Origin of the sequence: Mesorhizobium sp. M1004 (genome assembly GCF_040318795.1) — a bacterium.
In the GTDB taxonomy this organism is placed as follows: domain Bacteria; phylum Pseudomonadota; class Alphaproteobacteria; order Rhizobiales; family Rhizobiaceae; genus Mesorhizobium.
Map to the genome: position 1 here is coordinate 53,551 of NZ_JAMYNB010000017.1, position 53,967 is coordinate 107,517.

The 53,967-nt window shown below is 63.4% G+C and carries 55 protein-coding genes (1 of these 55 only partly in view); 30 read left to right on the forward strand and 25 right to left on the reverse strand.

Annotation, left to right across the window (positions count from 1 at the left end):
• The 6 genes in view from NKH54_RS27705 to NKH54_RS27730 are tightly spaced (each overlapping or abutting the next) and all read right to left on the reverse strand, a layout consistent with a single transcriptional unit that may run on beyond the window.
• Positions 1-430, reverse strand: partial view of a Rieske 2Fe-2S domain-containing protein gene (locus NKH54_RS27705; protein ID WP_023672745.1) — the start only. Its footprint begins 575 nt before the window's first position; 430 of the gene's 1,005 nt are visible here — the first part of the coding sequence; the start codon lies at positions 428-430; its stop codon lies off the left edge, out of view.
• A complete protein-coding gene (locus tag NKH54_RS27710; RefSeq protein ID WP_353029405.1) occupies positions 427-1,560 on the reverse strand; it encodes a GNAT family N-acetyltransferase in 1,134 nt (377 codons plus the stop codon). Before NKH54_RS27710 ends, NKH54_RS27705 begins: the two co-directional genes overlap by 4 nt.
• Positions 1,557-2,813, reverse strand: coding sequence for a F390 synthetase-related protein (locus NKH54_RS27715; RefSeq protein ID WP_353029406.1), 1,257 nt, complete (start codon positions 2,811-2,813; stop codon positions 1,557-1,559). The genes NKH54_RS27710 and NKH54_RS27715 overlap by 4 nt, the downstream gene beginning before the upstream one ends.
• Positions 2,810-3,634, reverse strand: coding sequence for an MBL fold metallo-hydrolase (locus tag NKH54_RS27720; RefSeq protein ID WP_023702939.1), 825 nt, complete (start codon positions 3,632-3,634; stop codon positions 2,810-2,812). Before NKH54_RS27720 ends, NKH54_RS27715 begins: the two co-directional genes overlap by 4 nt.
• Entirely contained in the window at positions 3,631-4,635 is a 1,005-nt protein-coding gene (locus tag NKH54_RS27725) for an NAD-dependent epimerase/dehydratase family protein (RefSeq protein ID WP_353029407.1), read from the reverse strand. The genes NKH54_RS27720 and NKH54_RS27725 overlap by 4 nt, the downstream gene beginning before the upstream one ends.
• Positions 4,632-5,573, reverse strand: a complete 942-nt coding sequence (locus NKH54_RS27730; protein WP_352597510.1) for a 3-oxoacyl-[acyl-carrier-protein] synthase III C-terminal domain-containing protein — start codon at positions 5,571-5,573, stop codon at positions 4,632-4,634. Before NKH54_RS27730 ends, NKH54_RS27725 begins: the two co-directional genes overlap by 4 nt.
• Before the next feature lie 201 nt (positions 5,574-5,774).
• On the opposite strand from NKH54_RS27730, the gene NKH54_RS27735 reads away from it, so the two are divergent.
• The gene (locus NKH54_RS27735) at positions 5,775-6,371 is read left to right on the forward strand and encodes a T6SS immunity protein Tdi1 domain-containing protein (RefSeq protein ID WP_023693959.1); all 597 of its coding nucleotides are present in this window, start codon (positions 5,775-5,777) and stop codon (positions 6,369-6,371) included.
• Positions 6,372-6,377: 6 nt separating this feature from the next.
• On the opposite strand, the gene NKH54_RS27740 is transcribed toward NKH54_RS27735, so the two are convergent.
• From NKH54_RS27740 to NKH54_RS27750, 3 genes are read right to left on the reverse strand one after another with little or no spacing between them, the layout of a single operon-like run.
• Positions 6,378-6,827 carry a DNA polymerase III subunit chi gene (locus NKH54_RS27740; protein ID WP_352512273.1) on the reverse strand — a complete coding sequence of 150 codons (450 nt, stop codon included), beginning with the start codon at positions 6,825-6,827 and terminating at the stop codon, positions 6,378-6,380.
• Positions 6,828-6,835: 8 nt separating this feature from the next.
• Positions 6,836-8,326 (reverse strand): leucyl aminopeptidase, encoded by a 1,491-nt coding sequence (locus NKH54_RS27745; RefSeq protein ID WP_023819175.1) that lies wholly within the window; start codon positions 8,324-8,326, stop codon positions 6,836-6,838.
• Between the two features lie 49 nt (positions 8,327-8,375).
• Entirely contained in the window at positions 8,376-8,669 is a 294-nt protein-coding gene (locus NKH54_RS27750; protein ID WP_155924229.1) for a hypothetical protein, read from the reverse strand.
• Between the two features lie 32 nt (positions 8,670-8,701).
• Between NKH54_RS27750 and lptF the strand changes: the two genes are divergently transcribed.
• From lptF to NKH54_RS27795, 9 genes are all read left to right on the forward strand, one after another.
• Positions 8,702-9,901, forward strand: coding sequence for an LPS export ABC transporter permease LptF (lptF, locus tag NKH54_RS27755; protein ID WP_023672737.1), 1,200 nt, complete (start codon positions 8,702-8,704; stop codon positions 9,899-9,901).
• Positions 9,902-9,903: 2 nt separating this feature from the next.
• Positions 9,904-10,986, forward strand: coding sequence for an LPS export ABC transporter permease LptG (lptG, locus tag NKH54_RS27760; protein WP_023695591.1), 1,083 nt, complete (start codon positions 9,904-9,906; stop codon positions 10,984-10,986).
• Positions 10,986-13,418, forward strand: coding sequence for an LPS-assembly protein LptD (locus NKH54_RS27765; RefSeq protein WP_023727348.1), 2,433 nt, complete (start codon positions 10,986-10,988; stop codon positions 13,416-13,418). The genes lptG and NKH54_RS27765 overlap by 1 nt, the downstream gene beginning before the upstream one ends.
• A 90-nt stretch (positions 13,419-13,508) precedes the next feature.
• The gene (locus tag NKH54_RS27770) at positions 13,509-14,438 is read left to right on the forward strand and encodes a peptidylprolyl isomerase (RefSeq protein WP_023695593.1); all 930 of its coding nucleotides are present in this window, start codon (positions 13,509-13,511) and stop codon (positions 14,436-14,438) included.
• A gap of 12 nt (positions 14,439-14,450) precedes the next feature.
• The gene (gene pdxA / locus NKH54_RS27775; protein WP_031251538.1) at positions 14,451-15,479 is read left to right on the forward strand and encodes a 4-hydroxythreonine-4-phosphate dehydrogenase PdxA; all 1,029 of its coding nucleotides are present in this window, start codon (positions 14,451-14,453) and stop codon (positions 15,477-15,479) included.
• 38 nt (positions 15,480-15,517) lie between these two features.
• Positions 15,518-16,354, forward strand: coding sequence for a 16S rRNA (adenine(1518)-N(6)/adenine(1519)-N(6))-dimethyltransferase RsmA (gene rsmA / locus NKH54_RS27780; RefSeq protein ID WP_023727350.1), 837 nt, complete (start codon positions 15,518-15,520; stop codon positions 16,352-16,354).
• A gap of 115 nt (positions 16,355-16,469) precedes the next feature.
• On the forward strand, positions 16,470-16,673 hold the full coding sequence (locus tag NKH54_RS27785) for a hypothetical protein (RefSeq protein ID WP_353029408.1): 204 nt from the start codon (positions 16,470-16,472) through the stop codon (positions 16,671-16,673).
• A gap of 9 nt (positions 16,674-16,682) precedes the next feature.
• Positions 16,683-16,952 carry a hypothetical protein gene (locus NKH54_RS27790; RefSeq protein WP_353029409.1) on the forward strand — a complete coding sequence of 90 codons (270 nt, stop codon included), beginning with the start codon at positions 16,683-16,685 and terminating at the stop codon, positions 16,950-16,952.
• A complete protein-coding gene (locus tag NKH54_RS27795; RefSeq protein ID WP_353029410.1) occupies positions 16,885-17,262 on the forward strand; it encodes a Fic/DOC family protein in 378 nt (125 codons plus the stop codon). Before NKH54_RS27790 ends, NKH54_RS27795 begins: the two co-directional genes overlap by 68 nt.
• 84 nt (positions 17,263-17,346) lie before the next feature.
• On the opposite strand, the gene gmk is transcribed toward NKH54_RS27795, so the two are convergent.
• The 7 genes from gmk to fabD form a co-directional block, all read right to left on the reverse strand.
• Positions 17,347-18,021: a guanylate kinase gene (gmk, locus tag NKH54_RS27800; RefSeq protein ID WP_023672729.1), complete on the reverse strand. Its 675-nt coding sequence runs from the start codon at positions 18,019-18,021 to the stop codon at positions 17,347-17,349.
• A gap of 6 nt (positions 18,022-18,027) precedes the next feature.
• The gene (locus NKH54_RS27805; protein ID WP_353029411.1) at positions 18,028-18,918 is read right to left on the reverse strand and encodes a YicC/YloC family endoribonuclease; all 891 of its coding nucleotides are present in this window, start codon (positions 18,916-18,918) and stop codon (positions 18,028-18,030) included.
• 262 nt (positions 18,919-19,180) lie between these two features.
• A complete protein-coding gene (gene mltG, locus NKH54_RS27810) occupies positions 19,181-20,437 on the reverse strand; it encodes an endolytic transglycosylase MltG (RefSeq protein WP_023715070.1) in 1,257 nt (418 codons plus the stop codon).
• A 201-nt stretch (positions 20,438-20,638) separates the two neighbouring features.
• Positions 20,639-21,901: a beta-ketoacyl-ACP synthase II gene (fabF, locus tag NKH54_RS27815; protein ID WP_023685687.1), complete on the reverse strand. Its 1,263-nt coding sequence runs from the start codon at positions 21,899-21,901 to the stop codon at positions 20,639-20,641.
• 34 nt (positions 21,902-21,935) lie between these two features.
• Positions 21,936-22,172: an acyl carrier protein gene (locus tag NKH54_RS27820; RefSeq protein ID WP_006203723.1), complete on the reverse strand. Its 237-nt coding sequence runs from the start codon at positions 22,170-22,172 to the stop codon at positions 21,936-21,938.
• Between the two features lie 199 nt (positions 22,173-22,371).
• The gene (gene fabG, locus NKH54_RS27825) at positions 22,372-23,109 is read right to left on the reverse strand and encodes a 3-oxoacyl-[acyl-carrier-protein] reductase (RefSeq protein ID WP_352462898.1); all 738 of its coding nucleotides are present in this window, start codon (positions 23,107-23,109) and stop codon (positions 22,372-22,374) included.
• A gap of 60 nt (positions 23,110-23,169) precedes the next feature.
• On the reverse strand, positions 23,170-24,117 hold the full coding sequence (gene fabD / locus NKH54_RS27830; protein WP_023705360.1) for an ACP S-malonyltransferase: 948 nt from the start codon (positions 24,115-24,117) through the stop codon (positions 23,170-23,172).
• A 277-nt stretch (positions 24,118-24,394) separates the two neighbouring features.
• On the opposite strand from fabD, the gene NKH54_RS27835 reads away from it, so the two are divergent.
• The 13 genes from NKH54_RS27835 to NKH54_RS27895 all read left to right on the forward strand — a co-directional run bounded on the left by NKH54_RS27835 (position 24,395) and on the right by NKH54_RS27895 (position 38,410).
• Positions 24,395-26,323 (forward strand): LTA synthase family protein, encoded by a 1,929-nt coding sequence (locus NKH54_RS27835; RefSeq protein WP_023715068.1) that lies wholly within the window; start codon positions 24,395-24,397, stop codon positions 26,321-26,323.
• Between the two features lie 311 nt (positions 26,324-26,634).
• Positions 26,635-27,135 carry a 30S ribosomal protein S6 gene (gene rpsF, locus NKH54_RS27840; RefSeq protein ID WP_023672722.1) on the forward strand — a complete coding sequence of 167 codons (501 nt, stop codon included), beginning with the start codon at positions 26,635-26,637 and terminating at the stop codon, positions 27,133-27,135.
• Complete coding sequence (gene rpsR, locus NKH54_RS27845; RefSeq protein WP_006203718.1) at positions 27,135-27,383, forward strand: 30S ribosomal protein S18; 249 nt, start codon at positions 27,135-27,137, stop codon at positions 27,381-27,383. Before rpsF ends, rpsR begins: the two co-directional genes overlap by 1 nt.
• 265 nt (positions 27,384-27,648) lie before the next feature.
• The gene (rplI, locus tag NKH54_RS27850) at positions 27,649-28,236 is read left to right on the forward strand and encodes a 50S ribosomal protein L9 (RefSeq protein WP_023672721.1); all 588 of its coding nucleotides are present in this window, start codon (positions 27,649-27,651) and stop codon (positions 28,234-28,236) included.
• A 186-nt stretch (positions 28,237-28,422) separates the two neighbouring features.
• Positions 28,423-29,772: a cyclopropane fatty acid synthase gene (locus NKH54_RS27855; protein ID WP_023672720.1), complete on the forward strand. Its 1,350-nt coding sequence runs from the start codon at positions 28,423-28,425 to the stop codon at positions 29,770-29,772.
• 157 nt (positions 29,773-29,929) lie between these two features.
• On the forward strand, positions 29,930-30,907 hold the full coding sequence (locus tag NKH54_RS27860; RefSeq protein WP_023738601.1) for a small ribosomal subunit Rsm22 family protein: 978 nt from the start codon (positions 29,930-29,932) through the stop codon (positions 30,905-30,907).
• A gap of 221 nt (positions 30,908-31,128) precedes the next feature.
• Positions 31,129-32,622, forward strand: coding sequence for a replicative DNA helicase (locus NKH54_RS27865; protein WP_023672717.1), 1,494 nt, complete (start codon positions 31,129-31,131; stop codon positions 32,620-32,622).
• Between the two features lie 230 nt (positions 32,623-32,852).
• The gene (gene radA / locus NKH54_RS27870; RefSeq protein ID WP_023672716.1) at positions 32,853-34,256 is read left to right on the forward strand and encodes a DNA repair protein RadA; all 1,404 of its coding nucleotides are present in this window, start codon (positions 32,853-32,855) and stop codon (positions 34,254-34,256) included.
• A 48-nt stretch (positions 34,257-34,304) separates the two neighbouring features.
• On the forward strand, positions 34,305-34,970 hold the full coding sequence (locus tag NKH54_RS27875; protein WP_023672715.1) for a CvpA family protein: 666 nt from the start codon (positions 34,305-34,307) through the stop codon (positions 34,968-34,970).
• A 108-nt stretch (positions 34,971-35,078) separates the two neighbouring features.
• Positions 35,079-36,560, forward strand: coding sequence for an amidophosphoribosyltransferase (gene purF, locus NKH54_RS27880; protein ID WP_023672714.1), 1,482 nt, complete (start codon positions 35,079-35,081; stop codon positions 36,558-36,560).
• A gap of 30 nt (positions 36,561-36,590) precedes the next feature.
• Positions 36,591-37,346, forward strand: coding sequence for an SDR family NAD(P)-dependent oxidoreductase (locus tag NKH54_RS27885; RefSeq protein WP_023715066.1), 756 nt, complete (start codon positions 36,591-36,593; stop codon positions 37,344-37,346).
• A 77-nt stretch (positions 37,347-37,423) separates the two neighbouring features.
• Positions 37,424-38,053 (forward strand): hypothetical protein, encoded by a 630-nt coding sequence (locus tag NKH54_RS27890; protein ID WP_023672712.1) that lies wholly within the window; start codon positions 37,424-37,426, stop codon positions 38,051-38,053.
• Between the two features lie 135 nt (positions 38,054-38,188).
• Positions 38,189-38,410 (forward strand): hypothetical protein, encoded by a 222-nt coding sequence (locus NKH54_RS27895; RefSeq protein WP_023689120.1) that lies wholly within the window; start codon positions 38,189-38,191, stop codon positions 38,408-38,410.
• A 153-nt stretch (positions 38,411-38,563) separates the two neighbouring features.
• Here NKH54_RS27895 and NKH54_RS27900 read toward each other — a convergent pair whose 3' ends face one another.
• Entirely contained in the window at positions 38,564-39,070 is a 507-nt protein-coding gene (locus NKH54_RS27900; protein ID WP_353029412.1) for an OsmC family protein, read from the reverse strand.
• A gap of 289 nt (positions 39,071-39,359) precedes the next feature.
• On the opposite strand from NKH54_RS27900, the gene NKH54_RS27905 reads away from it, so the two are divergent.
• The 3 genes from NKH54_RS27905 (at position 39,360) to NKH54_RS27915 (ending at position 42,861) form a co-directional block, all read left to right on the forward strand.
• Entirely contained in the window at positions 39,360-40,865 is a 1,506-nt protein-coding gene (locus NKH54_RS27905; RefSeq protein ID WP_023752519.1) for a S10 family peptidase, read from the forward strand.
• A 148-nt stretch (positions 40,866-41,013) separates the two neighbouring features.
• The gene (locus NKH54_RS27910; RefSeq protein ID WP_023685677.1) at positions 41,014-41,901 is read left to right on the forward strand and encodes a DMT family transporter; all 888 of its coding nucleotides are present in this window, start codon (positions 41,014-41,016) and stop codon (positions 41,899-41,901) included.
• Positions 41,902-42,015: 114 nt separating this feature from the next.
• Positions 42,016-42,861, forward strand: coding sequence for a DMT family transporter (locus NKH54_RS27915; protein WP_353029417.1), 846 nt, complete (start codon positions 42,016-42,018; stop codon positions 42,859-42,861).
• A 134-nt stretch (positions 42,862-42,995) separates the two neighbouring features.
• On the opposite strand, the gene NKH54_RS27920 is transcribed toward NKH54_RS27915, so the two are convergent.
• Positions 42,996-43,859 (reverse strand): LysR substrate-binding domain-containing protein, encoded by an 864-nt coding sequence (locus NKH54_RS27920; protein WP_023693978.1) that lies wholly within the window; start codon positions 43,857-43,859, stop codon positions 42,996-42,998.
• A 112-nt stretch (positions 43,860-43,971) separates the two neighbouring features.
• On the opposite strand from NKH54_RS27920, the gene NKH54_RS27925 reads away from it, so the two are divergent.
• Positions 43,972-44,382 (forward strand): tautomerase family protein, encoded by a 411-nt coding sequence (locus tag NKH54_RS27925; protein WP_023672705.1) that lies wholly within the window; start codon positions 43,972-43,974, stop codon positions 44,380-44,382.
• Between the two features lie 3 nt (positions 44,383-44,385).
• Here NKH54_RS27925 and NKH54_RS27930 read toward each other — a convergent pair whose 3' ends face one another.
• Together NKH54_RS27930 and NKH54_RS27935 are read right to left on the reverse strand one after the other, a co-directional pair.
• Positions 44,386-44,892 (reverse strand): RES family NAD+ phosphorylase, encoded by a 507-nt coding sequence (locus tag NKH54_RS27930; protein ID WP_023689127.1) that lies wholly within the window; start codon positions 44,890-44,892, stop codon positions 44,386-44,388.
• Entirely contained in the window at positions 44,889-45,377 is a 489-nt protein-coding gene (locus tag NKH54_RS27935) for an Xre family toxin-antitoxin system antitoxin (RefSeq protein ID WP_023727360.1), read from the reverse strand. Before NKH54_RS27935 ends, NKH54_RS27930 begins: the two co-directional genes overlap by 4 nt.
• A gap of 200 nt (positions 45,378-45,577) precedes the next feature.
• Between NKH54_RS27935 and NKH54_RS27940 the strand changes: the two genes are divergently transcribed.
• Positions 45,578-47,800: an AMP-binding protein gene (locus NKH54_RS27940; RefSeq protein WP_352518929.1), complete on the forward strand. Its 2,223-nt coding sequence runs from the start codon at positions 45,578-45,580 to the stop codon at positions 47,798-47,800.
• 160 nt (positions 47,801-47,960) lie between these two features.
• Here the strand turns inward: NKH54_RS27940 and pssA are convergent, their stop codons facing one another.
• Both pssA and NKH54_RS27950 read right to left on the reverse strand, forming a co-directional pair.
• Positions 47,961-48,776, reverse strand: coding sequence for a CDP-diacylglycerol--serine O-phosphatidyltransferase (gene pssA, locus NKH54_RS27945; RefSeq protein WP_023672701.1), 816 nt, complete (start codon positions 48,774-48,776; stop codon positions 47,961-47,963).
• A 3-nt stretch (positions 48,777-48,779) separates the two neighbouring features.
• Positions 48,780-49,640 carry a phosphatidylserine decarboxylase gene (locus tag NKH54_RS27950; RefSeq protein ID WP_352904775.1) on the reverse strand — a complete coding sequence of 287 codons (861 nt, stop codon included), beginning with the start codon at positions 49,638-49,640 and terminating at the stop codon, positions 48,780-48,782.
• A gap of 92 nt (positions 49,641-49,732) precedes the next feature.
• Here NKH54_RS27950 and NKH54_RS27955 point away from each other — a divergent pair, with 92 nt between their 5' ends.
• Positions 49,733-50,425: a lysozyme inhibitor LprI family protein gene (locus NKH54_RS27955; RefSeq protein ID WP_353029413.1), complete on the forward strand. Its 693-nt coding sequence runs from the start codon at positions 49,733-49,735 to the stop codon at positions 50,423-50,425.
• 11 nt (positions 50,426-50,436) lie between these two features.
• Here NKH54_RS27955 and NKH54_RS27960 read toward each other — a convergent pair whose 3' ends face one another.
• Positions 50,437-51,768: a DMP19 family protein gene (locus tag NKH54_RS27960; RefSeq protein WP_353029414.1), complete on the reverse strand. Its 1,332-nt coding sequence runs from the start codon at positions 51,766-51,768 to the stop codon at positions 50,437-50,439.
• 150 nt (positions 51,769-51,918) lie between these two features.
• Between NKH54_RS27960 and NKH54_RS27965 the strand changes: the two genes are divergently transcribed.
• On the forward strand, positions 51,919-52,809 hold the full coding sequence (locus NKH54_RS27965; RefSeq protein WP_353029415.1) for an SMP-30/gluconolactonase/LRE family protein: 891 nt from the start codon (positions 51,919-51,921) through the stop codon (positions 52,807-52,809).
• Here the strand turns inward: NKH54_RS27965 and NKH54_RS27970 are convergent.
• Both NKH54_RS27970 and NKH54_RS27975 read right to left on the reverse strand, forming a co-directional pair.
• Positions 52,788-53,123, reverse strand: a complete 336-nt coding sequence (locus tag NKH54_RS27970; RefSeq protein WP_023685667.1) for an antibiotic biosynthesis monooxygenase — start codon at positions 53,121-53,123, stop codon at positions 52,788-52,790. The two genes, NKH54_RS27965 and NKH54_RS27970, sit on opposite strands and share 22 nt — an antisense overlap.
• A gap of 61 nt (positions 53,124-53,184) precedes the next feature.
• A partial coding sequence (locus NKH54_RS27975; RefSeq protein WP_502907575.1) for a transposase occupies positions 53,185-53,967 on the reverse strand: 783 nt, incomplete at its 5' end.

A 53,967-nucleotide genomic window follows, 5' to 3' on the forward strand; every position in this document is an offset into this window, starting at 1 on the left:
TCGATCGCGCCGAGCTTCGCACCCGCTTCACGACGACATCCTTGCCTTGCATGCAATGGAGATAGGGCTCGCCCTCAGGCGTGCCTGCCGAGACGAAGACGACGCCGTCGCGCTCGATCGCGCTGTAGCGGCGGATACGGTAATGCGGGACGTCGCCGACATGGCCGGGAATGGCGGTGCAGCGCCCTTCCCCATTGTAGCGCCAGCCATGATAGGGACATTCGATCTCGCCACCGACGACCTTGCCGGTCGAGAGTTCGACCAGGCGGTGAGCGCAGCGGTCGAAGAGGGCGGCAATGCCTTTCGCCGAGCGGAACAGCACCAGTGGCGCGCCGTCGAACAGGATGCGCTTCGGCTTGGCTTTGATGTCGGCAGACCGCATCACCGCCTGCCAATAGTCTTTGTCTTTCTGCTGCCGGGTGTCGCTCAAAGTTCAAATCTCCTGAGCAGGGGAATGCCGATCTTCGCGAGCACAAATTCCATGATCCGCACCGCCATGCGTTGGCGGCGCGGCAGATGGGCAGCATAGACGGCGTTGTATTCCACCGTCGCCACGGCGCCGCGCAAGCGTTTGAAGGCGGCGGCACCGGCGCTCATGTTGAAGAACAGGCCGTGCGCCGTCGCATGATCCTGAGCCAGCGCCATCATCATGCGGTAAAGGCCTTCGCTCACCGGGAGGCCGGTGTCGTAGCCGACGATGGGCTGCGTCAGTGTCCTGCCGTTCTGAGACAAAGCGGCGACGGCGACCAGTTCACCGCCGGGACGACGCAGGCCTGCCAGTTGCAGGATGCCGCGACGGTGCGTCTCGCCGATATAGCGGGCGGTGTAGTGCGGGTTGAGCGGCGTGTATTTGTCGAGATAGAGCATCCGGTAGAGCGCTTCGGCGCGCGCATAGTCGGCCTCGGTGAAGTCGCCATTGCCGACCCGCTCGAACGGCGTCGTGCGCAGCCGCTTGCGGTCGCGCTTCATGTCGTTGGTCATGGCCGAACCGCGGCCGGCGAAGATGTAGATTTGCCGCGCCGCCAGCATTCGAAAACCCTCCGCCTTCAGCGCTGCGATTGTCGAGGGATCGGCGATCTCGTTCAGGGAGCGGATGAGAACAGCGCGATCGGGAAAACGCGCCGTGAGATCGTCGCGGATCGCAGCGACCGCGTTGCGATCGAGCAGCGGCACCGGATTGGTCGAATAGAGCCAGTTGTTGACCTGAACCTGATGGTCGAGGCCGCTCATCCTGACCAGCGGCGCGCACAGGCCGATCAGCATCCGCATCGTTTTTTGCAGCAAGGGCGAGGAGACGAAATTGCGGGTCTCGTCGATGGCATAGTCGATATAGGCGCTGGACGGGCAGCAGATGTAGCAGTTCGGCGCTTCGCTTCTGTCGTTCAGCGTCAGCGGAAAGGAGCGGCCGGCGATCTCGAAGGTTTCGACAGCCACTGTCAGATTGCGCACGAGGTCGCGCACCGGCACCTCGTTGAAAAGCTGAACGAAGGCTTCGACCTCACGCGGGTTGTTTTCTACCCGGTTCGTCTGATCGAGTGGCAACATAGCGAGCCGGTTCATGATGCCGCTCCCAGGTGGCATTCGACCCGACGCAGTTTGCGGCCGGTCTCCAACGGCAGGTCCCTGCGAACAAGGCTGACCGAAGCTGTCGCCTGGCGCGCCGCCAGCAAATTGCGCACGGACTGATGGGCGGCGGTGGCGGCTTCGTCGGCAAGCCCGGGGGCCAGGCTGAGTTCGATTGCATCTTCAGCGGTCTGGACCAGGCGGAAATCGTCGATGCGCCGGTCGGCCTTGAGCACCGCATTGCGTAGTATGTCGGGCGTGACGAGGAGCTGCCCGTGCGGCGAGGCGAGCCGGAAAGCGTCGTCCATGCGGCCGACGATCTCGTCCAGCGTGCGCAGCGGCGAGCCGCAGCGGCATGGCTTTTCGGACAGCCGCAGCAAGTCGTTCATCCGGTAGCGCGCCATGATCTGGGTCCGGCGGCGAAAGGCGGTGATCAGCGGCATGACCAAGCCGTCGCCGGCCGGTTCGAACTCGAAGAACACCGAATCCTCGGCCAGATGCAGCCCGCCCTGGCGGCAGGTGACGGCGAACAGCCCTTCGGTCGCCATGTAGATCTGGTCGACCTGACCACCAAAGAATGCCTCGATGACCGGCCGGTCAACCGGGTCGAGCGTTTCGGCGGCGCTGAAGACACGCTGCGGCTTGAGCCGAAAGCCCTCGGCCGCGAAGTGCCGCAGTATCTTCGGTGGCGCGATGATCACCGTCGGCGCGAAATCTTCGAGAGCGCCGCGCCAGCTCTCCGGACCGCGCGTCAGATCGAAGAAGCGCAGGTCGATACGCCGCGATTTGCGCGCGCTATCGTAGAGCCCGGTGTTTTGCGGCAGGATCACCGCAACGCGCTGCCGGCGCCAGAGCAGATCGGGCACGGCTTTGGCCAGGATGGTGCCCAGCCAGCGGTATTTTTCCGCCTCGGAAATGACGAACAGGCCACGATTGCCCGACGTGCCGGTGCTGGAGCCGACAGTCAGCTCGCCAATGCGGCTATCGCCGGCCTGCGCCTTCCAGGCCTCGGCGGCCGAGACGCCATGAATGTTGAAGCGCTCGAAATTGCCCATCACCGTCGCCTTGTCGGTCACCGGCAGGTCGCCGAGAAGACGCGGCGCCTTGCCGTAGAACGGCGCGCGCGGCAGGTCGCGGTCGAGAAAGCGGCGCAAGGCTTGCGCCTGCCAGCGCTCGAAACTCTCGCGGCTTTTGCGCGAAACCCATTGCATCAGCGCAAACGAGCGGATCGCTTCGGCCGGCCCGTTCACGCGCTCTCTCCGGCCACATCGTAGGCCGTCACCGCCGGATCATGACAAAGAACAACCTCGCCGCCGGTCGCCAGAAACCGACGCAACATTACGCTGGTCGGCTCGATCGCGGCGGCATCCTCGGCCAGCAGGGTTGCAGGCAGACCGGGAGTTCGGTTTTCCACCAATGCTCTGATCAGCCATTGCGCATCGACGGCGTAGAGCAGCGGCCGCTCCAGATTGGGGAACAAAAGGCCGAACTGGCCATCGGCATGGCCGGGCAGATCGACTGCGACGACGCTGCCGTCGCCGAACAGATCGGCGCCGCCTGGCACGCCGCCGCGAGGTTCGATCCGCCGCTTCGACGACAGCCCGTCGAGTCGGGCCTCGAAGTCAGACGGGAACAGTTCCTTGAAGACGCCATGGCGCAGATTCTGCCGGGAAGTCTTGGCCTTCGCCCGCGCCCAGGCGGTGTCATTGGCGATAAGCCGAGCGTTGGGAAACAGCGACAGGCCCGACATGTGGTCGGCATGGAAATGCGTGACAATGACGGTGCGCACGTCCTGCGGCGAGAGGCCGAAGCGCGCCAGTACCGCGAGCGGCTGCTCGGCTTCGTTGAGCTGGGGCCGGAGGATCGCACTGTAAAGACGCAGCGCCGTGCTGCGCCCACTGCCTTGTGTCACATGCGGCGTGTAGCCGGTATCGATCAGGACGGGGCCGGCTCGCGGATGCATGATCAGGCCGTAGCGGACACGTAGCCTGACCTTCGCCCAGCTGCCGCCGCGCAGGATCAGGCGCTCGGCTGCGCTGACAGAGGCGCTGTTGGCGAAGACGATCTTCACGCTGCCCTCCTGCTTTCCATCGCCTTGCCGAATGTGCGATCGAGCCCTTCCTCGAACGACACTTTCGGCGCCCAGCCGAGGATGCGGCCTGCCTTGGAAAGATCGAGGCTCTGCGCATAGGCGAACAGGCCAAGACCGTAGCGCGTCACCGGCGGTTCCGGGCGGCCGGGCAATATATTCGCTACCGCCTCCGCTATCCCGGCCGTCAGCATGGCGGGCCAGAGCGGCATTCTGCGCCAGCGCGGCTGCACGCCGGCGCGGGCGCAGGCCGCCTCGGCAATGCGGCGGACCGGCACCACTTCGCCGCCGGAGATGTTGAATATCTGTCCCTCGGCAGCGCTCCCGGCGGAGAGCGCGGCAAGCACCGCATCGACGACATCCTCTATATAAGTGAGATCGATGCGCGCCTTGCCGTCGCGAAACAGCGGCAGCGGGCGCTGCCGTGCCACCTGCAGCAGACGCGGCAGCAGCGTGCGGTCGCCGGGACCGTAGAGGCCGCGCGGCCGCAGCACCACCGGGCTGATCTCAGGCGCCGCCAGCACGATCTCCTCGGCCTGCCGCTTGGTGCGGGCATAGTGATTGACCGGAGGGGGCAAGGCCGCATTCTCGGAAACTCCGAGCTGGTCGCGATAGGCGAAACAGACCGTCGGGCTGGAGATATGGACGAAGCGGCGCACGCCTTGCCCGCGCGCGAAATCGCTGAGGTTGCGGGTAGCTGTGACATTTCCCGTCTGGAAATCCGCCAACCTGCCGAAGGGCGCGGAAAGTGCCGCGCAGTGGATGATCGCATCGACGCCGTCGAGAGCGCGCGCGGCAGCTGCATCGAATGGTTGAGACAAATCGAGCCGAACGACCCGATGACCAGCGGCTTCGAGCGCCGCGCAGCGTTTGGCGTCCCTGCCAAGACCCAGCGCCGGTGTGCCCACTGCCGCCAGCCGCGCCATGATATGCGCGCCGAGGAAGCCGCTGGCGCCGGTGACGAGGACGCGTCCCACGGTCATGCTTCCAGCGCCATGCCGCCGAACGACACGCCGGCCGAGGTGCCGAGGAACAGCACTTTGGCGCCGGGCACAATGCGTTGTTCGCGGCGCGCGACGTCGAGCGCAAAGGGGATGGAAGCGGCGATCTGATTGCCGTAGCGCGCCGCGATGTCGACGAGCTTTTCCCTGGCGAAGCCGGTCTGGCGCGCCATGTGGGCGAGCGCGAAAGGGCTTGCCTGATGCGGCACGACGAGGTCGACATCGTCGTGACGCCAGCCGGCGCGATCGAGCAACTCCGCTACAAAGCCGTTGAAATGGCGTGACGTGACGCGAAACAGTTCCTTACCCTCCATGTGGAACAGGCTGTGGCGGGCGAATTCCTCGGGCTCACGATGAAAGTCGAACCGGGTGCCGCCGGAGCCGATGCTGCAGGCCGCATAGGCGGAAGGGTAGGTGCGCATCAGATTGGCCGCCACCCCACCTTCGCCAGGGGCTGCCTGTTGCAGCACGGCGGCCGCCGCGCCATCGCCGAAGAGGGCCGCAATTTCCGGCTGGTCCTGCCACGGCAGGGCGCGCGAGGCGATTTCAGACGAGAACACCAGCGCCGTCCGGCATTGCCCGGCCTCGATCAGGCGCGACGCGGTCTCGAAGGCTGTGAGGAAACCGAGGCAGGTGCTGTTGACGTCGAAGGCGGCCGCCGACCCATCGGCAAGGCCGAGGCGCTGCATGACCAGCGGAGCCGTCGACGGCAACGGCTGATAAGGCACGCCGCAACCGCCGATGACCAGATCGACACTGCCTGCCTCAAGTTCGGCATCGGCAAGCGCCAGACGGGCTGCGGCACAAGCAAGGTCGACCTGCGATTCGGCGTCGCAGACATAGCGTTCGATGACGCCGGTCGCGGCCTCGAAATGTCCATCGCCAAACCCCAGCCGCGCATCGAGGGCGCGCGACGTCACGCATCGAGCCGGCACGGCCCGCCCGGTTCCGATGATCCTGATCCGCATTCTCAGCCCGCCCAATGAGCCTGCATCCAGTCAATCCATAAAACGGATCCAATGTGATGGCCATCATCAAGACGAATGCGTGGGAACTATGGAGCCTTCAGTGGATTGCGGCTAGAATCTCTCGCAAGTATAAAGACCCGTACGGGGGCGATTATGGCCAGATCTTTTTTCCGCTTTATTTCTTCAATTTTTGGCGCGTCCGACGCCAGACAGGAAGGAAAAGCCGAGGCCAACAGAGCCAATACAGGGGGCTTGATCAGAGCCGAATGGCCCCATGACTATCAGTTCCTCTTTATCGAACCACCTGCGAACGAAGTCGCGGAAGCGTTGGACGGCTGGAAGTGGATCGGACTGGATGGCCTTGAACCAGCTGCGGTGTCAGCTTTCGGCGACATATTTTTCCGTGCCGGCGACGGGTCGGTTCGTCATCTCGATATGCTCGACGGGAAATTGACCAGAATTGCGGGTCATTGGGCGGAATTTCAGGCCGACTTGCAGAATGAAGCGCGCCGCGACGAGTTGCTGCTGGCGGGCCTTGTCGTTGCCGCCCGAAAGAACCGACTGATTCCGGCAGCCGGCCAATGCTATGATTTCAAGAAGCCGCCGGTGCTTGGCGGCGAAATGAGTCTGCGAGAGATGGAAACGACGTTTTTCGTTGTGAAGGTGCATATCGCCGGCCAAATCCATCGGCAGGTGAAAGATCTCCCGCAGGGCGCGAAGATAAACAAGGTTACGATCAGCGACCGATAACGCGACTTACGCCTTGCGCTCCCAGCGACGGTCGGGCGTCTGCTGCCAGTAGGTGACAGCGTGGCCCGCTTCTTTCAACACCTTCCAATGCGTCCGCGCCCCTTCGACCTGGGCCGCGTCATGGCCGTCGAACAGTAACACGGCGCGTTCGTAGCCGGCGAGATCGGCGGGTGCGGCGCCATCGACGAGGAAGCGTATCTGCGCCTGGTTGGGGTTGGCGTCGCTCGTGGTGAGCAGGATTGGCTGTTCGGCCGGATGGGCTTCACGGTCGGTCGCGTGCGCGAGGAACGAATCGTCCCTGAATGTCCACAGATGCAGGTCGAGCGCATCGCGCCGCTCCTCGGTCCCGGTCTGCACCACGGCGCGCCAGCCGCGATCGACGCTGCGCTCGAGCAGGCCGGGAAGCGCATCCTCCAGCGTCGATTCGGTCAGGTGGTAGAACAGGACATCGGCCATTCCCTGCCTTATCCCTCGTAATTGTCGCGCACCAGCCGGTCGAGCAGCCTGACGCCGAAACCCGAGCCCCAGGACTGGTTGATCTCGCTCGGCGGAGAGCCCATCGCGGTGCCGGCGATGTCGAGATGCGCCCACGGCGTTTCCTTGACGAAGCGCTGCAGGAACTGCGCGGCGATGATGGCGCCGCCATAGCGGCCGCCGATGTTCTTCATGTCGGCGTTCTTGGAATCGATCAGCTTGTCGTATTCGGGCCCAAGCGGCATGCGCCACAGCCGCTCCTGACTCGCCTGGCCGGCCGCCGTCAACCTCTCCGAAAGTTCGTCATTGTTGGAGAACAGGCCGGCATAATGCTGGCCGAGCGCGACCATGATGGCGCCGGTCAGCGTCGCCAGATTGACCATGAATTTCGGCTGGAAGCGGTCGTTGCAATACCACAGCGCGTCGGCCAGAACGAGGCGTCCTTCGGCATCGGTGTTGAGCACCTCGATGGTCTGACCCGACATCGAGGTGACGATGTCGCCGGGGCGCTGGGCATGGCCGTCGACGGCATTTTCCACCAGCCCGACGATGCCGACGACATTGGCCTTGGCCTTTCGCGCGGCCAGCGCCTGGATGAGCCCGATGACGGCCGCGGCACCGCCCATGTCGCCCTTCATGTCTTCCATGCCGGAGGCCGGCTTCATAGAATTGCCGCCGGTGTCGAAGGTGACGCCCTTGCCGACGAAGGCGACCGGTGCGTCCTTGGCCTTGCCGCCCTTCCATTGCATGACAGCCATCCGGGCGCCGCGCGGCGAACCCTGCGCGACACCGAGGAGCGAGCCCATGCCGAGCTTCTTCATTTCCTTCTCGGTGAGGATCTCGACCTCGACGCCGAGCGCTTCCAGTTCCTTGGCGCGGGCGGCGAATTCGATCGGGCCGAGCGTATTGGCCGGTTCGTTGACAAGGTCGCGCGCCAGAAGCACGCCGTCGATGACCGCAACCTCGTCGGCGAAGGCCTTTTTCGCCGCGGCGGGATCGGCGGTGTGGATGGTCACCTTGACCGGTTTCTTCGGCTCGGCATCGTCCTTGTCTTTCCTGGTCTTGTATTTGTCGAAGGAGTAGCTGCGAAGAATGATGCCGGCGGCAAGGTTCGCCGCTTGCCTGCCGCCAATCTTTGCGCCCGGCACATCGAGGATGACGGCCACCTCCGCTGCCTTGCGCAGGGACGCGGCGATGGTGCCGCCAAGCTTCAGCCAGGCAAAGTCATCGAGGCCGGCGACCTTGCCGGCGCCGACCGCCACCAGTCGGTCGAGCGATGTTCCCTGCGGCGCCAGCACTTCGACGACACCGGCGAATTTTCCGGAAAACTCCGCCACCGGAAACGCCCGCGCCAGCGTTCCTGAGGGGTCGCAGGCCTTTGCCGGTTCGCCAAGACCACCATCGTCGGCCGCCAGCACGAAGATGCTGCCCTTTTTGGGTGCGGCAAATTTGGCGAAGGCGATCAATGGTCTCAAAGTCATCAGGTCCTGCTTTCGGGAAACGGCTCAGATTTTCAGGAAAAATGCATTCTCAGGGAAGATGCGCGACATTTGGTCGTTTTCCTTGATTTGGCAAGACTTTGCCGGAATCAGGGCTCATATGCGCAGCGGAATCGATAACGATTCGTCGCGGCACGGCTCCGCTTTCCTGCCGCAACCTTTTGTTAACCATTGATGTTCTCCCTTTCTTATCCATTGCCGCCGACACTCCGGCCTGCGGAACGGGCGATGTGGGACGGAGAATCGGATCGAACCGCCTGAAAGAAATGGCCAAACGCACCCAGTTGTACAGCCGCAGCCGGACGACTACCTTGTCGGCGGGCATGATGCCGTTCGGCAAATCGAGAAAAGCCTTACATGAAGGTCGTTGAACGCTACATCATGCGTCGCGCACTGGCGGTGTTTCTCGCTGCGCTGATCTGGACGCTGGCCATTGTCTGGACGACGCAGGTGCTTGCCCGCATCGACCTGGTCACCGACAGTGGCCAATCGGCGCTCACTTTTTTCGAGGTCGCGGGCCTCATCATCCCCACCATCATCCCGATCGTGGTGCCATTCGCCCTGGTGGTGGCGGTGGCCCAGACGCTCAGCGTCATGAACTCCGATTCGGAATTGGCCGTCATCAACGCCGCCGGCGCCTCGCGCTGGACGATTGTGCGGCCGGTCCTGCTGATCGCGCTGGCGGCCAGCGTCTTTTCCTTCGCGGTCGACAATGGCGTCGAACCCTATGCCAGGCAGAAGAACCGCCAGCTGATAGCATCCTCGCGCGCCGATCTCTTGTCGCTGATCATCCAGGAAGGCACGTTCCGCAAGATCGACGACGGGCTGTTCCTGCAGATAGGCGAGCGGCTGCCGGACAACCGGCTCGGCGGCATCTTCGTGGCCGATTCGCGCGAGGAAGGCGCCAATCTGATCTATTATGCCAAGAGCGGCAGCGTCGTCGAAAAGGGTGACGAGAAGGTGCTGATGATGAATGACGGCGTCATTCATCGCAAGACGCTGACCGGCGACCTGTCGGTCATTCGCTTCACGTCCTACGCCTTCGACCTTTCCGCCTTCATGTCGGCGGCGAACGATATCATGCTCCTGCCCAAGGACCGAACGACGCAATACCTGCTCAACCCGGATCCGAACGACAAGATCTTCCAGCGCAGGCCCGGCGCCTACAAGGCCGAGCTCGACCAGCGCTTTTCCGAATGGTCCTATTCGCTGGTGTTCGCGCTGATCGCGCTGGCCGTGGCAGGCGATGCGCGCTCACACCGCGAGGCGCGCATCCACCCGCTGATCACAGCCATCGCCATTGCGCTGTTCGTGCGCTGGCTGGGCTTCTTTGCCGCCGGCAAGGCCGACAAGATCCCGCAATACGCCTATATGGTCTATGGCGTGCCGGTCATCGCCTCGGCGGTCGCCATCTGGTTCATCGTCACCTCGCGAAGCATGGAACTGCCCGGCAGCTGGGCCGACTGGATGACGAATTTCGCCGGCCGCGTCAGCGATGGCTGGACGGCGCTCAAGCTGCGCCTCAATCGGCGCTACACATCCGGCCAGGGAGCCTGACGATGGGCTGGACCCTGGGCCGCTACTTCTTCTTTCGCTACGTGTCGATCACGATCTGGTTCTTCATCGGCCTTCTGGCGCTGGTGTTCCTGATCGACTTCACCGAGCTGTCCGGCCGCATCACCGGCCTGCCGGGCTTCACCTACGGCACGGCGGTCGCCATCTCGGCGCTGAGGATGCCGATGATCATGCTGCAGACGGTGCCGTTCGTCGGCCTGTTCTCGGCGATGGCGACGCTGGTCTCGCTCAACCGAAAATACGAGCTGGTGATTGCGCGCTCGGCCGGAGTGTCGGCCTGGCAGTTTCTGTTGCCCTGCTGCATCGGTGCGCTGTTATTCGGCATATTGTCGGTCGGCGTGCTCAATCCGATCGCCGCGCATGGCTTCTCATGGTCGGAGCAGATGGAAAACCAGCTGCGATCCGGCAATTCGAACGCGGTGGCGGCCGATGCCACGCCGTGGATCCGCCAGAAAACCAACTCCGGCGATACCATCATCGGCGCCCGCGCCATCCTGAACCAGGGCCTGGAAATGGCCGACACCGTGTTCTTCGTCCTCGATCCGCAGGGCAATATCGTCGAGCGCAAGGACGCGGCGCGGGCCTTTCTGCGCGACGGCTACTGGGAATTGCAGGACGTCAAGGTGTTCAAGGACGGCAACATCCGTTCCGAAACGACCGACCAGTTGCCAACCAACCTCAAGCCGGAATTCGTGCAGGAACGGCTGGCGCGCCCCGAAACCATCCCGTTTTACGACCTTCCCGGCAAGATTGAGGTTGCCCGCTCCTTCGGCCTCAAGGCAAATGCCTTCGCCATGCAGTTCGATTCGCTGGTGGCGTTACCGTTCCTGCTTGTGGCCATGACGCTGATTGCGGCAACAGTTTCAATGCGATTTGCGAGGATGGGGCAGTCGGCAACGATGATTCTGGGTGGCGTCCTCGCCGGCTTTCTGCTTTATGTCGTTTCGGTATTGGTCAAGGCATTCGGCGTTGCGGGATTCGTGCCCACAGCCGTGGCTGCATGGGTTCCGGTTGTCGTGGCTATGTTCTTTGGGGTGACATTCCTGCTATACAAGGAAGACGGCTAGTGAGGGAGGCGGCTTTGCGCAGCCATAGGCAGGCCGGTTTGGCGCGCCTCTATTCGGCGAGCGCCTTGGCATGCCTGCTCGCCTGCGGCGTGCTGACGGCTCCTGCGCTGGCGCAGGACGTCACCGACGTGGCAACGAAGGTTCCTTCCGGCTCCCAGATGCTGCTGGCGGCAGACACGCTCGTCTATAACAACGACAACCAGACGGTCACCGCCATCGGCGGCGTCCAGATCGACTATGGCGGCAACAAGCTCGTCGCCCAGCGCGTCGTCTATGATCGAAACACCAAGCGGCTGGTTGCCAGCGGCAATGTCGAGATCGTCAACAGCGACGGCACCAAGATCAACTCGCAGCATATCGACATTACCGACGATTTCGCTGACGGTTTCGTTAATGCGCTGCGCGTCGAAACGCCCGAAAAAGCCTATTTCGCCGCCGAAAGCGCCGAGCGCATGGGCGGCGTGCTGACAACGTTCCACAACGGCGTCTATACGGCCTGCGAGCCTTGCGAAGACAAGCCGGACAAGGCGCCGACCTGGCGGATCAAAGCCAGGAAGATCATCTGGAACGGCGAAAAGAAAACGGTTCGCTTCGAGAATGCGAATTTCGAATTCTTCGGTTTCCCGCTGGCTTACCTGCCGGCGTTCGAGATCGCCGACCCTACGGTCAAGCGCAAAAGCGGCTTCCTGATCCCCAGCATCGGCTACAACAACCGTCTCGGCGTCGGCGTCAAAGTCCCCTACTATTTTGCCCTGTCGCCGACCTACGACCTCACCGTTACCGGCAGCGGCTACACCAAGCAGGGTTTCCTCGGCGAGGCCGAGTGGCGCCAGCGCTTCAACAATGGCCAGTACACGCTGAAGCTTGCCGGAATCAACCAGCAGGACCCTGGCGCTTTCCGTGATTTCGCGGCTTTCCCCGGCGGCTACAATGTCAATTCGGGGCCAGCAGGCGATCCGAACAAGTTCCGCGGCATGATGGGCACCAAGGGCCAGTTCGCCATCAATCCGCGCTGGGACTTCGGCTGGGATATCCTGCTTCAGACCGACAAGAATTTTTCGCGTACCTATACGATCGAAGGCTACAACGACGCCGTGCATCAATCGTCGGTCTACCTGACCGGCCTAAACGACCGCAATTATTTCGATGTGCGCGCCATGCGCTTCCAGGTTCAGGAGAACACACCGGACGGCAACGTCGCATCGCGCAGCGACAAGCAGCCCTGGGTGTTGCCGTCGCTCGACTATGCCTACATCCCCGACATGTCGGTGGCCGGCGGCCAGCTGTCGTTCAACGTCAATGCACGAGTCATTCGCCGCGACGATCTCGATCAGGCCTATTTTACCCCCTATGTGCCGGGCTCAGGCGTCCAGCGCGTGCGCGGCATCGAGGGCGAATCCGGTCGCCTCACCGCCGAAGCCGAATGGAAGCGTACCTTCACCACGGACGGCGGATTGCAGTTGACGCCCCTTCTGGCTCTGCAGGGCGACGTCGACTATCTCAACGCTTCTTCGGCTTCGCTGACTGCGGTAAACCAGATGGCAACGAATGTCGGTGCCGCCGACGACATGCGGTCTTCCTTCGCCCGGTACATGGCGACCGCCGGACTTGAAATGCGCTGGCCGGTGCTGTTCTCGATGACCGGCTCCAGCCATATCGTCGAGCCGATGGCGCAGGTCTTCATGCGCCCGAATGAGCAGTATGTCGGCGGGCTCGCCGTTCCCAACGAGGATGCACAGAGCTTCGTCTTCGACGCCACGACGCTGTTCGAGCGCGACAAGTTCTCCGGCTACGACCGCGTCGAAGGCGGCAGCCGCGCCAATGTCGGGTTCCGCTATTCCGGCGCCTACGACAATGGCTGGGGCACCAACGCGATCTTCGGCCAATCCTACCAGTTGGGCGGGCGCAACTCGTTCGATTCACCGGATCTGGTCAATGCGGGCGCCGATTCCGGCTTGGAGACTTCGACCTCCGACTATGTCGGCCTTGTCGGCTTCAGCAGCCCGAGCGGCTTCTCCGGTTCGCTCAGCGGCCGCTTCGACGAGCAGACCTTCGAAGTTCGCCGTGCCGAGGTGAAGGCCGCCTATTCCGGGCTGCCGGTTTCGCTGAGCGCCAAATACGCCTTCATCCAGGCGCAGCCGCTCTATGGTTTCACCACCGACCGCCACGAAGTCACGCTCGGCGCCTCGACACACCTGGCCGAAAACTGGCGCGTCTTCGGCACCGGCACCTACGACCTGCAACAAAGCGTGCTGGTCAAGGACGGCGTCGGCTTTGCCTACAATGATTCCTGCTTCACCTACCTGATGACGTACTCGGAATCACGCGACATCAACACCAAGGAAGTGTCGCAGAATGTCGGCTTCAACCTGTCGTTCCGCACGCTCGGCGATTTCGGCTCGTCCCAAAGCTCGATCGACTCCATCCAGTAGAGCCGGCTGACGACATCGTTTTGCCGCATAAAGCGGGCACGGATTTCGCCAATATCGGGCTGGAATCGGCCAAAACCGGGTAGAATTGGGATGCTTTCGATGAGGAAATACCTGTTTTCGGCAGGATTCGCGCTCCTGTTGGCGGCGACCTCGGTCTCTGTCACCATGATGGTACCGCCGGCGTTCGCCAGTGAAATCAAGTATGTCGTCAACAACATGCCGATCACCACCGGCGACATCGCGCACCGGGCTGCCTTCCTGAAACTGCAGCGCAAGAAGGGTGACGCGGGTCAGGAAATGATCGACCAGACGCTGCGCATGGCGGAGGCCAGGCGTCTCGGCATCCGCATCTCCGACGCCCAGGTAGAGGCTGCCTATCAGCGCTTTGCCTCGAGCAACAAGATGCAGCTCAAGCAGCTCGACGGTGTCATGGCGCAGTCCGGCGTGACCAAGGAGCATTTCAAGGAATTCATCCGCTCCCAGATGGCGTGGAACCAGGCGCTGAGCGCACGCTACAGCGGCGGCGGCGGGGAGGTGAGCGAACAGGATCTGGTCAAGCGCATGCTCGAAAAAGGCGGCGCCAAGCCAAGCGCCACCGAGTACATGCTGCAGCAGGTGATCTTCGTGGTGCCGAAGGCCGAGCGCAGTGCCACACTCGCCAAACGCAAGCGCGAGGCTGAAGCCATGCGCGCCCGCTTCAATGGCTGCAACACCACGCGTGAATTCGCCAAGGGCCTGATCGACGTCACCGTTCGCGACCTCCCCCGATTGCTGGCGCCGCAACTGCCGCCGGACTGGGCCGAGCAGATCAAGGCCACCAAGCTGGGCGGCGCCACGGCCGTGCGCGAGACCGATCGCGGCATTGAATTCATCGGCATCTGCTCGTCGCGAGAGGTTTCCGACGACAAGGCGGCCCAGATGGTGTTCCAGAGCGAAGGCAGCGGCGACAAGAACGCCGACGAGCTCTCGGCCAAATATGTCGAAGAGCTGAAGGCGAAAGCCAAGATCGTTACGCGCTGAACCGGCCCAGCCGTGCGTGAGACAGAGCTTCCGCTGGCGCTGAGCGTCGGCGATCCATCCGGCGTCGGTCCGGAAATCGCCATTGCCGCGTGGCAGAGCGCCCGCGGTTCCGGTGCCGCGCCCTTCTACCTTCTCGCCGATCCGGCGCTGATTGCCGCGCGGGCGCGCCGGCTCGGCGCGGCGGTGGCAATCGCCGAGACGGTGCCGGCCCAAGCAGCTGGTGTCTTTCAACACGCCTTGCCCGTGGTGCCGCTGGCGGCCCACTTCACCGACGATCCCGGCCGGCCCGACCCGGCCAATGCCGCCGGCATCATCGAGGCCATCGATCGCGCCGTCGCCGACTGCCTTGCCGGTCACGCGGCCGCGGTCGTCACCTGTCCGATCGCGAAGAAGCCGCTCTACGATGCCGGCTTCGGCTTTCCCGGCCACACCGAGTATCTGGCGCATCTGGCCTCGCTCCACACCGGCGGCACGGTGACGCCGGTGATGCTGATCGCCGGCCCCGAATTGCGCACCGTTCCTGTCACCATCCACATCGCGCTGGCCGAGGTGCCGAAGACGCTGACGACGGAGCTGATCGTTGCCATCGCGCGCATCACCGCCGGCGATCTTGCACGCCGTTTCGGCATCGCCAGGCCGAGGCTCGCGCTTGCCGGCCTCAATCCGCATGCCGGCGAAAGCGGCGCCATGGGGACAGAGGACGAGCACATCATTCGTCCTGCGGTCGACATGTTGCGGGCGCAAGGCATCGATGCCTTCGGACCGCTGCCGGCCGATACGATGTTTCATGCGCGCGCCCGCGCCGGCTACGACGTGGCGGTCTGCATGTATCATGACCAGGCGTTGATCCCGGCCAAGGCGCTGGCCTTCGACCAGGCCGTCAACGTCACGCTTGGCCTGCCGTTCATCCGCACCTCGCCCGATCACGGCACAGCCTTCGACATCGCCGGCAAGGGCATCGCACGTCCCGACAGCCTGATCGCGGCGCTAAAGCTGGCCCGCCGGCTGGCCGATACCGGCGCAAAGCCCGCAGTTGCATGAGCCAAAAATCATGAGCCCAAATCATGAGCCCAAAATTCATGAGCATTGACGGGCTGCCGCCGCTGCGCGAGGTGATCGAGCGCCATGGACTGCAGGCAAAGAAGGCGCTTGGCCAGAATTTCCTGCTCGACCTCAATTTGACCGGCAAGATCGCGCGCGTCGCCGGGGACCTTAGCGACAGTACGGTAATCGAGGTCGGCCCCGGCCCCGGCGGGCTGACCAGGGCGCTGCTCGCTGCCGGTGCCCGCCGCGTCGTCGCCATCGAGCGCGACGAACGCTGCCTTGCGGCCTTGGCCGAGGTCTCCAACCACTATCCGGGCCGGCTCGAGGTGATCAGCGGCGATGCGCTGAAGACGGATTTTGCCGCTCTTGCCAAGACCGCGTCACAAGGCAGCCCGGTGAGGATTGCCGCCAACCTGCCCTACAATATCGGCACCGAGCTGTTGATCCGTTGGCTGACTGTGGCGGACTGGCCACCCTTCTATCAATCGATGACGCTGATGTTCCAGCGCGAGGTGGCCGAGCGCATTGTCGCCGGTTTCGGCAGCGATGCTTATGGCCGGCTCGGCGTGCTGGCGGGCTGGCGGACCGAGGCGAGGATCGCCTTCGACGTGCCGCCGCAAGCGTTCACGCCGCCACCCAAGGTAACGTCCTCGGTGGTGCATCTGGTGCCGCGCGCCAGCCCTTTGTCAACCGACGTGAAAAAACTCGGTCGCGTCACCGAAGCCGCTTTCGGCCAGCGCCGGAAAATGCTGCGGCAGAGCGTGAAGAGCCTGGGTGGCGAGGCACTGCTGACGCGCGCCGGCATCGATCCGACCCGGCGTGCGGAGACGCTCAGCGTCGAGGAATTCGTGCGGCTGACAAACGCGGTTTGACCGGCGGCGCTGGCGCGGCCGTGGACCCAAATCGCATCCTGTGTGACAGCGACGACAAGCAGCATATAGCGGCATGCAGTTGCCGGTGAGTCGCCGAGCGTGATATTGTCGTCATATGAAAAAGAGTACCTCAAGCCACCGGCCGACCCAAAATGGCCAGTTTGTCCTGACCAGCGGCAGGGGCGAAAAAATCAGCGCGGTTGAAGGCTTGAAGCTATCGCAACGTATGGGCATCATTCTGAAGGAAAGCCGTGAGCGCGGCCTGAGCGGGGATGAGCGCAGGGCGCTTATCAAGGACCAAGTAACCCGCAAGAAGTAGGATCGGCAGGTGGTCTATGCCGCTGAACATGATCCGCTGTGCTACCCAGGCACGACCGTTCTCCGCAACAGGCTGAATATCAAAGACCAGGCCCAACTCGATGAATTCGAGTTGGCACTTTTCCTGACCAGGGCCGACGAACATATCCCCGCAGGCCGTCTGGATTTCGAGCACTACAAGGCTGTCCATCATCACCTGTTCCAGGACGTTTATGAATGGGCGGGAGAGGTTCGCGCCATCCGCATCGGCAAGGGGGGGCAACTGGTTCTGCTATCCTGAGTATATCAACCAGGAAATGCATAGAATTTTCGGCGAACTCGCCGACGGTGATTATCTCTGCGAACTCGACCTCGACGCCTTCGCCGTTCGGGCCGCGCATGTTTTGGCCGAAATCAATGCCGTCCACCCGTTTCGCGAAGGCAACGGCCGCACGCAGCTTACCTTTCTGGCAATGCTGATGGAGAATGCGGGATTCCCATTCAATGCCGATATGCTCGGTCGCGAAAACGTCCTGAATGCGATGATTGAGAGCTTTGCCGGCGAGGAAACCCCATTGGCAGAACTCACAAAAGATATCGCCAGCCAGTAACAGATGTCCACAGCGTCATATTGCCAGATCGTTTGCCAAAGACGCCTTCATGGGGACAGCCGGCCATCGGGGAACGACAGCTGCCTATTCCGTCTTCTCGTCCAGCAACCCCGAGACGAAATCGAACAGCCCGGGCCGGCGGTCGCGCCGCAGCCTTTCCGCCGTCACGATGCCACGCACTTCGGCGAAGGCGCGGTCGAGATCGTCGTTGACGATGACAAAGTCATATTCCTTCCAGTGCTCGATCTCGTTGCGGGCGTTCTTCAGCCTGGTCTCGATCACGTGCTCCTGGTCCTCGGCGCGGCGCTTGAGGCGCGACTTCAATTCCTTCATCGACGGCGGCAGGATGAAGATCGAGACGATGTCGGCGCGCATCTTCTCCTTGAGCTGCTGGGCGCCTTGCCAGTCGATGTCGAAGAGCATGTCACGGCCCTGCGCCAGCGCCAGTTCGGCCGGCTCGCGCGGCGTCGCGTAGCAATTGCCGTGCACCTCGGCCCATTCGAGCAACGCGTCGGAATCGCGCAGCCGCTCGAACTCGCGCGTGGTGCGGAAGTGATAGTGGACGCCCTCGATCTCCGAGCCGCGGCGTGGCCTTGTGGTGACCGAGACCGATAATTCCAGGCTGCCGTCGCTTTCCAGCAGGTTGCGCGCGATCGTCGACTTGCCGGCGCCCGACGGCGACGACAGAACCAGCATCAGCCCGCGGCGGCGAATGCGGGATCCGAGATCCCTGGCAACCATCGGCTCTTTGCCACCCATTCGGGTTTACTCCAGATTCTGGACCTGTTCGCGAAACTGGTCGACCACCGCCTTCAGTTCCAGCCCGATGGCGGTGACAGTGGCGGCGTTCGACTTGGAACACAGCGTATTCGATTCGCGGTTGAATTCCTGCGCCAGAAAATCGAGCTTGCGGCCGATGGCGCCGCCATTTGCCAGCAGCGCTCTGCCCGACGCCACATGCGTCTTCAGCCGGTCGATCTCTTCACGGATATCGGCCTTGGTGGCCAGGAACGCCGCTTCCATGTGCAGCCGGCCGGCATCGAGATTGGCCGACGCATCCATCAGCAGCCGCACCTGTTCGGCGATCCGCTCGCGGATTGCCGCCGGCTCGCGCGACGGGTCGGCCTCGGCTTGAAGCGTCAACGCTTCGATGGCGTCGATATGGCCGGAAAGCAGCGAACGCAGCGCTCCGCCCTCGCTCTGGCGTGCCTGCTCGAGGCCTGTAAGCGCCGTTTCCAGCGCCGACAGGATTGACGCGTCGAGTGCTGCCCGCACCTCCTCGGTTTCGCTGGTTTCAGGGATATCGAGCACGCCGCGCAGGGAAAGCAGACCGTCGGCAGTTGCCGGACCAACACCGAACTGGTCCTGCAGCCGCTTGGCCAAGCCCGCCAGATCCCTGAGGAAGGCTTCGTTGACCACTGGCTGCGCCTGCTGGCCGGCGGCGCGGCCGACGGTCAGCGTCGCCTGGAAATTGCCACGCGAAAAGCGCTTCTGCAGCGTCTGCCGCACAGTCGGTTCGAGCCGCTCGAAACCTTGCGGCAGCCGCAACCTGACCTCGACGCTCTTGCCGTTGACCGACTTGACCTCCCAGGCGATCGAGGCGCCGTCATGTTCGGCAACAGTGCGTGCAAATCCGGTCATGCTCTGCAAATTCATGATGCGGCTCGTGTCTCCCTGATGGTCCGATTCTAACAATTGCGCATGCGTTCGATATCACGGGCAGCGCGAATGTCAGAATCGCAATACCGGCAAGATGTTGATTTCCGCTGTCGTTTCGATCTCGCAGGGCTGAAATCGAGATTCAGAGGCACCCGAGCAAGACCGAAAACGCTTCGAACCCCGCTACTCGTTCAAAGCAGCAGCGCGTCCGCCTCTGTCCGCGTCGCTTAAGGTCGATCCGTCTGAAAGCGCCGGCCTGCTACTGGGCGGCACCCGTATCGCCGGCATCACCGCTGTCACCGGCGGCATCGCCACTTGCGTCACCGTTGTCGTCGCCATCCGCCGGCGCATCGGTCTGGCCCGGAGTCTTGGCGCCCTTGGCGGCGTCTTCAGCCTGCTTCTTCTGCAGTGCCCGGTAGCGGGCAACGTTCTCATTGTGCTCGGCAAGCGTGGTGGCAAAGACGTGGCCGCCGGTGCCGTCGGCGACGAAATAGAGATCATCGGTCTTCGACGGGTTGGCGACGGCTTCGAGCGCGGCGCGGCCGGGATTGGCGATCGGCGTCGGCGGCAGGCCATTGATCAGATAGGTGTTGTAAGGCGTCTGTTTCTGGATGTCAGATTGATAAATCGGCCGGTCGGCGGGTTTGCCCTTGCCGCCGAACAGGCCGTAAATGATGGTCGGATCGGATTGCAGCCGCATGCCCTTGGCCAGACGGTTGAGGAAGACGGCGGCAACGCGCGAGCGCTCGTCGCCCCGGCCGGTTTCCTTTTCGACGATCGAGGCCAAGGTGACGAAGTCGTCGACATTGGCCAGAGGCAGGTCGGGCGCGCGCCGCTGCCAGACCTCGTCGACCAGCTTCTTCTGGTCGGCGAGCAGCTTGTCGACCATCTGTTGGCGCGTGGCGCCGCGGGTAAAGCGCAGCGTGTCGGTGGCGAGGCTGCCCTCAGCCGGCTTGGCGGCCGGCATGTCGCCGGTCAGCGCATCCTGCTCGGCGATGCGCTGCAGCGCCTGCTCGACCGTCAGGCCCTCGGGAATGGTCAGCGAATACATCACCGACTTGCCGCTCTTCAGAAGCTCCATGATGTCGCGCATGGAGGCGCGCGGCTTTATCTCGTATTCGCCTGCCTTCAGCGCTGAATCATTGCCATAGACCCGCACGGCGATGCGGAAGATGCGGGCATCGCTGATCAGCCCACGCCGTTCGAGCTGGTCGGCAATATCCTGGACGCCGGTGCTCGGCTTGACCAGGAAGGTGTCGCCGGCCACCGACGGGCCCGGTTCGTTGAATGCCTGCTTGCCGAAATAGAGCGAAACGCCGGCGGCGAGGATCATCAACATCACCGCGGAGATGACGAAGTTCATGAACACGACGACTTGGCTGCGCGAGGCGCGCGAGCGCTTTGGTGGTGGTGTGCCGGCTTCCGGGCGCAAAGCCTCGGCCGCGGTCTTCGGCACGATCGGGCCGGTCTGCTGGTTTTGTCCGAATTGTCCGCTGCCGCCCGGATTGGTGTTCATTAGCGCCCTACCATCTGATCTCTTAGAGCGACCATGCGCCCGATTGGACGCACAGCGTGCCCTAACATTTCAAGCCTACGCATCGTGCTTTTAAAAAAGCGCCTTCGGTTTCAGGCCGATGCGACGAATCCCCAGCGGCAGAGTAGGCTTGAATATGGCAAAATTGACGACAGACCGCTGGCGCGCCGGTCGATACCGCAATCAGCCTGTATAACGCTGGAAGACCAGCGAAGCGTTGGTGCCGCCGAAGCCGAAGGAGTTGGACAGGGCCACGTCGACCTGGCGATGCCGTGGCGTGTTCGGAACAAGATCGATCGCGGTTTCGCGTTCCGGGTTGTCAAGATTGATGGTAGCTGGCGCGATGTTGTCTCTGATAGCGAGGATCGAAAAGATCGCCTCGGCGGCACCCGCGGCACCCAGGAGATGGCCGATCGACGACTTGGTCGACGACATCGAGATTTTCGAGGCGGCGTTGCCGACCAGCCGCTCGACGGCGCCGAGTTCGATCGTGTCGGCCATGGTCGAGGTGCCGTGCGCGTTGATGTAGTCGACGTCGGCGGGCGTCAGCTTGGCCCGGTTCAACGCCGCCGTCATGCAGCGGAAGGCGCCGTCGCCGTCTTCGGCCGGTGCAGTGATGTGATAGGCATCGCCGGTCAGGCCGTAGCCGGTGACCTCGGCATAGATCTTGGCGCCGCGCGCCTTGGCGTGTTCGAGTTCTTCCAGCACGACGACCCCGGCGCCCTCGCCCATGACGAAGCCGTCACGGTCGCGGTCATAGGGACGCGAGGCCTTCTCAGGCGTGTCGTTGCGGTCGGTGGACAGTGCCCGGCAAGCAGCGAAGCCGGCAAGCGATAGTCTGGTCACCGGCGATTCCGCGCCGCCGGCCAGCATCACGTCGGCATCGCCGAAGATGATCAGCCGGGCGGCATCGCCAATGGCGTGCGCGCCGGTCGAGCAGGCGGTGACGACGGCGTGGTTGGGGCCTTTCAGCCCATGCCGGATCGATACCTGGCCAGATACCAGGTTGATAATGTTGCCGGGAATGAAGAATGGACTGATACGGCGCGGTCCGCGCTCTTTCAGGATGATAGCGTTCTCGGCGATGCCCTCGAGGCCGCCAATGCCGGAGCCGATCATGACGCCGGTGGCGCAGCGCTCGGCTTCGGTGCTGGGCTCCCAGCCGGAATCCTTCAGCGCTTCGTCGGCGGCCGCAATCCCGTAAAGGATGAAGTCGCCGATCTTGCGCAGTTCCTTGGGCTCAAGCACGGCTTCGGGATTGAGCGTGCCGTTGGTGCCGTCACCGCGCGGAATGACGTGGGCGATCTTGCAGGCAAGATCTTCCACTTCAAACTCGGTGACGCGCTTGGCAGCGCTGCGGCCGGTCAGCAGTTCCTTCCAGCTGTGCTCGAAGCCCATGCCGAACGGTGAAACCAGGCCGAGGCCCGTGACGACGACACGCCTCATCGCAGGTCCTCCCCGGTGATGACTGCGGATAGCGTCAGGCCGAAGCCTTGTCGATGTACTTCACGGCATCGCCGACGGTCAGGATGGTCTCGGCCGCATCGTCCGGAATCTCGACGCCGAACTCTTCTTCGAACGCCATGACGAGTTCGACCGTGTCGAGGCTGTCCGCGCCCAGATCATCGATGAAGCTCGCCTGCTCCGTCACCTTGTCGGCATCGACGCCAAGATGTTCAATGACGATCTTCTTGACGCGCTCTGCGGTGTCACTCATTTGGGCATCCTCGTCTTTTGTTTGTCTGTCTTCGTTAGCGGGCAGAATGCCGCTAATCAAGCTGAAAGATGGTCCTGCCGGAAACGCAACGGTGCCGGACCGGTTTTTGCCCGAACCGCCGGGTTGCGGGCCGCATTACACGAAAATTGGCTAAGGTCCAAGGCGAAATGGTCTCTTTTCACAAGCCGACCCTGTCCCGTCAAATCATCGCCATGCCGCCGTTGACGTGGATGGTCTGGCCGGTGACGTAGGCGGCTTCGTTGGAGGCGAGATAGGCGACGGCCGACGCCACTTCAACACTCGTGCCCATGCGGCGCGTCGGGATCGCCGCCATGATCGCGTCTTTCTGCTTGTCGTTGAGCTTGTCGGTCATGGCCGATTCGATGAAGCCCGGGGCGACGCAGTTGACGGTGATGTTGCGGGTGGCGATCTCCTGCGCCAGCGACTTGGAAAAGCCGATCATGCCGGCCTTGGAGGCGCAATAATTGGTCTGGCCTGGGTTGCCGGTGACGCCGACCACCGAGGTGATGTTGATGATGCGGCCATAGCGGCGGCGCATCATCGGATGGGTCAGCTCGCGGGTCAGCCGGAACACGGCGGTGAGGTTCACCTCCAGCACGCTGTCCCAATCCGCGTCCGCCATGCGCACGAACAGGCCGTCCTTGGTGATGCCGGCATTGTTGACCAGTATGTCGACGCCTTCGAGTTCGGCTTCGGCCTTCTGGCCAAGCGCCTTGACCTCGTCACGGTCGGCAAGATTGGCCGGGAACAGCTTTACCCGGTCGCCGAGTTCGCCGGCCAGGGTCTCCAGTTTCTCGACGCGGGTGCCGTGCAAGCCGACAATGGCGCCTTGCGCATGCAGCACCCGGGCAATCGCCTCGCCAATGCCGCCCGATGCGCCGGTGACGAGCGCCTTGCGGCCGGTCAGTTCGAACATTTTCGTCTCCTGATCTTAAGAGAACACCCTTCCCACGGGAGGGGTTGAATCGCCAGTGGATTATGCAAGCGCGGCCAGCGCCGCCTCGACATCGGCCGGCGTGCCGACGGCCGATGTGGCGATGTCGCGGCTGATCCGCCGCGCCAGGCCGGAAAGCACCTTGCCGGCGCCGATCTCAAAGAGCGTGGCGACGCCATTGGCGCCGAACCACTCCACCGTTTCGCGCCAGCGCACGCGGCCGGTGATCTGCTCGACCAGGCGGCGCGCGATCTCGTCGGGGTCGCTGGTCGGGACTACAGTGACGTTGGAGACGACGGGCACCACCGGTGCATTCTTGGTCACGCCGGCCAGCGCCTCGCGCATGACATCGGCCGCCGGCGCCATCAGCGCCGAATGGAAGGGTGCGGAGACCTGCAGCATCAGCGCCCGCTTGGCGCCCTTTTCGGTGCACAGTTTCGCGGCGAGTTCCACCGCCGCCCTGGCGCCGGAGATCACCAGCTGGCCGCCGCCATTGTCGTTGGCGATCTGGCAGACCTTGCCGGATCCCGTTGCGGCCTCGGTGCAAGCGGCTTCGACGTCGGGCTGTTCCAGTCCGATGATCGCCGCCATGGCGCCCTCGCCGGCCGGCACCGCCGCCTGCATGGCGTTGCCGCGGATGCGCAGCAGCCGGGCGGCATCGGCGACCGAAACGAAACCGGCCGCGGCAAGGGCGGAATATTCGCCGAGCGAATGACCGGCAACGTAGGCAACCTTGTCCTTCAGCGAAAAGCCGCGCGCTTCCAGCGAGCGGATTCCCGCCAGCGAGACCGCCATCAGCGCCGGCTGGGCATTGGCAGTCAGGGTCAGCGCCTCTTCCGGGCCTTCCCAGATCAGTTTCGACAGCTTTTCGCCCAGCGCATCATCGACTTCCTCGAACACCCTGCGTGCCTCGGGGAAGGCGTCGGCGAGGTCCTTGCCCATGCCGACAGCCTGGCTGCCCTGTCCCGGAAAGGTGAATGCGACGGCCATTTGGGCGCTCTCCAGCGGCTGATTTTTACTGCCTGTGACGCAAGGCGGACCGCCAAGTCAAGCCCGGAGGGGGTATTTCGGCTCTCGCTTGAACCGGAGCTGACCCCGAGTCCCTGTTCCCAAAGGCTTTTTGCCGATCACACCTGATGAAAACCGCTCACGAATCGTTTGCTGGCTCTTCTTATTTTCGCCACAGGCGCTAGCTTTTGCATGACAGTTCTATGACAGAACGGTGGCGCGAGTGGAAATACGCGTTGCTTGGGCCGGGGGAAGAGACGTGGCTAGGATCAGGAAGGGCGCGGCCGTACCCGCGCCACAGTTCTTGGAAGACGATCCGTCCACCGGCTACCTGCCGGGGCGCAGATGGCCGGTCATCCGCTACGGTCTGGTCACGCTGCTTGCCTCCGCCATCCTGGTGTTCGCCATCGAATGGATCGTGCGCGGCGACTTCTTCGGCACAGTCGACTTCTTCCTGCAGCCATTCAAGCCGGGCTGGACCACCATCATTGTCTTTGCATTGGTGCTGATGGGACTGGACGCCGTGCTTGGCCGCAGTCACCAGAGCCTGATGATCGTGGCGCCGCTGACGCTGGCGCTGGCCTTTGTCGGGCATCAGAAGTCGCATTATCTCGGCGATCCGCTCTACCCAACCGATTTTCTTTATTCGCGCCAGATCATGGCACTGATGCCGCTCCTGGTGCGCGAGCGGCCCTGGACGGCGCTCGCCATGGCGGTCGGCATCGTCGCCGGCCTGTCGCTGCTGATCTATGGCTGGCGGTTGTGGCGCCGCAAGGTTCCGATCCTCAGCCGCAAAGGGCGGCTGGCGCGGCTGACGCTGGCAGTGCCGCTGCTCGCCTTCTTCGTCTCAATCATGGACTACGCCACCTTCTCGTGGACCCGCGACCGGCTGCAGATCATCCCGATCATGTGGGACCAGAAGGAGAACTACGCCTCCAACGGGTTTGCGCTGGCCTTCGCGCTCAACGTGCCGATGGCGCATGTCTCGGCGCCGGCGGGCTATTCCGACAAGGCGATCGACGCGATCGACAGGCCTGCTGTGGCGGCCTCGGTACCGGATGAGAAACCCGACATCATCGTGGTGATGAGCGAATCTTTCTGGGATCCGACCAAGCTGCCCGGCGTCACAATCACGCCTGACCCGATCCCCAATGTGCGGGCGCTGCGTTCCGGCTATATGTTTTCGCCGGAATTCGGCGGCATGACCGCCAACATCGAATTCGAGGCGCTGACCGGCTTTTCCAATGCCTTCCTGCCGGCGGGCTCGATCCCCTACCAGCAATATGTGCGCACGCCGACGCCGTCGCTGGCGACCTTCCTGAAAAGCGAGGGCTACCGGGCGCGCGCCATCCATCCGGGCACCAACTGGTTCTGGAACAGAGGCGCCGTCTATGCCGATTTCGGTTTCAACGATTTCCGCTCGGAAGAGACGCTGCCGCCACTGGAAAAGCGCGGGCCGCTGGCTTCCGATGCCTCGATGACCGACGAGATCATCGCAGAGGCCGACGCCAGCGAGCGGCCGGTGTTCTTCTTCGCCGTCAGCCTGCAGAACCACGGTCCCTACGAGCCGTACCGCTATTACAATCCGACCCACAAGGTCGCGGCACCGATCAGCACATGGGCGCGGGAATCGCTGCTCAGCTACGCCGAAGGCTCCGCCGATGCCGACCGTGGCCTCGAACGATTGATCGAATGGGCGAAGAAGCGCGAGCGGCCGACGGTCATCGCCTTCTTCGGCGACCATCTGCCGCCGCTCGGCCCCGTCTATGTCGAAACCGGTTACCTGAAGGACAATGTCGCGCCGCGCAAGGAACCGACGCCGGAGGCGGCACTGGAGCATCATCAGACGCCGCTGGTCATCTGGTCTAACCGCACCGGTCCGGCGCAGGATATGGGCGCGGTGAGCCCGGCCTTCCTGCCCTACCATATCCTTACCACGGCCGGGATCACGCACCCCTACTATACCGGCTTCCTGGGCGCGCTGCGCGAACGCTATCGCGTCGTGGATCGCAATCTGCTTCTGACACCGTCAGGTGAGGCCACGGCGGACTGGGCGCGGCAGAAGGACATCGATCCGGCGATCAACGACTTCCGCCTGCTGCAATACGATATGATGTTCGGCAAGCGTAAGGCGGCTCCGGACTTCTTCCCCGAAACGATCAACGGTCGTACCCCGCATACGAGTTGATGCCTGGTCTTTTCCAACCCTGCGACGCCAGGACGCTGTCCGGAGCATGCGTTACCCTTGCCTTCCAGCCAAATTGCTATATAGACGCCCGCAATCTGCCGGTCCTTGCTGGGGGCTGAACGGAGGGCCGGAGGTTTTATCCAAAACCTTCGTGTGAAGCCAGAAGCGCTTCCGCCTCCCGTGTCTCCGCTCTCGACCGTCTCGAAATGCTCCTTTCTTCCTCGCCCCCTCGGGACCAGCGGGTCAGAGAAGTTGCAGAGGCTTTTGCCGCGAGGATCCGGGAGAGAAACGAAGAAAGGCACTGAACCACTATGGCTCTATACGAACATGTGTTCCTTGCCCGGCAGGACCTCTCGCAGCAGCAGGTCGATGCGCTTGTCGAACAGTACAAGGGCGTCATCTCCGCAAATGGCGGGTCCGTCGGCCGGGTCGAGAACTGGGGACTGAAGTCCCTCACCTACCGGGTCAACAAGAACCGGAAGGCTTACTACACGCTTATGGACCTCAACTGCCCGCCGGCAGCGCTCAACGAGATGGAGCGCCAGATGGGCCTGTCCGAGGACGTGCTGCGTTTCCTGACCGTCAAGGTCGAGGCGCATGAGGAAGGCCCGTCGGCCATGATGCAGAAGCGCGAAGAGCGCTCGGAACGCGGCGGCTTCGGCGACCGCGACCGTGGCGATCGTGGTCCGCGCTCGTTCGGCGACCGTGATCGCGGCGACCGTGGCGATCGTCCGCCGCGCTCATTTGGCGATGCCGGTGGCGATCGTGGTCCGCGCCGTCCGCGCGAAGGCGTTGAAGGAGGTGCAGAATAATGGTCGACATCAATCAGATCCCGACCCGGCGCCCGTTCCATCGCCGCCGCAAGACCTGCCCGTTCTCCGGCGCCAACGCGCCCAAGATCGACTACAAGGACGTGCGTCTTCTGCAGCGCTACATTTCCGAGCGCGGCAAGATCGTGCCGTCGCGCATCACCGCCGTCAGCCAGAAGAAGCAGCGCGAACTCGCCAAGGCGATCAAGCGCGCCCGCTTCCTCGGCCTGCTGCCCTACGTGGTTCGCTAAGATCTCCGAAGCAGGCGGTTCGCCGCCTGCTTCCTTCTCCCACGGCGACGGGCGCCCAGGGGTAATTTGATGATGCATGTCGTTGTCCCAAAACCGGGACCACTCTTGGCGACGTGCATTGAAATCCCGAGTTGAGGTGAAAAGCCTCTAACTGCCGCGACAGGCAGGACAGCGACACCGGCGCAAAGGCGCTCAGAGCTTCCTGACCTGTTCCATTCAATTCGGCGCCGATCCCGCGGTCGGTGCCAGACGAAGGAACAAGACCATGCAAGTGATTCTTCTCGAACGCGTTTCCCGCCTCGGCCAGATGGGCGATACCGTCAAGGTCAAGGACGGCTTTGCCCGCAACTTCCTCTTGCCGCAGGGCAAGGCGCTGCGCGCCAACGAAGCCAACAAGAAGAAGTTCGAAGGACAGCGCGCGCAGCTCGAAGCCCGCAACCTCGAGCGCAAGTCGGAAGCCAGCCAGGTTGCCGAAAAGCTCGACGGCAAGAGCTTCATCGCCGTACGTTCGGCCGGCGAGACCGGCCAGCTCTACGGTTCGGTGTCGACCCGCGACATCGCCGACCTGCTGACCGCCGAAGGGTTCTCGGTCAACCGCAACCAGATCCAGCTCAACCAGCCGATCAAGACCATCGGCGTCACCAATGTGGCGATTGCGCTGCATCCGGAAGTCGAGGTCACCATCAGCCTCAACATCGCCCGCACGGCCGACGAAGCCGAGCGCCAGGCCAAGGGCGAGACGCTGACCACCGCCGAAGCCATCTATGGCGATGACATCAACGACAACGCACGGCCGGAGAACTTCTTCGACCCGAACACCGAGTTCGAAGGCGGCGAAGAAGACAACGCCTGATCCCGCACGGGGCGTGATCGGGAAGCGAGGGGAGCAGCGCTCCAATCACTTCCTCGTCATCCAGCCTTTCTGGACCAATGCCCGGGCCTCTCGCCCGGGCATTTTTGGGCCAAATGGAACTTTTCGAACCCCTATATATTGTTGCAGAATTGGTCCGCCAGTCTGACCGTGAGGGGACATTTGGTGATGAATATTCTGTTGAAACGCGTTCTCGACCGCCTGGTGCGTACGGGCAATCTGAAAGTCACCGGCCCGAAGGGCTCGACAGTGGTTTTCGGCGACGGCAGCGGCGAGCCGGTGCATATGCACATCAAGACCGCGCATGCCGAGCGCGCCATTACCTTCGATCCGATGCTGGCCGTGCCGGAAGCCTATATGGACGGCGAACTCGACATCATCGAGGGCGGCGTACTGGGTATGATGCGCATCGCCTTCCAGAACATGGGCAGTGGCGGTATCGACGCCACATGGTCGAAGGCCATCGAGGGTCTGCGCCACGCCTTTCGCCGCCTGCAGCAGATCAACACCGCATCACGGGCGCGCCGCAACGTGCAGCGCCACTATGATTTGTCGGGTGACCTCTACCGGCTCTTCCTCGACGACGACATGCAGTATTCCTGCGCCTACTTCGAACAGCCGGACATGACGCTCGACGAGGCGCAGATGGCCAAGAAACGCCATATCGCCGCCAAGCTCAGGCTGAAGGCCGGCCAGACCGTGCTCGATATCGGCTCCGGCTGGGGTGGGCTCGGCCTCTATCTCGCCAAGGCTTTCGATGTCGACGTGCAAGGCGTGACGCTGTCGACCGAGCAGCACGGCGTCGCCACCGACCGGGCGCATGCGCAAGGCTTGCAGGACCGCGTGCATTTCGATCTCAAGGACTACCGCGAACTCAACGAACGCTTCGACCGCATCGTCTCGGTCGGCATGTTCGAGCATGTCGGCGTCAACCACTTCCGCACCTTCTTCGACAAGTCGGCGACGCTGTTGAAGCCCGACGGCGTCATGCTCTTGCACACGATCGGCCGCTCCGGCGTGCCGTGGGCGACCAGCGCCTTTATCCGCAAGTACATTTTTCCGGGCGGCTACATTCCCTCGCTGTCGGAGGTGATGCCGGCGATCGAGAAGTCGGGGCTTGTGGTCACCGACATCGAGATTCTGCGGCTGCACTATGCCGATACGCTGAAGCATTGGGGCCAGCGCTTTGCCGCCAACCGCGACAAGGCCAAAGCCATCTACGACGAGCGCTTCTGCAGGATGTGGGAGTTCTATCTGGCGGCTTCGGAAGCCGCCTTCCGCTGGCAGGATCTGGTGATCTTCCAGATCCAGATCGCCAAGAAGAACGACACGCTGCCGATGACGCGCGACTACATGGCCAAATGTGAAAAGGCGCTCGAAATGCGCGAAATGGGGCATCGTCAGGAGGCGGCGGCCGCCGAGCCTGCTGTCGCCAGGTCTGTGCCTGCCAGGTCCGTTGCTGTCAGGTCCGTTGCGGCCAAGCCAGCGCGCCGTCGCAAGGTGGCGGATCGCGAATAACGCCTCGATTGCGATTGCCGCTTGCCATTGACGGCTCTGACACTGAAAAAGGTCTCGTTCTCGCGAGACCTTTTTTAATGACCTGCCTGCCCACCATCGCCACCACCCTTGTCGAGTTCGCCCGCGCCTCGGTGCTCGCGGCACGCGGAGCCTGAGCGTGGAACTCCCCGCCTCGCTGCGACAAGGCGTCGAGCGCCTGCTCGAAACGATACCGCTGGCGGTGCTGCGCCAGGCGGCGAAGACGCTGTCTGACCGCTACCGCGCCGAATTGCGCGACGGCCGCCTGCACATGGCCGAAGAGATGGCGGTAAAAGCCTATCTGGCGACGCGGCTGCCGGCGACCTACGCGGCGGTACGGGCCGGTCTCGACGAACTCGCCTATGCGCGGCCCGATTTCCAGCCAACGAGCTTGCTCGATGTCGGCGCCGGTCCTGGCACGGTGCTTTGGGCCACTACAGACCTGTGGCCCGACCTCGAAGAGGCGGTTCTGGTTGAAGCAAGCGCCGCGGTGCGCAAGGTTGGCCAGTCGCTCGCCCTTGATACCATCGCCACCAGGATGGACTGGCGCGCCGGCGACGTGACCATCGACCTTGCCGATCTCAAGCCTGCCGATCTGGTCACCTGCGCCTATGTGCTGGACGAGATCGCGCCGGCATCGCTGCCGAAGCTTGTCGGCCGGCTCTGGCAGTTGACCGGCGACACACTGCTGATCGTCGAGCCCGGCACACCGGCCGGCTGGCAGCGCATCCTGGCAGTGCGCAGGCAATTGCTGGAGGCCGGGGCGCATGTGCTGGCGCCTTGTCCGCATGAGGCGCCCTGCCCGCTTGAGCCCCCCGACTGGTGTCATTTTTCGCGCCGCGTCGCCCGCTCGCGCCTGCATCGCCTGGCCAAGGACGCCGACGTGCCGTGGGAGGACGAGAAATTCATCTACGTCGCGGCTTCGCGGCAACCCGCGCCTGCACGTCAGCCGCGCGTGATTGCGCCGCCGAAATCGGGCTCCGGCAAGGTGCTGCTCAAACTGTGCCAGCCGGATGGCGGCGCCGGCGAGACACTTTTCACCAAGCGCGAGGGCGAGCTGTTCAAGGCAGCGCGGCGGCTGGACTGGGGCGATACATTGGACGGAAGAAGCGGGTAATCACCGAGATTGTTCTTGCTCTGTTCCAACGACTCGGATAGAAGTCAGCGCCTTTCTGAGTCAACCGGAATCGGGGCGCGGAAACACTCTTCTGTGGACGGTTTGCCGCCCCTGTGAACAACGGGGCATCGAGGTTGATTGGTCGTGCGGTGATGCAGAAAGGTCAGCACCGATTTATCTCGTTCTGATATCGAGAAGCCGGGATCAAAATCGGGGACATCATGGCAGAGGCAGCGCGAAAATTCGGCGTGGCGGAGCAGCAACCGCTTTATCGTGAAGCGCCGAACAACATCGAGGCCGAGCAGGCGCTGCTCGGCGCCATCCTCGTCAACAACGATGCCTTCTACCGCGTCTCCGACTTCCTCAAGGCCGGCCATTTCTACGAGCCGCTGCACCGGAAAATCTTCGAGGTCGCGGCCGAGCTAATCCGCATGGGCAAGGTGGCGACGCCGATCACGCTGAAAACCTTCCTGCCGGCCGACGAGAAGGTCGGCGACATGACGGTGGCGCAATATGTGGTTCGTCTGGCGGTCGAAGCCGTCACCGTCGTCAACGCCACAGACTATGGCCGCGCCATCTACGATCTGGCCACGCGCCGGGCACTGATCACCGTCGGCGAGGACATGGTCAACATCGCCTATGACGCGCCGGTCGACATGGCGCCGTCCGAACAGATCGAGGATGCCGAGCGGCGGCTGTTCGAACTGGCCGAAACCGGCCGCTACGACGGCGGCTTCGAGAGCTTCACCGACGCGGTCAAGACCGCCGTCGACATGGCCAACGCCGCCTATATGCGCGACGGCCATTTGTCGGGCCTCGCCACCGGCATGCGCGATCTCGACCGCCGCATGGGTGGCCTGCAGGCGTCGGATCTGATCATCATTGCCGGCCGTCCGGGCATGGGCAAGACATCGCTAGCCACCAACATCGCCTTCAACATCGCCGAGATGTATGAGCCGGCGCAACAGGCCGACGGCTCGTTCAAGGCAGCCAATGGCGGCGTCGTCGGCTTCTTCTCACTGGAAATGTCGTCCGAGCAGCTCGCCACCCGCATCATTTCCGAACAGACGGAAATTTCTTCGTCAAAAATCCGCCGCGGCGAGATTTCGGAGATGGATTTCGAAAAGCTGGTCGCCTGCTCGCAGACCATGCAGAAGATCCCGCTGTTCATCGACCAGACCGGCGGTATCTCGATCGCGCAGCTGTCGGCGCGGGCGCGGCGGCTGAAGCGTCAGCGCGGCCTCGACCTCATCGTCATCGACTATATCCAGCTGATGCAGGGGTCGAGCGCGAAATCGTCACAGAACCGGGTGCAGGAAATCACCGAGATCACCACCGGCCTCAAGGCGCTGGCCAAGGAACTCTCCGTTCCGATCATCGCGCTGTCGCAGCTGTCGCGTCAGGTCGAAAGCCGCGAAGACAAACGCCCGCAGCTGTCCGATCTTCGCGAATCCGGCTCGATCGAGCAGGACGCCGACGTGGTGATGTTCGTCTACCGCGAGGAATATTATCTGAAGAACCGCGAACCGAAGCCCGGCACCGACGAATACATCAAGTGGGAACACGAGATGAACGAGATGCGCGGCAAGGCCGAAGTCATCGTCGCCAAGCAGCGCCACGGCCCGACAGGTTCGGTGAGCCTCGCCTTCCATGGCGAGTTCACACGGTTTTCCGACCTCGCCGAAGAGCATCATATTGCGGAGAGGTTCGAGTAGCTTTTTGGCCTACCGCAGCGCTCCGTCACACCCCCCTCTGGCCTGCCGGCCATCTCCCCCGCAAGGGGGGAGATCAGCAGCTTTGCGAATGGCGCTCATCTTGCGACGTTGGGGATTGGCGAAAGCAGCGACGATAGCCAATCTCCCCCCTTGCGGGGGAGATGTCCGGCAGGACAGAGGGGGGTGTGCAAGATCACCCTCCTTCGGTCATTTGCAGGCAGCATCACTCCATGGCTAAATCGCGCGTCCAGTTCATCTGCCAGAATTGCGGGTCGGTGCATCAGCGCTGGGCCGGCAAATGCGATGCCTGCGGCGAGTGGAACACACTCGTCGAGGAAGGCACGTCCGGCGGCATCGGCTCGGGACCGGCCAACACGCGCAATGCGCGCAAGGGCCGCGCCGTGGTGCTGACCAGCCTGTCCGGTGACATCGAGGATGCGCCGCGGATTATCTCCGGCATTGGCGAACTCGACCGCGCCACCGGCGGCGGTTTCGTGCGCGGCTCGGCGCTGCTGGTCGGCGGCGATCCCGGCATCGGCAAGTCGACGCTGCTTACCCAGGCCGCAGCAGCATTGGCGTCAAAAGGCCACCGCATCGTCTATGTCTCGGGCGAAGAGGCTGTCGCGCAGATCCGGCTGCGGGCGCAGCGGCTTGGCGTCGCCGACACGCCGGTCGAACTTGCCGCGGAGACCAATGTCGAGGATATCCTGGCAACAATAGCCGACGGCAGAAGGCCGGACCTCGTCATCCTCGATTCCATCCAGACGCTGTGGACCGACATGGCCGACTCGGCGCCCGGCACCGTCACCCAGGTGCGCGCCTCGGCGCAAGCGATGATCCGCTACGCCAAATCCACCGGTGCTGCCATCGTGCTGGTCGGCCATGTCACCAAGGAAGGCCAGATCGCCGGTCCGCGCGTCGTCGAGCACATGGTCGACGCCGTTCTCTATTTCGAAGGCGAAGGCGGCCATCACTACCGCATCCTGCGCACGGTGAAGAACCGTTTTGGGCCGACCGACGAGATCGGCGTCTTCGAGATGTCGGACAAGGGCTTGCGCGAGGTCGCCAATCCGTCGGAGCTGTTCCTCGGCGAACGCCACGCAAAATCGCCGGGTGCCGCGGTATTTGCCGGCATGGAAGGGACACGTCCGGTGCTGGTCGAGATCCAGGCACTGGTGGCGCCGTCCACATTGGGCACGCCGCGCCGTGCCGTCGTCGGCTGGGACGGCGCACGGCTGTCGATGATCCTTGCCGTACTCGAAGCCCATTGCGGCGTGCGCTTCGGCACCCACGATGTCTACCTCAACGTCGCCGGCGGCTACCGGATTTCCGAGCCGGCGGCCGATCTGGCGGTTGCCGCTGCACTGGTTTCGTCGCTCACCGGTCTTGCCCTTCCCGCCGATTGCGTCTATTTCGGCGAAATCAGCCTGTCGGGCGCAGTGAGGCCGGTTGCGCATGCGCAGCAGCGCCTTAAAGAGGCCGAAAAGCTGGGTTTTGGAAGTGCGGTTCTGCCCTTGGGCAGCGAGGAGGTTGTCGGGGGGATCGGGGCCGGCGCTTTCCAGCCGACCGAACTTGCCGATCTCGTCGCACGCATAGCCGGCTCACGGCGCAGCCGTGTCGACGTGGAAGATTGACGCGGCTCGCCCGAGCCGTGAAAAGACAATCTGAGTGGGGCGAAAGACATGCCGATTACGCTGCTGGACGGAATTCTCGTCGGCTTCACCCTGGTCTCGGCGATGCTCGCCATGGTTCGCGGCCTGTCACGCGAAATCCTGTCCGTCGTGTCCTGGGCGGCTGCCGCCGCGGCGGCATTCTTCTTCTACAAGCCGGTGCTGCCTTACGTTCAGCCCTATGTCGAAAGCGACAAGATCGCCATGGCGGCATCCGCCGGCATCGTCTTCCTCATCGCGCTGATCGTCGTTTCCGTCATCACCATGAAGCTTGCCGACTGGATCATCGATTCCAGGATCGGCGCGCTCGACCGTACGCTGGGCTTCCTCTATGGCGCCGCGCGCGGCGTCCTCGTAGTCGCCGTGGCGCTACTGTTCTTCAACTGGCTGGCCGGCGCCAAGGCCCCTGCCTGGATCGCCAACGCCAAGTCGAAGCCGCTGCTCGAGACCATCGGCGCCAAGCTGGAAAGCCTGCTGCCCGAAGATCCGGAAAACGCCATCCTGAAGAAGCTCAATCCGAATCAGCCGGCAGCCGAGACGCCTCCGGCGGCCGATGCACCGGCGGCGGATGCTCCGGCAACCGGTGACGATACGCCGGCGCCCGACGACGAGACCGACGCTCCGGCCGATAACGCACCCGCGCCCGCTGCTCCGGCTCCGGCCGCGCCGGCAAACTGATACGGACGGATGGTGCCGGACAGGCGCCATCCCGGCAGTTCCGGCCTGACTACGTTGCTTTCGCGGCGCTATCGCACTATATGGCCATTTTAGCGGAGCTTGAGCCCCATGGCAGTTTCGAAGGCAGACGCGGACGACGTGCTTTCCGCCGAAGCAGACGATCATTTCCACGACGAATGCGGGGTGTTCGGCATTTTCGGCCGGCAGGACGCTGCGGCCATCGTAACGCTAGGCCTGCATGCGCTGCAGCATCGCGGCCAGGAAGCGGCCGGCATCGTCTCCTATGACGGCACGCAGTTCCATGTCGAACGCCATGTCGGCCTGATCGGCGACACCTTCACCAAGCAGCACGTCATCGACAGCCTGCAAGGCAACCGTGCCATCGGCCACACGCGCTATGCCACGACCGGCGGCGCCGGCATGCGCAACATCCAGCCCTTCTTCGCCGAACTCGCCGATGGCGGCTTTGCCGTCGCCCATAACGGCAATCTCACCAACGCCATGACCGTGCAGCGCGCGCTGCAGAAGCAGGGCGCGATCTTCTCGTCGACCTCCGACACCGAGACGCTGCTGCATCTCGTTGCCACCAGTAAGGAACGCGATTTGAATTCGCGCTTCATCGACGCCGTGCGTCAGGTCGAAGGCGCTTTCTCGCTGGTCGCGATGACCTCCAAGAAGATGATCGGCTGCCGCGATCCGCTCGGCATCCGCCCGCTGGTGCTCGGCGACCTCGACGGCGCCTGGATCCTGGCCTCCGAAACCTGCGCGCTCGACATTATCGGCGCCCGCTTCGTGCGCGACCTGAAGCCCGGCGAAATGGTCGTGGTGACCTCGAAGGGCATCGAGAGCCTGTTCCCCTTCGAGCCGCAGAAGACCCGCTTCTGCATCTTCGAATATGTCTATTTCGCCCGCCCGGACTCCTCGGTCGAAGGCCGCAATGTCTACGAAGTGCGCAAGCGTATCGGCGCCGAATTGGCGCAGGAAAGCCCGGTCGAGGCCGATATCGTCGTGCCGGTGCCGGATTCCGGCACGCCGGCGGCAATCGGCTTCTCCCAGGCGGCAGGCATCCCCTTCGAACTCGGTATCATCCGCAACCACTATGTCGGCCGAACCTTCATCCAGCCCGGCGATTCGATCCGCCATATGGGCGTCAAGCTCAAGCACAACGCCAACCGCCGGATGATCGAGGGCAAGCGCGTGGTGTTGGTCGACGATTCGATCGTGCGCGGCACCACCAGCCAGAAAATCGTGCAGATGGTGCGCGACGCCGGCGCCAAGGAAGTGCATATGCGCATCGCCTCGCCGCCGACCAGCGCGTCGTGCTTCTACGGCGTCGACACGCCGGAGAAGTCGAAGCTTTTGGCATCGCGCATGTCGATCGAGGAAATGGCCGAGTTCATCCGTGTCGATTCGCTCGGCTTCCTCACCATTGACGGGCTCTACCGCGCCGTCGGCGAAGCCAGCCGCGACAATGAGCAGCCGCAATTCTGCGACGCCTGTTTCACCGGCCAGTACCCGACCCGCCTGCTCGACTTCGAAGGCCACGACAATGTGCGCACGCTGTCGCTGCTGGCGAACAACGGGGCGTAAAGCCCAACTGCTATCCTTGAAAGCGCTCGCATGACCCTCGACCTCTCCGGCCGCGTCGCGGTCGTTACCGGCGCCTCGCGCGGCATCGGCTACTTCATCGCCAAGGAACTTGCCGCCGCTGGCGCGCATGTCATTGCGGTTGCCCGGACCGTCGGCGGGCTGGAAGAACTCGACGACCAGATCAAGGCCGAACGCGCGAAAACCGGCAAGGGCGAAGCGACGCTGGTGCCTCTCGACCTCTCAGACATGGCCGGCATCGACCGGTTGGGCGGGGCCATTCACGAGCGCTGGGGCAAGCTCGACATTCTGGTGGCCAATGCCGGTGTGCTCGGCGTCATCTCGCCGATCGGCCATGTCGAGGCCAAAACCTTCGAGAAGGTTATGACCATCAATGTCACCTCGACCTGGCGGCTGATCCGCTCGGTCGACCCGCTGCTCAGGCTGTCCGACGCCGGCCGCGCCATTCTCATGTCCTCCAGCTCCGCGCATTCGGCGCGCGCTTTCTGGGCGCCCTATGCGGCGTCGAAGGCGGCGGTGGAAGCCATGACGCGTTCCTGGGCACATGAGACGCAGAGCCTGCCGCTCCGCATCAATGCCGTCGACCCCGGCGCCACCCGCACCGCCATGCGTGCACAGGCCGCGCCCGGCGAGGATCCGGAAACGCTGCCGCACCCCTCAGAGGTGGCAAAACGCATCGTGCCGCTGGCGAGCCCCGAGCTGAAAGAGACGGGGCTGATCTTCCAGGTCAAGAACAACCGCTTCGTCGCCTACCGGCAGCCGGAATAAACCGGGTTGTAGCGGGATTAAACAGGCCCCCAGTTACGTTTCTTCGAATGTAGGACATTCGAAACCGGAGGACCGACATGCGTAGACTTCTTCTCGTTGCCGCCGCCGCGATTGCCGCCACAGCCGGCGTGGCGCTGGCGCAAGACGCAAAGATGAGTTTCTTCGTCACCAGCGTCGGTTCCGGCAAAGGCGCCGATCTCGGCGGTCTCAAGGGTGCCGACGCGCATTGCGCCTCGCTGGCGGAAGCGGCTGGGGTTACCGGCAAGGAATGGCACGCCTATCTCTCGAGCGCCAATGTCGATGCGCGCGACCGTATCGGCAAGGGTCCCTGGGTCAACGCCAAGGGCGAGAAGATTGCCGATGACGTCGCCTCGCTGCACAGCGACGCCAACGCCATCAACAAGCAGACGGCGCTGACCGAGAAGGGCCAAGTGGTCAATGGCCGCGGCGACAAGCCGAACCGGCACGACATATTGACCGGCTCGAAGCCTGACGGCACCAAGCTCGCCGACCAGACCTGCGGCGACTGGACCTTGAGCGGCGCGGAGGGCGCGGCGATGATGGGCCATCACGACCGCACCGGCCTTGATGAGTCGGCGGCGGCGAAATCCTGGAACTCCTCGCATGCCTCGCGCGGCGGCTGCAGCCAGGAGGCGCTGAAAGGCACCGGCGGCGACGGCCTGTTCTACTGCTTTGCGACGAACTGAGAGACGTCTGGGAGCGGTTCGTTCACGGGTCTGTGATGATCCGGCAGGTCCCTCCCCCCTCGCCCTGCTTTCGCCATCAGCCGGGAGTTGCTAGGGTCGACCCGACTCCGACACTCAGCAAAGCGAGGAATTCCCATGGCTGCTCCCAGCGTAGCATTGGTCTGGTACCTGGTGATCGCCGGCCCGCAAGGCGGCATGGTGGTGCTGCCCAGCACCTTCGACACCCGCGAACAGTGCACAAACGCGATTACCGAATATCAGAAGCAGCCGACGCCGGCCGGCTGGGCGGTCAACTGCGTGCCGAGCGCCTCGCCGTTTACCGATGAGGGCGACGCGGAAGAGCCTGCTGCGCAGTAGCGCAATCTCCCCCCTCGAGGGGGAGATGGCCGGCAGGCCAGAGGGGGTCGCCTCGCGTAGAGTGCCAACCTCCTTCCGCACAAAGGGCGTCGCGTCCAGTCGGCCCGACCCCCTCTGTCGCCTTCGGCGACATCTCCCCCTCAAGGGGGGAGATCAGGCGCGCGCACTCACCGTCAGCTCCGGCGTGCTGTTGATGGTCTGGAACACCACGCAATAGCGTTCGGTCAGCTTGATGAGCGAATCGATGCGCGCCTGCGGCTCATCCGTGTCGAGGTTGAAATTCAGCCGGATGGCGCGAAAGCCCACGGGGGCGTCCTTGGCCACGCCCAGCGTGCCGCGAAAGTCGAGATCGCCTTCGGCCTCGACGGTGGCTGCGCCAAGCCTGAATTCCAGCGCCGTCGCCACTGCCTTCAGCGTCACGCCGGCGCACGCCACCAGCGCCTCCAAAAGCATATCGCCCGAACACAATTCGAGCCCGGAACCGCCGGTCGCCGGATGCAGGCCGGCGACCGCCAGCGCCCTGCCCGTCTCGACCTTGCAGGCAATCGACTGGTCGTCGATGGAGCCTTTGGCGCGAAGCGTGATCAGCGCTCGCGAGGAATCGTCGCGATAAGCCTCCTTGATCGGTGCCTGCATGGCCTTGAGTGCGGTGGCGTCCATGTTGCATTCCTTTTCGAGTCCGTCGCGCTTTGATAGCACTGATATGCCGGCGAGACAGCGCCCCCCTCTGCCTGCCGGCCACCTCCCCACAGGGGGGAGATCTGCAGCTTCGCCGATGGCGCTTTCTACGCCGGCGATTAGCGAAGGCGGTCGCGACATCCAATCTCCATCCCTGTGGGGGATGTCCGGCAGGACAGAGGGGGCGTGAAGGAACGCTAGCTCGCGAAGAGTTACTTTGACTTCGACCGCCCGAGCCATACCTAAGCAGAGTCATTCCCGCGGAGGCATCATGCCGTTCAAGCTGAAACTGATCTCGCTTACCCTGTTGGTGCTTGCAGCCTTCGCGCAGCCAGTCGTCGCCGAAACGCCCGAGCGCCCCGCACCGGCAGGCGGCGTGCTGTCGCTGCTGCCGGCACCGCAGACGACCAGCCATTCAATCACCATTGCCGGGCGCAAGCTGGACTATCAGGCTAAGGCCGGCACGCTGTCACTGCTATCCGGCAAGGGCGAGGTCACCGCGGAAATCTTCTATGTCGCCTATACGCTGCCGCCACTGGCGGGCGCGGAGAAGGCTCGCCCCATCACCTTCGTCTTCAATGGCGGCCCGGGCGCGGCATCCGCCTATCTGCATCTCGGCGCACTCGGCCCGCGTGTCGTCGCGACCGGCGCCGATGGCCAATTCCTGCCGCCGCCGCAAAAGCTGATCGACAATCCCGACAGCTGGCTCGACATGACCGACCTCGTCTTCGTCGATCCGGTCGGCACCGGCTACAGCCGCGAGGCCCCCGGCCAGGACACAAAAGATTTTTGGGGCGTCAGCCAGGACGCCAGTTCGATCGGCGCTTTCATCCGGCTCTATCTCGCCCAGAACGGCCGCACCGGATCGCCGCTCTTCCTTGCCGGCGAAAGCTATGGCGGGTTCCGCGCGGCACTTCTCGCCAGGACCCTGCAGGAAGATGTCGGCCTGAGCCCCAACGGCATCGTGCTGATCTCGCCTGCACTGGAGTTCACGCTGGTGCTGCCCGACGAATTCCAGCCACTGCATTGGGCGCTGGAACTGCCCTCGCTGGCGGCGGTGCGCCTGCGCAGCGAAGGCCTCAGCGGCGAGGCGCTGCGCGAAAAGCTCGCCGAGGTCGAACACTATGCTATGGGTGACTACCTCACCGCTCTGGCCGGCGGGCTGGAACAGGGTGGGCGGCTGGCCAGCCAGCGCGTGGCCGAGATCACCGGCCTGCCGCTCGACCTCGTGCAACGCAATTTCGCCCGCATCCCGACCGCCCTGTTCGCGCGCGAATTCCAGCGCCCCAGTGGCAAAGTGCTCAGCCCGTATGACGGCACCATCGCCACCAGCGACATCGCCCCGGAGAGCGCCCGCAGCGCCGGCCCAGATCCGGTGCTCGACCGCAGCGTGCCGGCGCTGACCTCGGCCTTTGTCGGTTATGCGCGCGACGAGCTGAATTTTCGCACCGATGTCAGCTACAGGTTGCTCAATGGCGATGTGACCCACGCCTGGGACTATGGCGGCTCGCGGCAAGGCTATGCCGGGGTGATGGACGATCTGCAGCGGGCGCGCTCGCTCAACCCGGGGCTCGGCGTGGTGATCGTCAACGGCGACACCGATCTGGTCACTCCCTATCTGGCCTCACGCTATCTGGTGAGCCAAATCCCGACGCTCGGCGGGGCAAAACCCATCCGTCTCGACGTCATCGAGGGCGGCCACATGATGTATCTCAGGCCGGGCGGCCGGCGCGCCCTGAAGGAGGCCGCTTCGGAGCTCTACCAGGCAACACAGTGAACGGCGTGCCCACGCTGTCGGCCAGGCTGCGCCAACGCAAGCTTGCCACTGGCGTAGCGCCCCGCAGGCTTTCGCCCGTATAGCCTGCAATGGGAGCCTGTTGGGGCAGGCTTCTTCTTCGTCCTCTTGACAGCGCCGGACACGCCGCATGGCCGATATTGCCATTCTGGAAACCCGCGAAAGGGTGCTTGCCGGCATCCTGTTCACCGGCTGCGCCTATTTCCTGTTTTCGACGCAGGACGCCGCGATCAAGCTTCTGGTCGTCGGCATCAGCGTCTGGCAGATCATGTTCTTCCGCTCGATCGCTGTGCTTATCGGCTGTGCTGCAATCGGCGGACCGCCCATCTTTGCCGACACAATGCGCTCGCCCATCGTGCGGCCGATGCTGGTGCGCAGCGCCTTCACGCTCGGCGCCTGGCTCTGCTACTACAACGCGGCCCGCTCCCTGCAGCTGGCCGAACTCACCACCATCTATTACGCCGCCCCGATCATCGTCACCGTGCTGTCGGTGGTGATGCTTGGCGAAAAGGTGCCGCTGTTGCGCTGGCTGGCGGTGTTCATCGGCTTCGTCGGCGTCTTCATCGCCTGTGATCCCACTCGTCTCGGCTTGTCCGTGCCGATGCTCTTGGTACTGGCTGCGGCAGTGCTGTGGGGCATTGCCGTGGTGCTGTTGCGCAAGACGGCGCTGGCCGAGCGCACGCTGATCCAGCTTGTGCTCAACAATTTCTACTTCCTGGTGTTTTCCGCGGTGCCGGCGCTGTTGGTCTGGCAGATGCCGGACTGGCGCCAGTTGCTGCTTTTGATCAGCGTCGGCGCGCTCGGCGGCGTGGCGCAATTTATGCTGTTCGAAGGCATGAAGCGGGCGCCGGTGTCGATCGTGGCGCCGTTCGAATACACCTCATTGGTCTGGGCCTTCGGGCTCGGCTTTGCGATCTGGGGCGACGTGCCGCGTCGCGAGGTGTTTCTGGGGGCGGCGTTGATCGTCGGCGCCGGCCTGCTGATCATCGGCAACGAGCATTTCCGCAAGCGGCTATGAGTACCCCGTGCTGACAGCATGGTGGCAGGAGAAGACGGATAGGCTGCTGAGTTGACGGAAGCGCTCGACGGCCCAGGCACCACAGATACCGCTGCCGAGCGTACGCTCGGCATCATGCTGGTGGCGGCCTCGGCGGCTTTCTTCGCCCTCACCGGCGTGCTGACCAAATCGATCCACGCCGACCCGCTGACCATCACTTGCTGGCGCGGCTTTGTCGGCGCGATCCTGATCACCTTCTATGTGCTGTGGCGCCGGCGCCGCTCCGGCGGGCGGGAAAGCTTGCGGCTTGGCTGGCGGGGCTGGTTGCTGGCCCTCGAGGGCGCCGCGGCCAGCATCGCCTTCATCTCGGCGTTCAAATTCACCTATGTCGCCAATGTCGCGGTCATCTACGCCACCGCGCCCTTCATCACCGCGCTGCTCGCCTTCGTGCTGGTGCGCGAGCCGTTCCGGGCGCAGACGCTTGCCGCCGCCGCCGTTTCGCTGTGCGGCGTGGCGATGATGGTCGGCTCCGGCTTCGGCAGCGGTCATCTGTTTGGCGATGGGCTCGCGCTGCTGATGACCGCCGGCAGCGCGCTCTACATGATCATGGTGCGCGCCTTCCGCGACACGCCGGTGGTGTGGGCGGGCGCAGTCTCGGCGCTTCTGCTGTTCGTGCCCGGCTGGTTCGTCACCGACCCCCTGGCGATTTCTGCTCGCGACGCCGTGCTGCTCGTCGCCTTCGGAGGATCGTTTGCGGCGGCGTCGATCCTGTGGACGGAAGGCTCGCGGCTGATCCCTGCGCCTGAGTCCGGCCTTCTCGGTGCCGCCGAAGTGCCGTTTGCGATCCTGTTCGCCTTCCTGTTCCTCGGCGAGATCGCGCCGGCCGCCAGCCTGATCGGCGGCGCCATAGTACTGTGCGCGGTTTTCGCCCATGCGGGGCGCGACTGGCTGGCCGCGAGAAAAAGTGCGGCAACCCAATAATTATTTTCCAAGTCATGGAACCATCATGCGGATCAGGCAGTTTTATGTGCGACGGGTCACCCCCCAAGTCCCCCCAAACCCCTCGACCCGTCCTCCTCAAAGCCGACCGTAAAGGTCGGCTTTTTCTTTGGACATCAGCCGGCAAAGCCGGGCAAGGCGAGGTTGTCGCTGAGCAGGATGGCAAGATCGCGCGCCGGCCGCTCGGCGCCCTGGCCGAGTTTTATCGCGAATTGCGCTGTCGGCACCGGCGGCAGGGCGAATTCGCGCGGTGCTTCGGCAATGCCTGAATGGGCAAAGCGGGCGGTGCGCAAGGTCAGCGCGATGCCGGCATTGACCGCCGTGCGCAAGCCGGCAAGGCTGGCGCTGCCGGCGGCAATGCGGTAGCGGCGGCCGGCAGCATCGAGGGCCGCGAGTGCTGCTTCGCGAAAGCCGCAATAGGGGTCGAGCAGCGCCAGCGGCAATTCCTCTTCCCGCACGGCAAGCCCTTTTTGCGAGCACAGCCACAGCATCGGCTCACTGAACAGCCCGACTTCGTCATTGGCCGGCGTCTTGCGCATGACAACGGCCAGATCGAGCTGCCCGGCCTGCAGCGCCTCGCCAAGCTCGGCCGAACGGCCGACGCGGAGTTCGACCCTGACGCGCGGATGGCTGGTCGCGAAGGCGCGCAGCAGCTCCGGCAGGCCGCTATCGGCGAAATCCTGTGTCGTGCCGATGGCGACGCGACCAGCGGCACGCGCGCCCTTGAGCGCCAGCCAGGCCTCGCTGTGCACGGCAAGAATGCGGCGGGCATGACCGACAAGATCCTCGCCGGCCGGCGTCAGCCCGCGCCCGCGCCCCTGCGCCACCAGCAGCGGTTCGCCGACGATCTCCTCCAGACGCTGCATTTGCGCGGTCACCGCCGAGGGCGAGCGGCCGACAGCAGACGCAGCCTGAGCCAGCGAGCCGCCATCGACAAAGGCAAGGAAGGTTTTGAGCAGATCGGGATCGAGAGCTTGCATGCTTCGATAATACAGAACCTTTTGTTCGAAACAATTCGATTTTTTTGATTCAAAGATGATGGCATTGTCTCTCCAACGGCAAACAGACGCCGCTCAAACGAAGGAGAGAAAAATGCCCATCATCAACATCAGCGTCACCGGCAAGCCCGACGCCAAGCTGTCCGCCACAATCGCCAAGGAAATCACCGAGCTGACGGCAACCCATCTGCGCAAGGACCCGACGATTACCGCCGTCGCCGTCACCTATGTCGACCCGCAGCATTGGTTCGCCGGCGGCAAATCGCTGGCGGAGCATGGCGCCAACACCTTCTGGCTCGACATCAAGGTGGTCGACGGCACCAACACCAAGCTGGAACTGGAGGCTTATCTGAAGGCGATCTTTGAGGCCTTTGGTAAGTTGCTGGGTGGTGTGCACGAGGAAAGCTATGCCTTCGTGCATGAAGTCCCGGCCGCTGCTTACGGTTATGGCGGCAAGTCGCAGGAGTTCCGGTTCATCAGTGGGCGGCTGAAGGCCACGGCCTGATTGCTACCCAGCGGGAGGATGAAGCCTTGTATCAAGCGCGAAATCCTCCCGGAGATGCAAGCTATAAAGGCCTGCCGCCCGGTTGGGATCGAACACCAGGTTCCAGCTGTGCTGGGATACCGCGCTGGGGATCAGAAAGAACGGATGCTTTGCCAGCAGACCATCGCCGAACTGCTGCTGTCCCGCGCCCGGGATGCCGGGACGCAGCCAGTTCGCGTTCGGAATATCGTCGGTTTGGACCACATAAATCTCTGATGGATCGACGATGTCGAATGCCGTCAGCACGTGAGGGACAGTATCCAGCGTGCGAAACCCCTTGTGGACCGCCACCTCCAAGATGGCGGTCGATGGGTCGATGGACGCATATACGGCTCTGATCCCTTTGCTGTTCCACCTTCCCCCAAGCTTGAAGGCTCCTTCGCCACTGTCCCAGCTCGCCTTGAAGCGTCTGTGATCAAGCCTCCAGCCCAACAACTGCCCTGTTCCGAGGGAGCCCGGCAAAGGCGTCACGCGTAGACACCATAGTCGAGCCGCTCAAGAAACTCCTGCACAAGCGCAGTGCCCGCCGCCGTGGCCAGCAGATCAATCGGCCGGCGATTGTCCAAACCCATGGCAGACTCGATCATCCATTTTTCCGCGTCTTCCTGAGTCCCGAGCACGGACGTGGCCTTTGTCAGGAGCTTGGCGAAGTTCCAGGTTCTGGAACCTTGCTCCCGACTGAGGGTCTTGGAGTGATCCGATTTGTGCCGCTGAAATGTCCGCTCGCTCATGCCGAATGCGGTCTCAAACGCATCGGCGGGATCAATGACCATCAGATGCCTGACGAGGCTTTCGAGCGCCTGGCCCGGAATTCCATGCAGGATCATTTCATGTGCCTCAAGAGGACTGGCTACCGAGAATCCAAGAACCTTCCGTCCACCAAACAGGTCGACCATTCGTTCGAACTCCGGCTCCATATGTGGTGCCTCGGCAAAACCCAGCGGGGAACTGGCCATATTACCTCTCCGTCACGTGTCGCTTTTATTTACGACACGTGTCGCAACATTTCAAGGCCTGCGTTTGGGTCATTGCCTGGTGAGGTCAGGTGGAACACCGCTCCCTCGCACCCGCGCATTGACCTTGCTCCCCATTGCGCTACCCTCTGCTCTCGAAGCGGACGAAGAGCCGCATACCGGACCGTTGGGAGAGACGCGGCATGATCCTGACACTGGCGCTGCTTGCAGGCCTCGTGCTGGCCTGGCTGCTGATTGGCGCTATCGAGACGTTTCGTCTCGACCTGCGCTTTACCCAGGCGCTACTCTATGTGCCGTTCAAGCTCGCCTACCGGATCGATGACCGGCGCATCCGCATTGCCCGCAACGCGCCGACGCCGGTGATCTATGTGGTCTCGCACCAGTCACGCTTCGAGCCGGCGCTGATGCTGTCGCTGCTGCCCGACGACACGCTGCACATTCTCGACGAGGCCTCGGCGCGCTCGCCCTGGATGGAGCCTTGGCGCGAGCTTGGCCGCACCATCGCCTTCAACGCCGAGCATCTCTTCGTCAGCCGGCGGCTGGTCAGGGTGCTGAAGGGTAAAGGCCGGCTTGCCGTCTACCTGCCCGATGACGTCGAGCCCGATGTGAAGACGTTTCGCCTGTTCCGCGCCGTCACCCGCATCGCCATGCAGGCCGACGCCCGCATCGTGCCGATCTTCGTCACCGGCTCGCGCGACCTGCCGGTTTCCTTGACGCCAAAGAACCGGGCGCCGCGCCACTGGTTCCCAAAACTCTCGATCAGCGTGCTGGAGCCAATGACGATTGCCGAACTGGTGGCGCGCAACCCCGACCAGGCTTCCAACACCAATGCGTTGTTCGACCGCATCGCCGAGGCGCGGCTTTATGGCAGCAACCTCGATCGCGGCCTGTTCCTGGCCATGCGCGATGCCGCGGATCGCACCGGCGCCTCGCATCCGATCATCGAGGATGTGATCAGCGGCTCGCTCAGCTATCGAAAAATGTTCATCGGCGCACGCGTGCTCGGCCGCCGTTTCGAGGCGGTGGCGGCGCCCGGCGAAGCGGTCGGGGTTTTGCTGCCCAACGCCAATGGCGTGGTGCTGTCCTTCGTCGGCCTGCTCTCGGCCGGCCGGGTAGCGGCGATGATCAACTACACGGCAGGGCCGGCCAGCGTAACCGCCGCGGTGCGCGCGGCAGTCATCCGAACGGTGGTTTCCTCGCGCGCGTTCGTCGAGAAGGCGGCGCTTGCCGACATCATCGCCGCCATCGAGGCCGGCGGCGCCAAAATGCTGTGGCTGGAGGATGTGCGCGCAAGCGTCACGACGCTGGAAAAGCTCGCAGCAGCGGTGCTGTGGCGGTTCCCGCTGCAGCGGCAGGATGCGGCCAAGCCCGCCGCAATCCTGTTCACCTCAGGCTCGGAAGGCACGCCCAAGGCCGTGGTGCTGTCGCACCGCAATCTCCACGCCAACGCCATGCAGGCCGAGGCGCGCATTACCATTTCGCCGTCCGACATCCTGCTCAACGTGCTGCCGGTTTTTCACTCTTTCGGCCTGACCGGCGGTACCATCCTGCCGCTGGTGACCGGGGTGAAACTGTTCCTCTACCCGTCACCGCTGCACTACAAGATCATCCCGGAGATCGCCCGCAAGGTGAAGCCGACCATCATGTTCGGCACCGACACTTTCCTTGCCAACTATGCCCGCACCGCCAAGGATGGCGATTTCTCCAGCCTGCGCTTCGTCGTCGCCGGCGCGGAAGCGGTGAAGCCGGAGACGCGGCGCGTTTATCGCGAGCGCTTCGATGCCTCGATCATCGAGGGGTTCGGGCTGACGGAGGCCGCTCCCGTCGTCGCCGTCAACACCGCCATCCATGGTCGCGACGGCACGGTCGGACGGCTGTTGCCGGCGATGCGCATGAAGCTCGAACCGGTCGAGGGTATCGAGGGTGCCGGCCGCCTGTGGCTCGACGGGCCGAATTTGATGATGGGCTACATGACCGCTGACCGGCCCGGCGAATTGCAGCCGCTGGACGGCTGGCACGACACCGGCGACATCGTCTCGGTCGACCGCGAAGGCTTCATCACCATTCGCGGCCGGGCAAAACGCTTCGCCAAGATCGCTGGCGAGATGGTGTCGTTGGGCGCCGTCGAGATGCTGGTGCAGTCGCTGTGGCCGGAAGAGCGCCACGCCGCGGTGGCGGTGCCGGACAAGAGGCGCGGCGAGCGCATCGTGCTGGTCACCACCGCCGACGACGCCGATCCGGAAGAACTGCGCGCCTTCGGCAAGAAGGCAGGTGCGGCCGAACTGATGGTGCCCAACGACATCGTCAAGGTCGGGGAGATCCCGGTGCTGGGTTCCGGCAAGACGGATTATGTCTCGACGCGGAACCTGGCGATCGAGAAGCTGGGGCTGGGCCTGGCGGCTTAGCGTATCTCCCTCCTTGAGGGGGAGATGGCCGGCAGGCCAGAGGGGGTCGCCTCGCGTGAAGCGCCGACGTCCTCTTCGCTCAAACGAGGTCGCGTCCGGGGCGTACCGACCCCCTCTGTCGCCTTCGGCGACATCTCCCCCTCAAGGGGGGAGATAACAACTACCCAATATCCGACGGCGGCACTTTTTCGCCCTCGCGCTTGGCGCGCTTCGAATACGCCCGCACGCTGAAAGGCAGGAAGATGAGATAGCCTGCGACAGAGGCGGTCAGCGTGTACCAGGGATAGGTCATCAACAGCAGGACGTAGAGAACGACCGCCAGGATGATCGGCAGCACCTTGTCGCCCGGCACTTTCAGGCTTTTGCCGGAATAGACCGGCAGCCGGCTGACCAGCAGGAAAGCGACCAGCACAGTGAAGCCGGTGGCGACGAATGCCGTCAGGCGGTCCGGCTCGAGACCGAGCCGCAGGAAGGACAGATAGAGCGGCAGCATAACCAGCACGGCGCCGGCCGGCGCCGGCACGCCGACGAAGTATTCGCTCTGCCAGATCGGGCGGTCATGGTCTTCGTCGAGCACGTTGAAGCGGGCGAGCCGCAGGCCACAGGCGATGGTGAACAGAAGGGCTGCGATCCAGCCGAAGGAGCCGGCCCGGTCGAGCAGGAAGGCATAGAGCACCAGCGCCGGTGCGACGCCGAAATTGACGATGTCGGCCAGCGAATCCATCTGCGCGCCGAATTTGGATGTCGCCTTCAACATGCGCGCCAGGCGCCCGTCTATGCCGTCCAGGAAGGCGGCGAGCAGCACCATCACCACGGCCGGCTCGAAACGGCCCTCGAAGCCGAAGCGGATGCCGGACAGGCCGGCGCAGATGGCAAGTACGGTGACCAGATTGGGCAGCACCATGCGCATCGGAATCTCGCGGATGCGCGGGCCGCCGCTGCCATGGGCCTCGAACTTTTTGAACGGCGCGCCCACCGCTTACGAAATCCTGACGAGCGGGGTTGCGGAGACGCCGCCGAATTCGGCGAGCACGGTTTCACCTCCGACCGCCGTCTGGCCGACGGCGACGCGCGGCACCGCGGTCGAAGGCAGGAAGACATCGACGCGCGAGCCGAAGCGGATCAAGCCGAAGCGTTCGCCGATGGCGATCGAACCGCCGGTCTCGGCCCAGCAGACGATGCGGCGTGCCACCAGGCCGGCGATCTGCACGGCGACAACGATGCCGTTGGGACTGTCGATGACCAGCCCGTTGCGCTCGTTCTCCGAGCTTGCCTTGTCGAGTTCGGCATTCAGGAACTTGCCCGGCCGATGCTCGATTTTGGTGATGCGGCCGCGCACGGGAGCACGGTTCACATGGCAGGAGAAGACATTCATGAACACCGAGATGCGGGTCATTTCGGTGTTGCCGAGGCCGAGCTCGCGCGGTGGCACGGCCGGGCCGACCGCCGAGATGACGCCGTCGGCGGGACTGACCACCAGCCTGTCATCGACCGGGGTGACACGCTCGGGGTCACGGAAGAAATAGACGCACCAGGCGGTCAGGATCAGGCCGATCCAGAACAGCACCGAGGAGAAATAGCCGAGGAACAGCGTGCCCGCACCAAAGGCGGCAATGAACGGATAGCCCTCGCGATGGATCGGAACGAAGGCATTCTTGATCGAGTCGACGAGGCTCATTGGCTGGAGCTCATGGGCTGGGGGCGGTCCCTGTTTCAGGTCCGGCCTCAATACCGGAAAGGCTCCGCGGCCGCAACGCAACATTGGGCAAGGCCGCATCGGCCGCAGCCGGCAGGAACGGTCACGTGCTTGCCTGCCGGCGGCTTTGCCGCCAGAGTTCATACCGCCGCTGGCTCAGTGCGCGGCGAAAAGGCCGACCGCCCATGATGCCAAACACAGGCAAAGCGTACCTTGTTGCCATACGATTGGCAGCCATGGGTGCCGTTTTGACCGTATTCCTGGCAGCGAGCGACCACGCAGCGGCGCAAGGCAAGCCATCCTTCGATTGCGCCAAGGCCGCCAGCGTGGCGGAAAAGGCCATATGCGCCGATCCGACCCTGGCGCAGGCCGATGCCGACGTCGCGAAGAATTATGCCGCGCTGCTGAAGAGGCTCGATGCTCATGCCGGCAAGGCGCTGCGGGACGACCAAAGCGATTTCATCGCCTATCGCGATCAGATCGCCGGTTTCAACGAGAACACGCCCAAGGACCAGCAGACATTCGATCTCGGCGAATTCCTGCATGACCGCGCGACCTTCCTGTGCGGCATCCGTAAGCCGGCCGATGGCGGCTTCATCGGCACATGGAGCAGCGTGCGCGGTAGCGTCGACATCAAGGCTGTTGGCGGAGGCAAGGTCGAGATCTCGGAAGATGTCGTTTCCAATCCAGTCTCGGGAAGTGGGTCATGCGAGATCGACGGCACGGTCGAGGAGCGCAACACTCTGCGGCTGGTCGACCGTGCCGTCGACAACGACAACCCAACCGGTTTTGTCTTTACCTTCCGACGCGACGGCGATGCGCTTGTCGTCGAGCAGAGCGGCGCCGGCAAGGATGGCAAATCGGAGCCCCTGTCATGCGGTGCCAACGGCCATGCCGATGGCACGTTCTTCCTGACGGAGAAAAAGTAGGCTTGCTGTCGCTAACCCGCCGCAGCGGAGCGATCAAAGTGGGCATTGAGCTCGGCCATAGCGGCCTCAGCGAGGCTTTCATCATCCTTGCCGCGCAAGAGCACACCGCCGTTCCGCAACGATTGGAAAAGGAAGACTTGGCCTGATGCCAGCACCACCCAATTCACGATTGCTCCTTCCTCCTTCTGCACCACCGAATTCGCAGAAACGATGGCATCCGTCGGGTCGAAGCCTGCCTTGCGGAGCAGGAGGTCGACGGCGGCGGGAGCATGGTATTGTTCCGCCAGCTCAATGACCGCTGTGATCTCGGGCTCTTCAGCAATGCCAAGCTTGGCGCCAACTTTCGGGGCGTTAGCCGCTAGCGGGCTCTCGCCTGGCGGTATGACAAGCAACTCTTCTGGAGCGATGTACTCGTAGACCGTGACGTGTGTCTCCGTCGCACTGCATAGTCGGGTCTTCTTCGCGCTGGTCTGAAGTTGAAAAACCAGCTGTTTCTCTCCTTCTATGTTCAGCATCCTTGCCATGCCGAACGCGATTTTGATCTCGGGCGGCGCGATCTTGGCGCAGGCAAGGCCGGCCCCGACATCGCGCCAGCTCAAGATCATCTGGCCTGCCAAGTTGCCAACCGACTTATGAAGAAGCCTGCCTTCGCGCTTCGGATTGGCCATCACCAGCCGGTGTATGACGTCGTCGTAATCGTCACTATCGACAACTTGCAGATCAGGCCATGACGCGATCCAGCGCGCCAAAAGGTTTTCCATGGGCGCGGCCTCATCCGCAACGTAGAACGCATGATCAAGTGTATCGAGAAAATCATCCCGCCCGCCCTCGAAGCCCGTCTGCTGGGCGGCTTCGTTGGGATGGTCTGCAATCCAGCTGGACATCTTTTCCAAAGTCGCAAGCTGGCCCTTTACGCCACAAGCAGTGAGTCCAGCTCGTGCGTTGGCAATCATGGCGCCGATTTCCTGCCCGGCATTGTGGATGAATTGACTATGGCCGCCGTTCTTTACCTCCGAAGAGTACGAGTCGGCATGAAGGACCTGCATCGCCTTGGTGTCGATTTCGGGATAACGATAGAGTCCTTTGGAAACCATCGCTGTGACGAATTGCATGACAGCGAAGACGAGAAAAAACGGCTCTTCATCAGGATCCTCGACGTTCGAACGCAGTACGACGACCGGCAACGGCAGGCCGAATTCCAACTGCTTTCCAGAATCTGATGCCGACTTCTCGGGCGTTTTCTTGGATTTGCGGGAAAGAAACCGAACATCGAAAATACTCTCTTGGTCGCAAAACTTGCGCGAACGGGTTATTTCCGACGCGACAATATCAGCTGCCCTCAAGGATTAAAGGCACTCTGATCCAGAGGCATCCGCACGATGGTTTGCCGAAATTGTCGACGGTGTCGGGGCGCCACAGATTCATACGTCCTTGGCAGGAAAGCGCTTCGCGACAATGCCGAATTGCGGCGAGTCGACAAACCAGGGTCAGAGATGCCATCCTCGAAATCAGTCGCCCTGAACGCCAAGGTCATTACAGAAGGCCTCGCTTTCGGAGAGTCTCCCCGCTGGCACGACGGACGCCTGTGGCTCTGCAACTGGGGAACCGGAGAGATCGTCGCGGTGGATGAGGACGGCGGGAACCAGGTGATGCTCACCGTGCCGGCCATCCTGCCTTATTCGATCGACTGGTTGCCGGATGGCCGATTGCTGATCGTCTCGGGTCGGGATGGCTTGTTGCTGCGGCAGGAGGCGGATGGAACGCTGGCCACCCATGCCGATTTGAGAGAACTGTCAAAGAGCCCGTGGAACGAGATCGTCGTCGACGGGCGCGGCAACACCTATGTCAATGGCGGCGGGTCGGCGCCTGCACCGGGCGAGCATTTCGGGCCCGGCACCATCGTGCTGATCACGCCGGACGGCTCGGTTCGACAAGTGGCCGAGAACATCGCTTTCGCCAACGGCATGGCGGTGACGCCGGACAACAGGACACTGATCGTGGCGGAGTCGCATGCCAACCGGCTGACCGCCTTCGATGTCGCGGAGGATGGCGGGCTTTCCAACCGCTGCGTCTGGGCCGATCTCGATGGCTTTCCCGACGGCGTCTGCCTCGATGCCGAAGGAACTGCCTGGTATGCGGATGTTCCCAACAAACGCTGTGTGCGGGTGCGCGAAGGTGGTGAGGTCTTGCAGTCCGTCAATGCCGATCGCGGCTGCTTTGCCTGCATGCTCGGCGGCCTGGATGGCAAGACCCTGTTCATCGTTGCCGCCCAATGGCGTGGTTTCGAGAACATGATCAGCGATGCCCGCACCGGCCAGGTGCTGAGCGTCGAGGCGCCAGCACCTGGCACGGGCTGGCCCTCCTACATCTCAGGCAGACGCTGATAGTTGGCGATATCGGCCTTCACACCCAGCCGGGCAATGGTCTCCTGCGGGTTGAAGCCCGCCCGCTCGTGGGCGGCCTTGACGATCGGCACGACATTGTCGACGGCCGCCTGGTTTTCCCATTCGACAATGGTGACCAAGTTGAACTCACCCGGACCCGAAAATTGCTCGAGCACGAAATCCTGGACGAAGCCTTGCTGCAGACGCAGCAATTCATGAGTCGCCCTGACCTTGCGAAGGATTTCTTCACGGGCCTCGGCAGGAACGACGAATTTGTCGACCCTGAACACGGCTGCCTCGGCAAGTTTATCCATTTGAATCTGTCTCCGTTCTTGAACGACTTGGGTTCGGTGGCTCAGGAAAGGGTTTGCGATCTCAACTTAGGCTGAGGTCAAGGGGAATTTTTGGTGGTGATGATGGCGACGACGCTGCGTATCTCCCCCTTGAGGGCATAGGCGCTAAGATAGCTTTGGCATGGACTGAAACTTGCGCTTTCGTGGTGGTTCGCGCCAGCGATATCGCAAGGCATGGAGATTTTGGCGCAGGGCCGCCAAGGAAGGTTGAGTAAAGATGGTCGCGATCAGAGAGGCGACGATCTGGCGGGTGGCGCGCCACAGCAGCGGGCGCCCGTCGCTCAAGGGGAGAGACACCCAACTCCTGCGAGAGGGGTTCGGTCACAAGCGCGATGAGGAAGTGTGCAAGGATCCAAGGCTTTGCGATCCTTGGGTCTTTGGCGGGAGGAGAGCGCAGCCCGATCAGGCTCTTCAGGCGCTTGAAGGCGAGTTCGATGCGCCAGCGCATGCGGTAGAGCTTGAGGACCGTATCGGCGGGAAACTCCTCCCGGTCAAGCGAGGTCACAAGCAGGACGAAGCCGGCCGCAATCAGCGTCTGCGGTTGAACCTTGTTGCCCTTGGCCCTGGCTTCCTTGTTGATTTTGCGCCGCGCTTCTTGTGCCGCGGCCTCGGATTTGCGCAAGGCGATCAGGCGCATCTTCACAGGCTCGCCCTTCTTCAGTGCCAGCCGGGCAGGCGTTTCGCAGACTTCCTCCCGGCAGCTCTCCAGGTAGCCGATGAGATCGAACGCCCTGCCGTTGGCGTCGAGCCATCGCGCGTTTTTCCACGACGCGCGCACAACAACATCGCCGCCTTGCGCCATCAC

Bases quoted from the DNA above. Each gene is read 5' to 3' on its own strand.
- NKH54_RS27710 (WP_353029405.1), bottom strand. From the start codon at position 1,560: ATGAACCGGCTCGCTATGTTGCCACTCGATCAGACGAACCGGGTAGAA.
- NKH54_RS27725 (WP_353029407.1), bottom strand. From the start codon at position 4,635: ATGACCGTGGGACGCGTCCTCGTCACCGGCGCCAGCGGCTTCCTCGGC.
- NKH54_RS27735 (WP_023693959.1), top strand. From the start codon at position 5,775: ATGGCCAGATCTTTTTTCCGCTTTATTTCTTCAATTTTTGGCGCGTCC.
- NKH54_RS27740 (WP_352512273.1), bottom strand. From the start codon at position 6,827: ATGGCCGATGTCCTGTTCTACCACCTGACCGAATCGACGCTGGAGGAT.
- NKH54_RS27745 (WP_023819175.1), bottom strand. From the start codon at position 8,326: ATGACTTTGAGACCATTGATCGCCTTCGCCAAATTTGCCGCACCCAAA.
- NKH54_RS27750 (WP_155924229.1), bottom strand. From the start codon at position 8,669: ATGCCCGCCGACAAGGTAGTCGTCCGGCTGCGGCTGTACAACTGGGTG.
- lptF (WP_023672737.1), top strand. From the start codon at position 8,702: ATGAAGGTCGTTGAACGCTACATCATGCGTCGCGCACTGGCGGTGTTT.
- lptG (WP_023695591.1), top strand. From the start codon at position 9,904: ATGGGCTGGACCCTGGGCCGCTACTTCTTCTTTCGCTACGTGTCGATC.
- NKH54_RS27770 (WP_023695593.1), top strand. From the start codon at position 13,509: ATGCTTTCGATGAGGAAATACCTGTTTTCGGCAGGATTCGCGCTCCTG.
- rsmA (WP_023727350.1), top strand. From the start codon at position 15,518: ATGAGCATTGACGGGCTGCCGCCGCTGCGCGAGGTGATCGAGCGCCAT.
- NKH54_RS27785 (WP_353029408.1), top strand. From the start codon at position 16,470: ATGAAAAAGAGTACCTCAAGCCACCGGCCGACCCAAAATGGCCAGTTT.
- NKH54_RS27795 (WP_353029410.1), top strand. From the start codon at position 16,885: ATGAATGGGCGGGAGAGGTTCGCGCCATCCGCATCGGCAAGGGGGGGC.
- gmk (WP_023672729.1), bottom strand. From the start codon at position 18,021: ATGGGTGGCAAAGAGCCGATGGTTGCCAGGGATCTCGGATCCCGCATT.
- NKH54_RS27805 (WP_353029411.1), bottom strand. From the start codon at position 18,918: ATGAATTTGCAGAGCATGACCGGATTTGCACGCACTGTTGCCGAACAT.
- mltG (WP_023715070.1), bottom strand. From the start codon at position 20,437: ATGAACACCAATCCGGGCGGCAGCGGACAATTCGGACAAAACCAGCAG.
- fabF (WP_023685687.1), bottom strand. From the start codon at position 21,901: ATGAGGCGTGTCGTCGTCACGGGCCTCGGCCTGGTTTCACCGTTCGGC.
- NKH54_RS27820 (WP_006203723.1), bottom strand. From the start codon at position 22,172: ATGAGTGACACCGCAGAGCGCGTCAAGAAGATCGTCATTGAACATCTT.
- fabG (WP_352462898.1), bottom strand. From the start codon at position 23,109: ATGTTCGAACTGACCGGCCGCAAGGCGCTCGTCACCGGCGCATCGGGC.
- fabD (WP_023705360.1), bottom strand. From the start codon at position 24,117: ATGGCCGTCGCATTCACCTTTCCGGGACAGGGCAGCCAGGCTGTCGGC.
- rpsF (WP_023672722.1), top strand. From the start codon at position 26,635: ATGGCTCTATACGAACATGTGTTCCTTGCCCGGCAGGACCTCTCGCAG.
- rpsR (WP_006203718.1), top strand. From the start codon at position 27,135: ATGGTCGACATCAATCAGATCCCGACCCGGCGCCCGTTCCATCGCCGC.
- rplI (WP_023672721.1), top strand. From the start codon at position 27,649: ATGCAAGTGATTCTTCTCGAACGCGTTTCCCGCCTCGGCCAGATGGGC.
- NKH54_RS27855 (WP_023672720.1), top strand. From the start codon at position 28,423: ATGAATATTCTGTTGAAACGCGTTCTCGACCGCCTGGTGCGTACGGGC.
- NKH54_RS27865 (WP_023672717.1), top strand. From the start codon at position 31,129: ATGGCAGAGGCAGCGCGAAAATTCGGCGTGGCGGAGCAGCAACCGCTT.
- radA (WP_023672716.1), top strand. From the start codon at position 32,853: ATGGCTAAATCGCGCGTCCAGTTCATCTGCCAGAATTGCGGGTCGGTG.
- NKH54_RS27875 (WP_023672715.1), top strand. From the start codon at position 34,305: ATGCCGATTACGCTGCTGGACGGAATTCTCGTCGGCTTCACCCTGGTC.
- purF (WP_023672714.1), top strand. From the start codon at position 35,079: ATGGCAGTTTCGAAGGCAGACGCGGACGACGTGCTTTCCGCCGAAGCA.
- NKH54_RS27885 (WP_023715066.1), top strand. From the start codon at position 36,591: ATGACCCTCGACCTCTCCGGCCGCGTCGCGGTCGTTACCGGCGCCTCG.
- NKH54_RS27890 (WP_023672712.1), top strand. From the start codon at position 37,424: ATGCGTAGACTTCTTCTCGTTGCCGCCGCCGCGATTGCCGCCACAGCC.
- NKH54_RS27895 (WP_023689120.1), top strand. From the start codon at position 38,189: ATGGCTGCTCCCAGCGTAGCATTGGTCTGGTACCTGGTGATCGCCGGC.
- NKH54_RS27900 (WP_353029412.1), bottom strand. From the start codon at position 39,070: ATGGACGCCACCGCACTCAAGGCCATGCAGGCACCGATCAAGGAGGCT.
- NKH54_RS27905 (WP_023752519.1), top strand. From the start codon at position 39,360: ATGCCGTTCAAGCTGAAACTGATCTCGCTTACCCTGTTGGTGCTTGCA.
- NKH54_RS27910 (WP_023685677.1), top strand. From the start codon at position 41,014: ATGGCCGATATTGCCATTCTGGAAACCCGCGAAAGGGTGCTTGCCGGC.
- NKH54_RS27915 (WP_353029417.1), top strand. From the start codon at position 42,016: ATGCTGGTGGCGGCCTCGGCGGCTTTCTTCGCCCTCACCGGCGTGCTG.
- NKH54_RS27920 (WP_023693978.1), bottom strand. From the start codon at position 43,859: ATGCAAGCTCTCGATCCCGATCTGCTCAAAACCTTCCTTGCCTTTGTC.
- NKH54_RS27925 (WP_023672705.1), top strand. From the start codon at position 43,972: ATGCCCATCATCAACATCAGCGTCACCGGCAAGCCCGACGCCAAGCTG.
- NKH54_RS27935 (WP_023727360.1), bottom strand. From the start codon at position 45,377: ATGGCCAGTTCCCCGCTGGGTTTTGCCGAGGCACCACATATGGAGCCG.
- NKH54_RS27940 (WP_352518929.1), top strand. From the start codon at position 45,578: ATGATCCTGACACTGGCGCTGCTTGCAGGCCTCGTGCTGGCCTGGCTG.
- NKH54_RS27950 (WP_352904775.1), bottom strand. From the start codon at position 49,640: ATGAACTCTGGCGGCAAAGCCGCCGGCAGGCAAGCACGTGACCGTTCC.
- NKH54_RS27955 (WP_353029413.1), top strand. From the start codon at position 49,733: ATGGGTGCCGTTTTGACCGTATTCCTGGCAGCGAGCGACCACGCAGCG.
- NKH54_RS27965 (WP_353029415.1), top strand. From the start codon at position 51,919: ATGCCATCCTCGAAATCAGTCGCCCTGAACGCCAAGGTCATTACAGAA.
- NKH54_RS27970 (WP_023685667.1), bottom strand. From the start codon at position 53,123: ATGGATAAACTTGCCGAGGCAGCCGTGTTCAGGGTCGACAAATTCGTC.